General features: G+C 71.4%; 48 protein-coding genes, 1 pseudogene and 1 riboswitch (1 of these 50 running past the window's edge). Of the genes and pseudogenes, 17 read left to right on the top strand and 32 right to left on the bottom strand.

Translation table 11 applies throughout. The features are described 5' to 3' along the window. Positions 1–108: 108 nt before the first annotated feature. A complete protein-coding gene (locus ACFWTE_RS08470) occupies positions 109–1,311 on the top strand; it encodes a JmjC domain-containing protein (RefSeq protein ID WP_378778666.1) in 1,203 nt (400 codons plus the stop codon). Positions 1,312–1,374: 63 nt separating this feature from the next. Here the strand turns inward: ACFWTE_RS08470 and ACFWTE_RS08475 are convergent, their stop codons facing one another. Beyond that, positions 1,375–2,199 carry a TetR/AcrR family transcriptional regulator gene (locus tag ACFWTE_RS08475; RefSeq protein WP_378778667.1) on the bottom strand — a complete coding sequence of 275 codons (825 nt, stop codon included), beginning with the start codon at positions 2,197–2,199 and terminating at the stop codon, positions 1,375–1,377. Positions 2,200–2,318: 119 nt separating this feature from the next. On the opposite strand from ACFWTE_RS08475, the gene ACFWTE_RS08480 reads away from it, so the two are divergent. From ACFWTE_RS08480 to ACFWTE_RS08490, 3 genes are all read left to right on the top strand, one after another. Continuing rightward, positions 2,319–3,320: an ATP-binding cassette domain-containing protein gene (locus tag ACFWTE_RS08480; protein ID WP_378778668.1), complete on the top strand. Its 1,002-nt coding sequence runs from the start codon at positions 2,319–2,321 to the stop codon at positions 3,318–3,320. After that, positions 3,317–4,168, top strand: a complete 852-nt coding sequence (locus ACFWTE_RS08485; RefSeq protein WP_378778669.1) for an ABC transporter permease — start codon at positions 3,317–3,319, stop codon at positions 4,166–4,168. Before ACFWTE_RS08480 ends, ACFWTE_RS08485 begins: the two co-directional genes overlap by 4 nt. A gap of 368 nt (positions 4,169–4,536) precedes the next feature. Continuing rightward, entirely contained in the window at positions 4,537–5,397 is an 861-nt protein-coding gene (locus ACFWTE_RS08490; protein ID WP_378778670.1) for a (2Fe-2S)-binding protein, read from the top strand. Positions 5,398–5,443: 46 nt separating this feature from the next. Here the strand turns inward: ACFWTE_RS08490 and ACFWTE_RS08495 are convergent, their stop codons facing one another. The 11 genes from ACFWTE_RS08495 to ACFWTE_RS08545 form a co-directional block, all read right to left on the bottom strand. Continuing rightward, positions 5,444–6,604 carry a DUF4352 domain-containing protein gene (locus ACFWTE_RS08495; protein WP_378778671.1) on the bottom strand — a complete coding sequence of 387 codons (1,161 nt, stop codon included), beginning with the start codon at positions 6,602–6,604 and terminating at the stop codon, positions 5,444–5,446. Between the two features lie 204 nt (positions 6,605–6,808). Next, complete coding sequence (locus tag ACFWTE_RS08500) at positions 6,809–8,098, bottom strand: MFS transporter (RefSeq protein ID WP_378778672.1); 1,290 nt, start codon at positions 8,096–8,098, stop codon at positions 6,809–6,811. Positions 8,099–8,464: 366 nt separating this feature from the next. After that, positions 8,465–8,722 (bottom strand): hypothetical protein, encoded by a 258-nt coding sequence (locus ACFWTE_RS08505; protein WP_378778673.1) that lies wholly within the window; start codon positions 8,720–8,722, stop codon positions 8,465–8,467. A gap of 148 nt (positions 8,723–8,870) precedes the next feature. Beyond that, the gene (gene panD, locus ACFWTE_RS08510; protein ID WP_378778674.1) at positions 8,871–9,278 is read right to left on the bottom strand and encodes an aspartate 1-decarboxylase; all 408 of its coding nucleotides are present in this window, start codon (positions 9,276–9,278) and stop codon (positions 8,871–8,873) included. A gap of 177 nt (positions 9,279–9,455) precedes the next feature. Further along, complete coding sequence (locus tag ACFWTE_RS08515; RefSeq protein WP_378778675.1) at positions 9,456–12,296, bottom strand: DEAD/DEAH box helicase; 2,841 nt, start codon at positions 12,294–12,296, stop codon at positions 9,456–9,458. A gap of 12 nt (positions 12,297–12,308) precedes the next feature. Beyond that, on the bottom strand, positions 12,309–13,205 hold the full coding sequence (locus ACFWTE_RS08520) for a diacylglycerol/lipid kinase family protein (protein ID WP_378778676.1): 897 nt from the start codon (positions 13,203–13,205) through the stop codon (positions 12,309–12,311). A 91-nt stretch (positions 13,206–13,296) separates the two neighbouring features. Beyond that, a complete protein-coding gene (locus ACFWTE_RS08525) occupies positions 13,297–13,734 on the bottom strand; it encodes a DUF397 domain-containing protein (RefSeq protein WP_378778677.1) in 438 nt (145 codons plus the stop codon). A 101-nt stretch (positions 13,735–13,835) separates the two neighbouring features. Next, positions 13,836–14,666, bottom strand: a complete 831-nt coding sequence (gene tatC / locus ACFWTE_RS08530; RefSeq protein ID WP_378778729.1) for a twin-arginine translocase subunit TatC — start codon at positions 14,664–14,666, stop codon at positions 13,836–13,838. Positions 14,667–14,962: 296 nt separating this feature from the next. After that, positions 14,963–15,304: a Sec-independent protein translocase subunit TatA gene (gene tatA / locus ACFWTE_RS08535; RefSeq protein ID WP_378778678.1), complete on the bottom strand. Its 342-nt coding sequence runs from the start codon at positions 15,302–15,304 to the stop codon at positions 14,963–14,965. A 66-nt stretch (positions 15,305–15,370) separates the two neighbouring features. Beyond that, a complete protein-coding gene (locus ACFWTE_RS08540) occupies positions 15,371–15,556 on the bottom strand; it encodes a hypothetical protein (protein ID WP_378778679.1) in 186 nt (61 codons plus the stop codon). A gap of 60 nt (positions 15,557–15,616) precedes the next feature. Beyond that, positions 15,617–17,671 carry a helix-turn-helix transcriptional regulator gene (locus ACFWTE_RS08545; protein ID WP_378778680.1) on the bottom strand — a complete coding sequence of 685 codons (2,055 nt, stop codon included), beginning with the start codon at positions 17,669–17,671 and terminating at the stop codon, positions 15,617–15,619. 101 nt (positions 17,672–17,772) lie between these two features. Between ACFWTE_RS08545 and ACFWTE_RS08550 the strand changes: the two genes are divergently transcribed. Next, positions 17,773–18,921, top strand: a complete 1,149-nt coding sequence (locus ACFWTE_RS08550; RefSeq protein WP_378778681.1) for a DUF3866 family protein — start codon at positions 17,773–17,775, stop codon at positions 18,919–18,921. Between the two features lie 173 nt (positions 18,922–19,094). Here the strand turns inward: ACFWTE_RS08550 and ACFWTE_RS08555 are convergent, their stop codons facing one another. From ACFWTE_RS08555 to ACFWTE_RS08580, 6 genes are all read right to left on the bottom strand, one after another. Further along, positions 19,095–20,108: a methionyl-tRNA formyltransferase gene (locus ACFWTE_RS08555; RefSeq protein ID WP_378778682.1), complete on the bottom strand. Its 1,014-nt coding sequence runs from the start codon at positions 20,106–20,108 to the stop codon at positions 19,095–19,097. Positions 20,109–20,382: 274 nt separating this feature from the next. Further along, positions 20,383–21,474: an FKBP-type peptidyl-prolyl cis-trans isomerase gene (locus tag ACFWTE_RS08560; RefSeq protein ID WP_378778683.1), complete on the bottom strand. Its 1,092-nt coding sequence runs from the start codon at positions 21,472–21,474 to the stop codon at positions 20,383–20,385. A 150-nt stretch (positions 21,475–21,624) separates the two neighbouring features. Continuing rightward, complete coding sequence (pafA, locus tag ACFWTE_RS08565; protein WP_378778684.1) at positions 21,625–22,983, bottom strand: Pup--protein ligase; 1,359 nt, start codon at positions 22,981–22,983, stop codon at positions 21,625–21,627. A gap of 111 nt (positions 22,984–23,094) precedes the next feature. Further along, on the bottom strand, positions 23,095–23,847 hold the full coding sequence (gene prcA / locus ACFWTE_RS08570) for a proteasome subunit alpha (RefSeq protein ID WP_378778685.1): 753 nt from the start codon (positions 23,845–23,847) through the stop codon (positions 23,095–23,097). 56 nt (positions 23,848–23,903) lie between these two features. Then, positions 23,904–24,746 (bottom strand): proteasome subunit beta, encoded by an 843-nt coding sequence (prcB, locus tag ACFWTE_RS08575; RefSeq protein ID WP_378778686.1) that lies wholly within the window; start codon positions 24,744–24,746, stop codon positions 23,904–23,906. Between the two features lie 168 nt (positions 24,747–24,914). Then, the gene (locus ACFWTE_RS08580; RefSeq protein WP_159942453.1) at positions 24,915–25,118 is read right to left on the bottom strand and encodes a ubiquitin-like protein Pup; all 204 of its coding nucleotides are present in this window, start codon (positions 25,116–25,118) and stop codon (positions 24,915–24,917) included. Positions 25,119–25,833: 715 nt separating this feature from the next. On the opposite strand from ACFWTE_RS08580, the gene ACFWTE_RS08585 reads away from it, so the two are divergent. The 3 genes and pseudogenes from ACFWTE_RS08585 to ACFWTE_RS08595 all read left to right on the top strand — a co-directional run bounded on the left by ACFWTE_RS08585 (position 25,834) and on the right by ACFWTE_RS08595 (position 29,112). Continuing rightward, positions 25,834–26,973: a S1 family peptidase gene (locus ACFWTE_RS08585; protein ID WP_378778687.1), complete on the top strand. Its 1,140-nt coding sequence runs from the start codon at positions 25,834–25,836 to the stop codon at positions 26,971–26,973. Between the two features lie 255 nt (positions 26,974–27,228). Continuing rightward, positions 27,229–27,426 (top strand): annotated as a pseudogene (locus ACFWTE_RS08590) (trypsin-like serine protease); the annotation flags it as partial. 531 nt (positions 27,427–27,957) lie between these two features. Further along, positions 27,958–29,112 (top strand): S1 family peptidase, encoded by a 1,155-nt coding sequence (locus ACFWTE_RS08595; protein ID WP_378778688.1) that lies wholly within the window; start codon positions 27,958–27,960, stop codon positions 29,110–29,112. Positions 29,113–29,254: 142 nt separating this feature from the next. Here ACFWTE_RS08595 and ACFWTE_RS08600 read toward each other — a convergent pair whose 3' ends face one another. Both ACFWTE_RS08600 and ACFWTE_RS08605 read right to left on the bottom strand, forming a co-directional pair. Further along, the gene (locus ACFWTE_RS08600) at positions 29,255–30,868 is read right to left on the bottom strand and encodes an amidohydrolase (RefSeq protein ID WP_378778689.1); all 1,614 of its coding nucleotides are present in this window, start codon (positions 30,866–30,868) and stop codon (positions 29,255–29,257) included. Positions 30,869–30,986: 118 nt separating this feature from the next. Beyond that, the gene (locus tag ACFWTE_RS08605) at positions 30,987–32,285 is read right to left on the bottom strand and encodes an MFS transporter (RefSeq protein WP_378778690.1); all 1,299 of its coding nucleotides are present in this window, start codon (positions 32,283–32,285) and stop codon (positions 30,987–30,989) included. A gap of 189 nt (positions 32,286–32,474) precedes the next feature. Between ACFWTE_RS08605 and ACFWTE_RS08610 the strand changes: the two genes are divergently transcribed. Then, positions 32,475–33,986 carry a PucR family transcriptional regulator gene (locus tag ACFWTE_RS08610; protein WP_378778691.1) on the top strand — a complete coding sequence of 504 codons (1,512 nt, stop codon included), beginning with the start codon at positions 32,475–32,477 and terminating at the stop codon, positions 33,984–33,986. A 61-nt stretch (positions 33,987–34,047) separates the two neighbouring features. On the opposite strand, the gene dop is transcribed toward ACFWTE_RS08610, so the two are convergent. From dop to ACFWTE_RS08630, 4 genes are all read right to left on the bottom strand, one after another. Beyond that, the gene (gene dop, locus ACFWTE_RS08615; RefSeq protein ID WP_378778692.1) at positions 34,048–35,565 is read right to left on the bottom strand and encodes a depupylase/deamidase Dop; all 1,518 of its coding nucleotides are present in this window, start codon (positions 35,563–35,565) and stop codon (positions 34,048–34,050) included. A gap of 261 nt (positions 35,566–35,826) precedes the next feature. Next, a complete protein-coding gene (locus tag ACFWTE_RS08620; RefSeq protein WP_378778693.1) occupies positions 35,827–36,987 on the bottom strand; it encodes an FAD-dependent oxidoreductase in 1,161 nt (386 codons plus the stop codon). 210 nt (positions 36,988–37,197) lie between these two features. Next, positions 37,198–38,967, bottom strand: coding sequence for a proteasome ATPase (arc, locus tag ACFWTE_RS08625; RefSeq protein WP_378778694.1), 1,770 nt, complete (start codon positions 38,965–38,967; stop codon positions 37,198–37,200). Between the two features lie 281 nt (positions 38,968–39,248). Then, complete coding sequence (locus ACFWTE_RS08630) at positions 39,249–40,235, bottom strand: tRNA (adenine-N1)-methyltransferase (RefSeq protein ID WP_378778695.1); 987 nt, start codon at positions 40,233–40,235, stop codon at positions 39,249–39,251. A gap of 259 nt (positions 40,236–40,494) precedes the next feature. On the opposite strand from ACFWTE_RS08630, the gene ppgK reads away from it, so the two are divergent. Then, positions 40,495–41,259: a polyphosphate--glucose phosphotransferase gene (gene ppgK, locus ACFWTE_RS08635; RefSeq protein ID WP_378778696.1), complete on the top strand. Its 765-nt coding sequence runs from the start codon at positions 40,495–40,497 to the stop codon at positions 41,257–41,259. 127 nt (positions 41,260–41,386) lie between these two features. Further along, on the top strand, positions 41,387–41,551 hold the full coding sequence (locus ACFWTE_RS08640) for a hypothetical protein (protein ID WP_378778697.1): 165 nt from the start codon (positions 41,387–41,389) through the stop codon (positions 41,549–41,551). Between the two features lie 209 nt (positions 41,552–41,760). Here the strand turns inward: ACFWTE_RS08640 and ACFWTE_RS08645 are convergent, their stop codons facing one another. Further along, positions 41,761–42,126: a hypothetical protein gene (locus ACFWTE_RS08645; RefSeq protein ID WP_378778698.1), complete on the bottom strand. Its 366-nt coding sequence runs from the start codon at positions 42,124–42,126 to the stop codon at positions 41,761–41,763. Positions 42,127–42,336: 210 nt separating this feature from the next. Between ACFWTE_RS08645 and ACFWTE_RS08650 the strand changes: the two genes are divergently transcribed. Both ACFWTE_RS08650 and ACFWTE_RS08655 read left to right on the top strand, forming a co-directional pair. Beyond that, the gene (locus ACFWTE_RS08650) at positions 42,337–43,617 is read left to right on the top strand and encodes a multiprotein-bridging factor 1 family protein (RefSeq protein ID WP_378778730.1); all 1,281 of its coding nucleotides are present in this window, start codon (positions 42,337–42,339) and stop codon (positions 43,615–43,617) included. 32 nt (positions 43,618–43,649) lie between these two features. Further along, on the top strand, positions 43,650–44,123 hold the full coding sequence (locus ACFWTE_RS08655) for a hypothetical protein (RefSeq protein WP_378778699.1): 474 nt from the start codon (positions 43,650–43,652) through the stop codon (positions 44,121–44,123). Between the two features lie 53 nt (positions 44,124–44,176). Here the strand turns inward: ACFWTE_RS08655 and ACFWTE_RS08660 are convergent, their stop codons facing one another. Continuing rightward, positions 44,177–45,325 (bottom strand): site-2 protease family protein, encoded by a 1,149-nt coding sequence (locus tag ACFWTE_RS08660; RefSeq protein WP_378778700.1) that lies wholly within the window; start codon positions 45,323–45,325, stop codon positions 44,177–44,179. Between the two features lie 60 nt (positions 45,326–45,385). Between ACFWTE_RS08660 and ACFWTE_RS08665 the strand changes: the two genes are divergently transcribed. From ACFWTE_RS08665 to ACFWTE_RS08680, 4 genes are all read left to right on the top strand, one after another. After that, positions 45,386–46,189: a RecB family exonuclease gene (locus tag ACFWTE_RS08665; protein WP_378778701.1), complete on the top strand. Its 804-nt coding sequence runs from the start codon at positions 45,386–45,388 to the stop codon at positions 46,187–46,189. A gap of 102 nt (positions 46,190–46,291) precedes the next feature. Next, positions 46,292–46,978 (top strand): response regulator, encoded by a 687-nt coding sequence (locus tag ACFWTE_RS08670; RefSeq protein ID WP_378778702.1) that lies wholly within the window; start codon positions 46,292–46,294, stop codon positions 46,976–46,978. Positions 46,979–47,207: 229 nt separating this feature from the next. Further along, entirely contained in the window at positions 47,208–48,638 is a 1,431-nt protein-coding gene (locus ACFWTE_RS08675) for a threonine/serine exporter ThrE family protein (RefSeq protein WP_378778703.1), read from the top strand. A gap of 185 nt (positions 48,639–48,823) precedes the next feature. Then, positions 48,824–49,012 (top strand): DUF5999 family protein, encoded by a 189-nt coding sequence (locus tag ACFWTE_RS08680; RefSeq protein WP_378778704.1) that lies wholly within the window; start codon positions 48,824–48,826, stop codon positions 49,010–49,012. Positions 49,013–49,179: 167 nt separating this feature from the next. Here the strand turns inward: ACFWTE_RS08680 and ACFWTE_RS08685 are convergent, their stop codons facing one another. The 6 genes from ACFWTE_RS08685 to ACFWTE_RS08710 all read right to left on the bottom strand — a co-directional run. Then, the gene (locus ACFWTE_RS08685) at positions 49,180–50,427 is read right to left on the bottom strand and encodes a tetratricopeptide repeat protein (RefSeq protein WP_378778705.1); all 1,248 of its coding nucleotides are present in this window, start codon (positions 50,425–50,427) and stop codon (positions 49,180–49,182) included. A 301-nt stretch (positions 50,428–50,728) separates the two neighbouring features. Next, a complete protein-coding gene (gcvP, locus tag ACFWTE_RS08690) occupies positions 50,729–53,623 on the bottom strand; it encodes an aminomethyl-transferring glycine dehydrogenase (protein WP_378778706.1) in 2,895 nt (964 codons plus the stop codon). Positions 53,624–53,720: 97 nt separating this feature from the next. Beyond that, positions 53,721–53,809, bottom strand: a riboswitch (glycine riboswitch). Between the two features lie 474 nt (positions 53,810–54,283). After that, complete coding sequence (locus ACFWTE_RS08695) at positions 54,284–54,769, bottom strand: MerR family transcriptional regulator (RefSeq protein WP_378778707.1); 486 nt, start codon at positions 54,767–54,769, stop codon at positions 54,284–54,286. 455 nt (positions 54,770–55,224) lie between these two features. Next, positions 55,225–55,698: a bifunctional nuclease family protein gene (locus tag ACFWTE_RS08700; RefSeq protein WP_378778708.1), complete on the bottom strand. Its 474-nt coding sequence runs from the start codon at positions 55,696–55,698 to the stop codon at positions 55,225–55,227. 168 nt (positions 55,699–55,866) lie between these two features. Then, positions 55,867–56,409 (bottom strand): FHA domain-containing protein, encoded by a 543-nt coding sequence (locus ACFWTE_RS08705; protein ID WP_378778709.1) that lies wholly within the window; start codon positions 56,407–56,409, stop codon positions 55,867–55,869. A 626-nt stretch (positions 56,410–57,035) separates the two neighbouring features. Then, positions 57,036–57,671, bottom strand: partial view of a sugar phosphate nucleotidyltransferase gene (locus ACFWTE_RS08710; protein WP_378778731.1) — the 3' portion only. It continues 1,869 nt past the right edge of the window; the window shows 636 of its 2,505 coding nt (coding positions 1,870–2,505); its start codon lies beyond the right edge, outside the window; it ends in the stop codon at positions 57,036–57,038.

Consider the following 57,671-nt stretch of genomic DNA (forward strand, 5'->3'; position numbering starts at 1 on the left):
CCGACACCTGTCCCCATTTCATTGGTTCCGGGTCCGGGGGGGCGCCCCGCCCGGGGTCCCGGGCCGGGGCGGCGCCCTCATTCCCCCCTTGCACGGAAAGGACGCCCCGTGACCGACCCCGGCCACCTGTTCACCCGGACGCTGTGCGACATCGTGGGTCGGGAGGCCCTCACGACACGCCTGTCGGAGGAGTTCGTCTTCGCCGACCTGGGGGCGGACGCGGTGCGCACGCTGCTGACCTTCGACGACCTCAACGGGGTGTTGGCCGCGTGTTCGCCGGAGCCGCCGAGGCTGCGGCTGCACCGGGACGGCTCACCCGTGCCGGTCGACCGCTACACCGAGACGGCGACCGCGTCGCGGACCGAACGCCGGGTCGTGCGGCCCGAGGCGCTCTACCGGGAACTGCGCGCGGGGGCGAGCCTGGTCCTGGACGGGATCGACAGGATGCACCCGCCGGTGGGTGCGGCGGCCGACGACCTGATGCGCCTGGTGCGCGAGCGCGCGCAGGCCAACCTGTACCTGATCTGGGGCGAGTCGCGCGGTTTCGACACCCACTGGGACGACCACGACACCGTGATCGTGCAGGTGGAGGGCACCAAGCACTGGCAGGTGCACGGGCCGGGGTCGCGCTCCTTCCCGATGAAGAACGACCTGGACCACGACCACACACCGCCCCGTGACGCCGACGGCGAACTGCACCTCGTGTGGGAGGGGGTACTGCGTCCGGGCCAGGTGATCCACGTGCCGCGCGGCTGGTGGCACACCGTGACCGGGACGGGGCAGGTGAGCATGCACCTGACCTTCGGATTCACCCGGGCGACGGGGGTGGACTGGGCGGACGCCCTGGTGCGGCGGCTGTTCGCGGAGGAGGAGTTCCGGCGGGACCTGCCCCGCTTCTCCGACCCGGATGTGCGGCGCAAGCACCAGAACGAGCTGGCGGCGCGGCTGGTGGAGCTGGCCGAGGAGTGGGACGTGGACGACTTCCTGGAGGAGCGGGACGCCCGGTTCCCGCGCAGGACGTCGTTCTCGCTGCCGTGGCCCGCCCAGGAGGGGGCCCCGTCCACCGAGGCGCGGGTGGAGTTCGTTCCGATCCTGCCTCCGCCGGTCGTCCGCGAGGGCGAGCGGGTGGCGGTGTCGGTGGGCGGTCGACGGTACCGGTTCCCCGCGGAGGCCGAACCGGTCCTGGCGGTGCTCGCGCGGCACCGGTCGCTGACGGTGGGTGCGCTGGCCCGACGGGCGGACGTGGACGCGGAGCGGACGGCGGAGATCGTGGCGGCGCTGGCCAGGCACCACCTGGTGCTGGTGCGCTGACCGTCCGCGGGGGCGGGAGCGGGCGGTCCGCCTCCTGCCCGCCGCGGGCCGCCCCCGCGGCGCCTACCCGGCGGGGGTGTTCCCGGCGCCGGTCGGACCTCCGGCGCGCACGCGCTCGACGTAGACCTCGATGCCGTCCAGGACGCGGTGGATGGAGAAGTCCAGTTCGTCGGCGGGGCCGCCGAGCCGGTCGGGTTCGCCGGAGGGCGGCCGCTGGTCCAGCACAGCGCTCTCCAGCATCAGCGCGATCGTGGGGAACTCCTCCGCCGTGACGACCCTGCGCAGTCCGCTGCTGTAGTCGCGCTCGGCCTCGGCCATCGTGCTCCCGGCCTCGCGGGCGACCCGCGCCATGTCCCCCTCGATGCGGAGCGTGTCGCGCACGAGGGAGGAGAGCATCGCGAGCATCTGGAGCGCGTTGCCGACATCGAGCCCGGAGCGGACGATCTCGCGCAGGCCCGCCTCCATCCAGCGCAGGCCGTTGGGCCCGGCGGGCGGCCCGCTGAGCGTGAGCCGGATCGCCCAGGGATGGCGTCGGTACACCTCCATCACCCGGTGGATCCACTCCTCGACCCCGGCCCGCCACCCCCGGTCGGCGCGCGGTTCGGGCGGGGTCCCCTCCAACGCCCGGTCGCTCATGAGGACGAGCATGTCCTCCTTGCTGTCCACGTGCCGGTACAGGGACATCGTGGTGTAGCCGAGCTCCCGGGCCACCCGCTGCATGGAGACGGCCTCCAGGCCCTCCAGGTCCGCGACGGCGACGGCGGCGTCCACGACGGCCTCCCGGCTGAGCTTGGGTCTGGGCCCGCGTCTGGGCGCCGGCCGGTCGAACCCCCACAGGAGGTCCACCTCCCGCGCCGTCCGGTTCGTCGGCTGTTGCTCGGTCGTCATACCCCACCAGTCGTCGCCCGCGTCTCGTCGTCTGCCATGCCACGTTGACATCCATCCTAAAACTGTGTATCTCTTACACAATAACGTGTACGACATACACAATTAAAGGAGCACGCGTCATGCCCCACTCCTCCCCGGCCATCCACGCCGAGGGACTGCGCAAGCGCTACGGCACCACCTCGGCCCTGGACGGCGTCGACCTGACGGTCCCCCAGGGAACAGTCCTCGGGCTGCTCGGCCCCAACGGCGCGGGCAAGACCACCGTCGTGCGCACGCTGGCAACGCTGCTGCGGCCCGACTCCGGTCACGCCCTCGTCGCCGGGTACGACGTGGTCGCCCAGGCCGACCTGGTCCGCGCGGAGATCGGACTGACCGGCCAGTACGCCTCGGTGGACGAGCTCCTCACCGGCCGCGAGAACCTGGTCATGTTCAGCCGCCTGTACGGCTTCGCGCCCCGCGCCGCCGCGGAGCGCGCCGCGGTTCTGCTGGAGCGCTTCGACCTGGTCGAGGCCGCCGACCGCCGCGCCGCGGGCTACTCCGGCGGCATGCGCCGCCGCCTCGACCTCGCCGCGAGCCTGGTCCAGGAACCCAGCGTGCTGTTCCTGGACGAGCCCACCACCGGCTTGGACCCGCGCAGCCGCATCCAGGTCTGGGAGTCGGTGCGGGCCCTGGTCGCCTCCGGCACGACCGTGCTCCTCACCACCCAGTACATGGAGGAGGCAGACCAGCTCGCCGACGCCGTCGCCGTCATCGACCACGGCCGCGTCATCGCCGAGGGCACGCCCGACGCCCTCAAGTCCCAGGTGGGCGGCGACCGGCTCGACGTGCTCGTCCGCGACCCCGCCGACCTGGAGGCCGCCGCCGAGGTCCTGCGCTCCGCCGTGGCCGCGCCGGTCGGCGTCCACCGCGAGGAGCAGCGCGTCAGCGTTCCCGCCGAGGACCGCATGGCCGTGCTCACCCGGGCCGTACGCGCCCTCGACGCCTCCGGCCTGCGCGTGGAGGACGTCAGCGTGCGCCGCCCCACCCTCGACGAGGTCTTCCTCGGACTCACCGGCGTGTCCTCGGCCGACCGCTCCGGGAACCCGCGCACCGACGACACCACACCGCAGGAGTACCGATGACCGCCCCCGCCCCCGTCACCACGAGCACCCGTCCGCCGTACCGTCCCGGCCTCGCCGGAGGAGTGCGCAAGGCCTGGTCGGACATCCTGGTCCTGGCCCGCCGCAACGCCCTGCACATGGCCCGCGACCCCTTCGAGCCGGTCATCGCGATCACCATGCCCGTCATGATGGTCCTGCTCTTCGGCTACGTGTTCGGGAACGTGATGGCCCCGCCGGGTGCCGAGGACTACCGCGCGTTCCTGGTCCCGGCGATGGTCGCGATGGTCATGGTCTACGGCGTCGGCGGCACCGCCTCCGGCATCGCCCGGGACACCGACCGCGACGTGATGAGCCGGTTCCGCTCCATGCCCATGTCCCCCGTGGCCGTCCTGAGCTCCCGTGTCCTGTCCGACATGGCCCGTGCGTGCGTCGAGGTGGCCCTGCTGCTCGTCGTGGGGTTCGCGATGGGCTGGCGCGCCGAGAACGGGCCAGGCGGCGCCGCCGCCGCGATCGGGGTGCTCCTGCTCTTCCGACTGGCACTGGTGTGGCTGGGCGTGCTGATGGGCCTGGTGCTGCCGACGCCCGACTCCGTGAGCATGGTCGTCTACCCGCTGGTCTTCCCGCTCACCGTCCTGTCGACGAGCTTCGTCCCGTCCTCGGCGATGCCGTCCTTGCTGGCCCCGGTGGCCGAGTGGAACCCGCTGTCGGCGGTGGTCACCTCGACCCGGGACCTGTTCGGGAACCCGTCGCTGCCCTCTGACGCCTGGCCCGCCGAGAACGCGCTGCTGCTGGCCGTGGCCGTCCCGCTCGCCGTCATCGTCGTGGCCGCACCACTGGCCGTACGCCGCTTCCGGCGGCTCAGCCGCTGACCCGACACACCACTTCGCGCCGGCCCTGTCCCTCCCCCTCGCCGGGGTGAGCGTTCCCCCGCTGTTCGCGGAGCGGTGGCTCAAGTACCGCCGCCCCTGCGGACCGAGAACCGCGTGACCGGCCGCGGAGCCGCTGAAGTACCGGCGCTCCGCGGCCCTGCGGGGCAAACGAATCCGGACCAGGGTTTGCGCGCACAGGGGCCTGCGGCCCGCTGTGCCGGGAAGGATTCGGGACACCCCTGCGTTCTTTGCGACACAGCCGGTCGTTAGGGTAGCCTCACTTAAGAGGTGCGAACGGCCTCGCTCCCCTGGGAGCTGAGTTGCGACACCGCACACGGCAGCACCAGCGATGAAGGGCAGGTTCTCCGGTGACTCCAGACCCGCTCGACGCGCTCCGCGACGCCTGCGCCGGGCTCAGGTTCGCGCCTCTGCCCGAGCTCGTCGCCTTCGACGACCTCTACCGTGACGGGACTCACGGCGTGCAGTGGTACCGGTCCGACGTTCTGGAGTCGGAGGGCTGGCTGCCGATCCTGTTCGACAAGCTGCGGACCGAGCACGGTCCCGGGCACCAGCTGCCGGCCGCCACCAACTTCCTGCGGGTCACCCTCCGCGAACCGATCTTCCTGGTCTCCGCGTCCCTGTACCTGACCGGGAGGGCCCCCCTCCTGACACCGGACACCCTCTACCTGCCCTGGGACACCGCCCAGGCGCGGTTCCGCACCCCCGCCTCGGTCGACACACGGCTGGCCGTACTGCCGGACGACCCGGCGGCGAACCACCCCGGTACGGTGGTCGCCCGCGACGAGGACGAGCTGCTGCGGCTGGCCGCCGAGAGCCTGTTCGCCACCTTCTCGCCCCTCATCGGGGCCCTGCACGCGCACTCGCGCGCAGGTAGGCGCACCCTGTGGGGCTGGGTGCTCGACACCCTGCACTTCTACATGCTCAATCCGGCCCGCTACCTGGGACGGGACGCGGAGGAGGCCTGGGGCCTGGCCACCCAGCTGGCGGACGCGGTGGTCGAGGCCGGTGCCGTGACGCGCAAGCGGCCCCGGCTGTTCCCCTTCGCCCCCGACAACCCGCGTGGCACCTGGGCGGTACGGGGCACCTGCTGCTTCGACTACAAGGGCGACCCCGAGCACGGCTACTGCACCACCTGCCCCCTCAAGTGCGACGGAGAGCGCCAGGAGGTCCTGGCCGAGTGGCTGCGCGACCCCGCGCTGGCCCCCTGACGGGCATGCCCCCACCGCCGGGCCGGTGCCGGCCCCGCTGTCGGGCTCAGGTGACCGGCGCTTCGACAGGCCCGCTGTAGAAGGGCTCGAAGACGACGCGGTCCGCGTCGACGTTCCCCTCCACCGTGACCGCGCCCGACGTGGTCTGCCCCGGGGCGAGGGTCTGGGCACCGAGTTCGTTGGCGTCCATGCCGATGGCCTCGCTGGTGCTGTGGACGGAGCCCTCCGCGTCCACGATGCTGAAGTAGAGCGGGTTGACGTCCAGCTGCTCCTCACCGGCGTTGGTGACCGACACGGCGACACTCGTGAAGACGCCCTCGTCGTAGAGCGGGCTCGGTTCGAAGTCGGCGCCGCTGGCGGTGAGCTCCGCACCCAGGGTCTCGGTCAGCCCGCCGTCCCCCGGCGCCTGGGGTCCGGTCCCCTCCACCTCCTGGTCTCCGACGCCCGCCGAGATCAGGGCGATCGCCGTGCACCCGCCGCCGAGGAGCAGCAGGAGCAGCAGGACGCCGCAGCCGATCCCGATGATCTTGCCCCAGGGGGTGGGCCTGGTCTCCGGGGGTCCGTAACCGCCCTGGGGCGGGTAGGTGTGGCCGCCCTGCGGCTGCCAGTCCTGACCGTAGGCCGGGCCTTGGCCGTAACCGGGCCCCTGGCCGTAGCCCGGCGCCTGGGCCTGCCCGTAACCGGGCCCCTGGCCGTAGCCCTGTCCCTGGTCGTGTGCACCGGGAGGGAGGTACCCGGGCTCCGGGGCGAAGCCGGGGCCCTGCCCGGTCGGGTAGCCGCCCGCCTCGGCGTAGCCGGGTCCCTGGCCCGAGCTCCAGTCCCCCGGCAGGGGGCCGTCGGCCGGGTAGCCGCCCGCACCCGTGTCGGAGGCGTCCGCCTCGCCGTGGCCGGGCGCGTATCCGGCGTGCTCGTAGCCCGCCTGCGCGAGCCCGTTGGGACCCTCGGAGAGTTCGCCGGGCTCCGCCTGGTACGGATGCGCACCGGCGAACCGCTCCTGTGGGGGGTGCCCGTCCGTCGCCCGGTCCCGGGCGTGGCGGCCTCCCTGCCCCTGTTCTCCCGGGGTCACCGTTCCGCGCGGAGGAGGCTGCCGCATGTGCGGGTCGTGGTGGGGGAACTCGTGCGGCGGTTCACCAGGGGGCTGCTGACCGCCCTCGATCGGGTCGCCCGGGTCCCCGGGCCGCCACTCCTCCGGCGGGTGGTGGTTCACCGGGTCCGGTCGTGGTTCCGACTGTTCCCCTGGCCCGTCCTCGGGCTCCCGACCGGTCACTGAGAACACCCCCCTGTCAGCGGAATGCGCCCACCGAGGCCGGTAGGCGCCCCAAAACTGCACGGTAACCGCGGGTCACCAGCCCGCAGGACAGCTTCGGGGGCGTTTCCGGTAAAGGTCCGGATGTGTTTTACGCAGACCTGGTCACGGGGCGGCAGAGACGCTCCGGGACCGGGCCGACAGAGCGCGCACCGCGAGCACGAACACCGGGACGGTGAACAGCGCCGCGAACAGGTTCAGTCCCCCGAACCCCGCCTGCGACAGCACGACACCGGACAGCGCACCCGCCGCGGCACCACCCAGGTTCATGGTCAGGTCGCTGACCCCCTGCACCCGCGGGCGCACGTCGGCCGACAGTGACTCGGCCAGCAGCGCGGTCCCGGCCACCAGTCCGAACGACCAGCCCAGACCCAGCAGGACCAGCCCCGTCGTCACGAGCACCTCGTCGTGTCCGGCCGTTCCGGACACGGCCGTGGCGACCAGCAGGATCACCTGGCCTGTGAGGAGTACCGGGATCCTCCCGAACCGGTCGGTGAGCCAGCCCACCACCGGGGACAGGCCGTACATGCCCGCGATGTGCAGGGAGATGGTCAGTCCGATGACGGTCAGTGCGGCGCCGTGGTGGGACATGTGCACCGGCGTCATCGTCATGACCGCGACCATCACCGTGTGGCTGGCGACGATACCGACGATCGCGAGGAGGGCGCCGGGGCTGCGCCCGACCACGCGCAGGGCTCCGGTCACGGACAGCCGCACTCCGGCGGGGGCTCCGCTGCGGGCCAGCTCCGCCGTGGCGGTGCGCAGGGGGTCGGGGCGCAGCAGGGCGAAGATCAGGGTCGCGCCGATCACGAACCCGGCCGTGGTGAACACCACCGGGCCGAGCAGCTCGGGCAGACCGAGGCGGGCGGCGACCCGCCCGCTGGGGCCGATGAGGTTGGGGCCCGCCACCGAGCCCACGGTGGTCGCCCACACCACAACGGACAGGTCGCGGCCCCGCGTGCCCTCCGACGCGAGGTCCGCGGCCGCGTGCCTGGACTGGAGGTTGGTCGCGGTCCCGGCTCCGACCAGCACCATCCCGGCCAGGAACAGGGCGAACGTCTCCAGGACGGTGGCGGCGATGACGGTGGTGCCGCCGACCGCCCCGAGCACCCAGCCCAGGGTGAGGCCGGGCCGGCGTCCGTGGCGGGCGGCCAAAGACGCGAGCGGCAGGGCGAACACGGCGGCGCCCAGGGTGATCATGGTGGTGGCCATCCCGGACCAGGTGTCCGAACCGGTCAGGTCGAGCACGATGAGCGCACCGACGGCGAGCATGGCGCCCATGCCGATGCCGCCGACGACCTGGGCGAGCATGAGGACGAGGACGGTACGGCGCTGGATGCGGGCGCGTGTCTCCTCGGAGAGCACCTCTCCGACATGGGGTGTTTCTGTCGACACGAGGCCTGCTCTCCGATTCGTCCTATGGATAGAGGAATCGTAACCGCCCGTCCGCGGAGGAGGACGAATCGGGTGGCACGCCGTTCGACGGCGTGCCGGGCTCGGTGGTCGTCCGGGCTGGCCCCGGGGGCGGCCGCGTCCGCCCGGGTCTACCGGGCGGTGGCGGTCCTCGCCCCTACCCCGGCGCGCCGCCACAGCCGGGGCAGCGCGCACACCGGACTTCGGCACAGGCCACGGGCACCTGGTGCCCAGGCGTGACCGATGAGCGTCAGAGTGGGTTCAGGCGGGCCTTGAGCAGGCAGAACTCATGACCTTTGGGGCCGCCTCTGGCCGTGTACCAGAGGGCTGACCGGCTTCGGTGCACGACTACCCGCGACCGTAGCGCCAGCGCAGGAAGTCGTGCTCGCGTTCGACGTAGCGCATCTCCGCGTAGAGGGTGTGCGGGTCGTGCGCACTGATGACGACGCCGCTCTCGGGGACCACCGGCCAGCACGCGAACGCCCAGAAGCAGCGGGTGTAGCCACCCCAGACGACGACCCACGCCCCCTGCTTCTGCCATTCGATGTGTTCGGCTATCCGGCGCTGTTCCTCGTCTTCTGTGTCGTCCATGCCGACTGTGGCCATACCCGGCGCCGGGAGAAGCCGATCAGGCCGGAATCGGCCAGTTTGCATGGGTTGTCAGTGCGCACCGTAGGACCGCGGACACACGAGGCGCCCGTGCAGGCGCCGTGGGCGCGGGCACGGGCCTCCACCCCGTACGGACCGGGGCCGGTCAGCGCCCCGCGACCAGCCCCGTGTCACCGGGAACCGGCTCCGCCGCATCGTTGCCCAGAGCAACGATCCTGTTGTCGCGGTCCACGTGCACGATGTGCTGCACGTGCCCGGCCCGCTCCACCTCGTCGACCTGGGCATACCCGATGATGATGACCAGGTCGCCCGGGCTCACCAGGCGCGCGGCGGCGCCGTTGATACCGATGACACCGCTACCGCGCTCACCCACCAGGGCGTAGGTCACCAGCCGGGCACCGTTGTCGATGTCGACGATGTGGACCTGTTCCCCCTCGACGATGTCGGCGGCCTCCATCAGATCGGCGTCGATCGTGACGGATCCCACATAGTGCAGGTCGGCCTGGGTGACCGTGGCGCGGTGGATCTTGCCGTTGATCAGGGTGCGCAGCACTGCTCGATCCTCGTTTCAGCCGTCGTGCGAACTACAGGCCCCTCGGGGTCCCGTGCGTCTTCCATGATGACCCCGCCCGGTCACCACTGCGACCACCGGGGCCCCACAACGCCGCGAACACCCCCGACCCGCCGGGTGTTCCCCACCGCACCCGACGGGTCTACGCGGGGAACACCCCTAGTTGAACGAGGAGTAGGCGACCACACCGCGGCGCACGAGGTCGGCGGCCTTGCGCGCGGTGGAGCGCACCTCCGCGTCCCCTGTGGCCCCGGCGATCTGGCTGAGCATGTCCACCAGCATCTTGGCGGTGCGTACGAAGTCGCCCGCGGGCATGTCCGCCTGGCGCAGGATGTCGTCCAGCCGGTCACCGCGCGCCCACCGGTGGGCCGTCCACACGAACCCCAGGTCCGGCTGGCGCAGGAACGTCACCCGGTGCCGGGACTCGACCTCGTTGAGCTCACCCCACAGCCGCAGCATCTCGGCGAGGGTCTCCTCGATCGTCCCGGCCGGGATGCGCGGGTAGGCGTCGTCGTTGCGGCGCGCCTCGTAGACCAGGGAGGCCACGATCGCGGCCAGCTCCACCGGGTTGAGGCTCTTCCACACCCCCCGGCGCAGGCACTCGGCGACCAGCAGGTCCAGCTCCGAGTAGATCTTGGCCAGACGACCCCCGTCGTCGGACACGTTGTCCCCGGACAGGTACTCCAGGTCCTCCAGGACACCGCACACCCGGTCGAAGGTGCGGGAGATGACGTGTGAGCGGCCCTCGACCCGGCGGCGCAGCGACTCGGTCTCACGGCTCAGCCGGAAGTACCGCTCCGCCCAGCGGGCGTGGTCCTCCCGGTCCGCGCACCCGTGGCAGGGGTGCTCGCGCAGTTCCGTGCGCAGCCGCAGCACCTCGGCGTCCTCGCCCGCGTCGCGTCCGCCCCGCTCGTAGACCGGGTCGGTGCCGCGCTCCTTGAGCTTGTTGCGCAGTGTGGAGGCCAGGTCCTGGCGGGACCTGGGCGACTTGGCGGAGAACGACTTGGGGATGCGCATCCGCCCGGACGGGTGGACCGGGACGGTGAAGTCGGTGGCGTTGATCCGCTTGACCTGCTTGTCCGCGGTGAGCACCAGTGGCGCGGGAAGGTCGTGGCGCAGCCCGGGGTCGAGCACGACCGCGTGCCCGGAGAAGCGGCCCGACGGGATGCGGATGATGTCGCCCGGCCGCAGTTTCTCCAGGCTCTCCAGGGCGTCGTCCCGGCGCTGCGTGGAACGGTTCCTGGCGAGCATGGACTCCCGGTCGCTCAGCGCGCGGCGCAGCGAGGCGTACTCCATGAAGTCGCCCAGGTGGCACTCCGCGGCCCTGGCATAGCCGTCGAGCGCCTCCTCGTGCTTGCGCAGCTGCTTGACCAGGCCGACCACGGCGCGGTCGGCCTGGAACTGGGCGAAGGACTCCTCCAACATGGTGCGGCTGCGCCGACGGCCGACCTGGCCGACCAGGTTGACCGCCATGTTGTAGGACGGCTGGAAGCTGGAGTTGAGCGGGTAGGTGCGGGTGCCCGCGAGGCTGGCGACGGCCTCGGGGTCGGTCCCGGCCTGCCACACCACGACGGCGTGGCCCTCCACGTCGATGCCGCGGCGTCCGGCGCGACCGGTGAGCTGCGTGTACTCGCCCGGAGTGAGCTGGACGTGCGCTTCGCCGTTCCACTTGTCGAGCTTCTCGATGACCACGGTCCGCGCGGGCATGTTGATGCCCAGGGCGAGGGTCTCGGTGGCGAACACGGCACGGATGAGCCCTCTGGAGAACAGGTGCTCGACGATCTCCTTGAACGTCGGGAGCATCCCCGCGTGGTGGGAGGAGATGCCCGCTTCCAGGGCGCGCAACCACTGGTCGAAGCCGAGCACCGTCAGGTCGGCCGGGGGGATGTCGGCGCACCGGGTCTCCGCGTACTCGCGGATCTCGGCTGCCTCCTCCGGGCTGGTGAGCACCAGGCCCGACGCCACGCACTGGCGGACGGCGTCGTCGCAGCCGGCCCGGCTGAAGATGAAGGTGATGGCGGGCAGCAGGCCGTCGTCGTCGAGTTCCTCGATGATGGCGGGCCTGGAAGGGGGCGTGAACCGCGACCTCGGGCGGATGTTGCCGCGGGCCCTCGACTGCGGGTGGCGCCGCCGGTTCGCCAGCTGCGTGACCCGGGAGTCCTCCTCCGCGAACCGGACCAGGGTCGGGTTGATCCGCAGTTTCTGGCCGCCGACCTCGATCTCCCGGTGCGGTTGGGGGCGGCGGCGCTCGCGTTTGCGCTTGCCCTTGTTCCGGCCCTCACCGGAACCGGGCCCCTCCTCCTGACCGGTGTCCTCCTCCATGTCCACGAACAGGTCGTGGACGCGGTTGCCGACCATGACGTGCTGCCACAGCGGCACCGGCCGCTTCTCGTCGACGATGACGGTCGTGTCGCCGCGCACCTGCTGCAGCCACTCGCCGAACTCCTCGGCGTTGCTGACGGTGGCGGAGAGGGCGACCATACGCACCGACTCGGGCAGGTGGATGATCACCTCCTCCCACACCGCGCCGCGGAAGCGGTCGGCGAGGTAGTGGACCTCGTCCATGACCACGTAGGCCAGCCCTGCGAGGGTGGAGGAACCCTCGTAGAGCATGTTGCGCAGCACCTCGGTGGTCATGACGACCACGGGTGCCTCACCGTTGACGCTGTTGTCACCGGTCAGCAACCCGACCTGGTCGGCACCGTAGCGTTTGACCAGGTCGTTGTACTTCTGGTTGGACAGCGCCTTGATGGGCGTGGTGTAGAAGCACTTGGTGCCCTCGCTGAGGGCCAGGTGCACGGCGAACTCGCCGACCACGGTCTTGCCGGACCCGGTCGGCGCGGCCACCAACACCCCGTGACCGTTCTCCAGGACCCGACAGGCCCTGACCTGGAACGGGTCGAACTCGAACCCGTAGAGGCCCTGAAAGGCCTCGATGGCGGAGCTGGAGGCGGCCTGACGCCGCCGGAAGGCGGCGTACCGCTCGGAGTGACTACTCATATGGCCTCCAGCCTATGAGGTCAGCTCCAACATCTCGACCGATTTCGGTACGACCTCGCAGACCAGTGGCGGCTCTCCGACCCGCTCGCCGTCGGCGTAGGCCGCGCCGGACTCGGCGCGGATGGTGACGGAGCGGCCGCGTTCGACCACCACCTCGTCGAGCCCGATGTGGCTGCCGTTGAAGACGCGGGGGAACACGCGGAGGAAGCGGCCGAGCGGCCCCTCCCGGACGAAGACCACGTCGAGGAGGCCGTCGTCGGGTTCGGCGTCGGGGCACACGTGCATGCCGCCGCCGTAGGTGCTGGTGTTGCCGACCGCGACGAGCATGCCGGGTTCGGCGATGATCCGCCCGTCCACCTCGATCTCGAAGTCGACGGGTGCGAAGGAGCGCAGCTCGGCCAGGAGGCCGACGACGTATCCGGTGCGGCCGATGCTGAACCGGAAGTTGTTGACCCGTTCGTTGACCCGGGCGTCGAAGCCGCAGGCCAGGACACTGAGGTAGTAGCGCTGGGTGCCGTCGGCCAGGGTCAGGCGCACGGCGTCGACGGGGCGGGTGCGCCCGCGCAGGATCGCGGCGGCGATGTCGCGGGCCGATCCGCGCGGCCGGCCCAAGGCGCGGGCGATGTCGTTGCCGGTCCCGGTCGGGACCACGGCCAGGGGAACACCGGTCCCCACGACCCCTTGGAGGGCCTGGTGGACCAATCCGTCACCGCCGACGGCAACGAGGGCGTCGGGGCGGTCGGAGGCGGCCAGCCGGGCCATCCTGCGGCTGTCGGAGGCCGAGCTGCCGGTGTAGACGTGCACCCGCGCTCCGGCGTCGCGGAGCGCCTGCTTGAGCCTCACTCCGGTGACGGCGGCGCGGCGCCTGCCGGAGTTGGGATTGACGAGAAGAGCGATGTGAGGGGGCATACCAGTCCTTGCTACCCCAGAAGGGACAGGGAGGGGGTTCGGAGCTGTGGAGCTCGCCCGCGCACCCTCGCGCCCGGGTGCGCGCGGGGGTTCAGGAGGTTTCGGAGGCCTCGGTCCGCTTTTCCCGCTGTTCGGCTTGCTCACGCTGGCGGCGATGGTATTCCTCCATCGCCTTCGGGGTGTTCAGGGGGGAGGGCACCCACGCGACCTCGACGTCGACCTCGCCGTTCTGGATACGGCGCTCCTCCTCGGTGAGGTACTCCTCGGGGATGTCGAACTCGCCGTCACGCGCGCCCAGGACGAAGGCGTCCCACTCGGCGGGTGTGAAGTACAGCGTGCCCTTCTCGGGGGACTTGCCGTCGCGTACGGCGCGGAAGCCGTCGTCGAAGGTCGCGACCTCCACGACCGCCTCGGACTCCTCCTTGGACAGGGAGGAGCGCATCCACACCGCGTCGGTGGTGTCGTGCCACTTCTCGTTGCCCATGGCCTCGGGAGGGAGCTCCCGTCGGGCCTCGGTCCGCTCACTCATCGAAATTCCCTTCTCCACGGCCTGGGTCGGCCCGTGGTGCGCCGGGCCGACGAGGGGGCGATCCCGCCCCACCGCCCGACCCTAACGCGTGACGGGGCCGCTCATGAGCGTTTTCCGGATTCTTCCCCGACATCGGGCCCGTCCAGGGGGGCCGGGGTCTCGTCGAGTTCGGAGACCTCGTCGTCGTCCAGGTCGGCGTAGGGGTCGTTGCGCTTCTTGCGACGGTCGTTGAGGAAGGCGAACAGTTCGGCGATCTCGAACAGGACGACGAGCGGCACGGCCAGCGCGAGCATGGAGATCGGCTCTGCCGGGGTGATGACCGCCGCGACCAGGAACGAACTGAAGATGATGACGCGGCGCCACTTGGCGATGGCGGCGTGCGGGAGTACCCCGGAGATGTTGAGCAGGACCACCAGCAGGGGCAGCACGAAGCCGACACCGAACATGCCCATCATGATGAGCATGTAGTCCAGGTACTCGCCGATGGTCAGGAAGGGGTCCGCGTCCTCGGGGAGGAACCCGAAGAGCATGGTCAGCGCCATGGAGGTGACGGCGTAGGCCAGGGCGGCGCCCCCTGCGAAGAGGAGGGCGGCCAGCGGCGCGAAGATGTAGGCGTACTTCTTCTCGCGCCCGTGCAGGGCGGGGGCGACGAACGCCCACAGCTGGTACAGCCAGAACGGTGCGGAGACGAGCGCCCCGACGAACAGCCAGACCTTGAAGGCCACGAAGAACGCGTCGAAGGGGCCGGTGACGATGAGGGAGCAGTCGTCGGGTCCGTTGACCTGGGACACGGGGAGGGAGCAGTAGGGCTCCACCAGGAACGCCCACACGTAGTCGTAGACGAGGTAGCCCACGACCGCGCCCAGGGTCAGCGCGATGCCCGCCTTGGTCAGCCGGCTGCGCAGCTCGCGTAGGTGCTCCATGAGCGGCATCCGGGCCTCCGGATTGGTCGCCCGGCCTCGTGCGCTCATCGTGTGGTCACTCTCTTCTCCTCCGGGTCCGCGCCGTCGGCGCGGATTCCCCTGACAACCGTGCGGCGCGGCACCCCTGGTGTGCGCCGCGCCCGTGTCGCGCCCGCCTCCGGGCCTGTGGGGAGCCTGGTCACGGGTGCGGTCAGCCTCTCGGCGCGGGACGTCCCGCGGCCGCGTCGTGGGACGCGCCGCTGACGCGGAGCCGCGGCGTCACGCGGTGCCGGGGCACCGCGGAGCCGGCCGCTCCGGTGTCCGAATCAGTTGCCGTACGTGCGGTGGGTGGTCTCACCGGACTCGTCGACGATGCGCTGGCCGGGGGGCAGCTGCGGGTAGTTCTGCTGCTGGGGCTGCTGGGGCTGCTGCGGCGGCTGGTGCTGCTGCTGCCCGGCAGGGGGGTTCTGCTGCTCGGAGGCCTGTTGGGTCTGGGCCCCGTTGGCCTCGGCGTTGTCGTCGTCGTCGACCAGGCCCTTGCCCTCGGCCTTGAGGATGCGGGCACTGCGTCCCAGGGATCTGGCCAGATCCGGAAGCTTCTTCGCTCCGAACAGCAGCAAGGCCAGAATCGCCAGAATGGCGATGGTAGGTCCGTTGAACGGTCCCATGGTTCTACCTCTCTGTGGGGCGCGAACAAGCGCCTTCGATGGTACGCGTATCCGAATGCGGGTCCATCATTCCCCCGCACGGCTTCGACCGACGCGCTCACGCAGGTCATCACTGCTCGCCCGGTACTCGCCCGACACCCGTGTCACCCGCTCGGACAGCACACCCGCGGCGCGGCACACCCGCAGCGCGAGGGCCGCGACGAGGGCCGTTCCGACTGCGAACACACCGAACAGGACGGCGAGGACGATCACCCGTTCACCTTATCCCTTGCCAAGTGACAGCCACCCCTGACCCCGGTGAACAGCTGGGCCTCACTCGGGCGACGAAGTGGTCTCGACCAATTTCCCACAGGTTTGTTCCGTGCGGTAGTGCTCCAGCGCCCGCAGTGCCTCGGCGCGTGCCTCCTCGGCGAGCGCTTCGGGCGCCACCACGCGCCCCTGCGGCCCCAGCATCAGCGCGAGGCGCACCACCCAGGCGGGCGCCGGGGTGCGCAACGTGGCGCGAACCCCTCCCCCGGGGAGTTCGGTCACCGACTCGCACACGTAGTCCTCGGTCACCCAGCCGGCCGTGGGCTCCAGGTCGAGTGTGACCTGGGCGTCGCGGTCCGAGCGCTGGAGCACCCCTGCGGACAGGTCGCGGCGGCCCACCCCCTCGGGCACCTGGGCGGCGTAGGGCAGGACGGTCAGCTCCAGGACCCTGTCCAGGCGGAACAGGCGCACGTCCTCGCGCAGGTGGCAGTACCCCTCCAGGAAGTGGTAGCCGTCCTGCACGACCAGGCCCATGGGATCCACGTCGCGTTCGGTGACCTGGTCCAGGTATCCCGACAGGTAGCGCAGGTGCAGGCGCTGCCCGGCCTCCAGCGCGTCGGCGCAGCGGCGCTGGGTCCGGGCGACCTGCTCGTCCCCTTCCACCCGTACCTGGACCGAGTCGGCCAGGGATCCCAGGGCCGCCCCGGCCGCGGTGCGCAGCTTCTCCCCGACCCGCTTGAGCGCGCCGACCTCCAGCCCCTCGGTCTCGGGGAGCGTCTCCAGCAGGGACAGGCCCACGACCAGGCTGGCGGCCTCGTCGGCGGTGAGCCGGAGCGGCTGGGCGAGCGTGTCGGCGTTGGCGATGATGATCTCGCCGGTCTCCTTCGCCGCGTCGAGGTCGACGTCGATGAGGTCGCCGGGGGTGTAGCCGGGCAGACCGCACATCCACAGCAGGCTGAGGTCGGCCACGACCTGCTTCTCGCTGAGCCCGAAGTGCCCGGCGACCTCGGGCACGCGCACGTCGCGGCCCAGGGCGTAGGGCACCAGCATGAGCAGTCGGCGTAGCTGGTCGGCGGAGCGGGGCCCGCGCGCGGGGGCGTCGGCCTCCCCGGTGCCGCTGCCCCCGACGGGCTCCGCCGTGGCGGACGCGACGGTGTCGACCGTGGCCGCCAGGTGGGCCGCCATCGCCTCGCGGGCCCCGGAGGGCTCGACGACCTCCGCACGCGATCCGAACGAGGCGACGTGCCTGACCAGCGCGGGGGTGTCGGAGTAGGGGTAGCTGAGGGTGTCCCAGCCGTTCCCCGAACCGTCCCGCTCACCGGGGACGACGCGCAGGGCGCGGCGGCGCAGGGCGTGCGCGGAGTCGGCGCGCACCCGCAGGATGGCGGTGCGCTCGGGCTCGGCCGTCTGACCGGCGACCACGGACCGCAGGTCGACGCCCTCGGGAATGACCACGTCGGGGCCTTCGCGCAAGACGGTCACCTCTCCGCGGACGCGGCCCAGGCGGAACACCCGTCGGGCGCCGCGCAACCGGTCGTGGCCGACCACGTACCAGTGGCCGCGCAGGTTGACGATGCCCCAGGGTTCGATCTCGCGGGTCTCGGTCTCGGCCTGCCCCGGCTTGCGGTAGTCGAAGGAGATGGGCCGCCGGTCCCGCACCGCCTGCCAGACGGGACCGAAGGAGGGTTCGTCGGTGCGCATCGCGGGGGTGAGCCCGGGTGCGGCCTCGCTGTCCACCGGCACTCCGGCGGAGCGGAGCTTGAACAGGGCGTTGGCCGCCGCCTCGCCCAGGGAGGCGTGCCTCCAGGCGCGAGCGGCCAGACCCAGGACGAGGGCCTCGTCGGGGAGGAGCTCGATCTCCGGCAGCTCGTAGTCGGAGCGGGAGATGCGGTAGCCCTCCTCTCCGCTGATCGCGTCACCGGTGCCCACCTGGATGGGGATGCCGCTGTCGCGCAGCTCGCGCTTGTCGCGCTCGAACATGCGCTTGAACGCCGACTCGGTGTCGGCCTCGGCGTACCCGTGCACCGTCTGCCTGATCTCCTGGGCGGTCAGGTGGCGGCGCGTGGACAACAGACAGATGACGAGGTTCAGCTGTCGTTCCGTCTTCCTGCGAGACATCGTCCGCACCCTTCTCGCCCGCACATGGTGGATTGACCGGCCGGGGCGCGCGTTGGCGCGTCGTCCCTCGCCGGTTCAGCAACGACGGTACCGTGCCTGGCATGATCCGGTGGCGCCGTGGTGAAGTCCGTCAGCTCCTCCCCTCCTGGCCGGGAGTCGCCCTGTCCCTGGTGGCGGTGGACACCGCCCCCGGAAGGAGCACCGACACGACCGGTGGCGCCGGACCGGCCCGGCGCCCCGCTCCCGGGCCCGGCGGGGAGGGCACCGCGACGACGTGCCGCGCGCTCGCCTACACCGACCTGGTCGGAACCCCGCGGGTCGGGGACACCGTCCTGCTCAACACCGGCGCCCTGGACCTGGGGCTGGGGACGGGCGGGTACGCGCTGGTCGTGGCGGTCCCGGACCGGCTGCCCGTCGACCAGGAGAGGCCCGGGCACCTGGTGAAGGCCCGCTACACACCGCTCCAGGCCACCGTTCTGGGCGCCGACGAGCAGGGCTCGCCCCACCACGACGTGCTGCGTTCGGCCGACGGCGTGGACGGCATGCCCGTGGTGGTGGCCGACCTGCACTCGGCCCTGCCCGCAGTGGTGGCGGGGGTGCGCGCGGAGCGGCCGGACGCGCGGATCGTCAACGTGATGCTGGACGGCGGGGCCCTGCCCGCAGCGTTCTCACAACTGGTGGGCATCCTGCGCGAGGAGGGCCTGATCGCGGGGTGCGTGACCACCGGGCAGACCTTCGGAGGCGACCTGGAGGCGGTCACCCCGCACTCGGGGCTGTTGGCCGCCCGGCACGTGATGGGCGCGGACGTGGCGGTGGTGTGCCAGGGGCCGGGCAACCTGGGCACCGGTACCCCCTGGGGTTTCTCGGGGGTCTGCGGCGGCGAGGCGGTGAACGCGGCGGCCGTACTGGGCGGCCGTCCGGTGGCCTCGCTGCGGGTGAGCGAGGCCGACGAGCGCGAGCGCCACCGGGGGGTGTCGCACCACAGCCTGACCGCGTACGGGCGGGTGGCGCTGGCCCGCGCCGACGTGGTGGTGCCGGTGCTGCCGGGGGCCTTCGGTGAGCGCGTGCGCTCCCAGGCGCAGGCGCTGGGTTCACGGCACCGCCTGGTCGAGGTCGGTGTCGGCGGCCTGGAGGAGGCACTGCTGGCGCTGCCGGTGAAGGTCTCGACGATGGGCCGCGGACTGGACGAGGACCGCGCAGCGTTCCTGAGCGCCGCGGCTGCGGGCCGCCACGCGGCCGCTCTGCTCTAGGCACGCCCCACGCCGCCGTACGGGGCCGGGTGCCACCGGACCCGACCCCGGGGACCCTCGGGCGGCGGGGGACGCCAGCGGTGTATCCGGGAGCCGCACAGGGGCCCGCGCCCGGCCGCGGCCCGTTCCGCCGCACCGGCCCCGGACCTGTGCCGGGTGCCGGGTGCCGGGCCTCAGGCGTTCTGGAGCGCGTCCGGACTCGGCGACTGACCGGGCACCGGCGCCCTCCGGGTGGAGGCGAGCATGTGCACGGAGGGCACGTCGAAGTAGGCCCCGGGTCGAAACATCGCCAGAGAGGTCGGCTCCGCCCGCACACCCTCGTCGACCCGCAGCGCGTCGGGCACGAACACCGTGCCGTCCCCGCAGGTGATCCCCCACCTGCGCCCCTCCCCTGCCGCGACGACCTGGCCGGGTCCCCCTCCCCGCGCCCGGCCCTCCAGCCCTCCCCCGCACAGGGTGATCCGGGCCCCGCCGAACATCGCGAACGCCCCCGGGTAGGGGTCGGCGAGCGCCCGCACCATCCGGTCCACGTCGCTTCCGGCGGCGGTGAGGTCGAGGTGGCCGTCACTCGGACGCCGGTGGGGCCACACCGATGCGTGGCCGGCCTGCGGGCGCCGCGGGGCGGTGCCCTCCAGCAGGTCGTCCAGGTGCTGCACCAGCAGCTCCGCCTGGATGTGGCCGACGCGTTCGTAGAGGCCGGTGGCGGTGACGTCGGCCGCGAGGTCGAACCAGTGCTGGTCGACGATGTCGCCGGTGACGGGCTCACGCTCCAGGTGGAAGAGGGTGACGGCGCTGGAACGCATGTTGCGAAGGATGGTCCACGGGATGGGTGCTCGGCCCCGCCCGACCGGGAGCGGCGACGGGTGCAGACCGACCGCGCCCAGCGGGAGTGAGGCCAGGACCTGCTCATGGATCAGCTGCGACCACCCCGCGACGACCATCAGCTCGACCTGGTGCGCGGCGAGTGCCTCCCGCACCTCGTCGGAGTTGACGTCGGCAGCCCGCACGTGCGGCAGGTCGTGGCGGCGGGTGACGGCCTCGTAGTCGAGGTAGCCGGAGCGGTGGGCCAGTTCGGCCGGGTAGGACACCACCAGGCTCGGCGGACGCCCTTGGGCGCAGAGTTTCTCCAGGGCCGGAACCCCGAGACGTAGTCCCGACACGTAGCAGTAGCGCCGCCTGTCCGACATGGCTCCCCCTTGCCCGTCCACGGTTGCTCCGACTCTACGCACCGGTCCCGGCCCGGGCCGGGACCGTGTTCCCCGGGCGTGTCCCCCGTGCCGTGCGCGCGCCCGGCAGCGCGCACCGCCGAGTGCCGCCCTCCCGGTCCGGCGCCTCGAAGGACCTCGCCTTCAACCCCTCAAAACCCACGATCCCCGCAACTCCCTGAAATCCAGGGTGTTGCGGGGATCGCCAGAACCCGTGAGGCCCACGGGGGCGTTGGTACGCGTACGCGCGGAGGGGCTACTCCCCGTCCTCCTCGGCGGGGTCGGCCTCCTCCTCGGCGCCCTCTCCGCCTTCCGCGCCCTCTTCGGCGGGAGGCGGGTTCTTGTAGGACCCGAGCACGTCGACGACGAAGACGAGGGGACCGGCGGGCGCACCCATGGTCTCCTCCTCGGTCTCCCCGTAGGCGAGGTCGGCGGGCACGGACAGCAGCAGTCGGCTGCCGACCGGCTGGCCGACGATGCCCTCGTCCCAGCCCTCGATGACGGATCCCGCCCCGATGGTGGTGTCGAAGGGGTCGCCGCCGCGGCTCCACGTGGAGTCGAAGGACGGGTGCTCGCCGTTCTCGTCGGCCTCCCAGCGCACGCCGGTGTACTGGACGATGACCTGCTCGCCCTCCTCCACCTCGGCACCGGTGCCCTCGATGAGCGGAACGATCTCCAGGTCCTCGGGTGCGTCGCCCTCCGGAACCTCGATGGTCGGCTCGCTGTGGCCGTCCTGTGTCACCACCGGCAGGCCGTCGCCGCCGTCGGTGGTCTGCTCCCCGGGCACGACCGAGCCCTTGTTGAAGCTGTTGACCAGGTCGATGACCAGGACGCTGGCACCGGCCGGGGCGGGCTGCCCCGAGGCTTCGGCCTGGGCCTGCTCGTCCTCGGTGAGCGGGGGCATGACGTAGACGGCCCGGCTGCCGACGGGCTGGTTGACCAGCACGTCGCTGATCTGCTCCGGCATCTGCTCCATGCGGATCAGGTCGGGGGCGCCGGTCTCGTAGCTGGACATGCCCTCGGCCAGCTCGCCTTCGCCCGGGCCGGTCCACTGGTACTGGACGACGTTGGCGACCACCAGGTCGTCCGCGCGCACCAACTCGTCCTCACCCGAGCCCTCGCTGACGATGCCCGAGATCTCCTCCTCCGGGGGGTCGGCGTCGGGGAAGGCGACCTCCGGTTCCTCACCGACCTCGCCGGTGACGGTGGGCAGACGCGGGTCGAGCTGGTCCCCATCCATGCGCAGGAAGGCTGGAGTTCGCCATTCCTCTGGGATGCTTCCGCAGCTTGAGACCGCCAGGGTGATGGCGGCCAGCGGCACCGCGAGGGCGGCGGCACGTCGGTGCATGAGTCACAACCTCTGATTTCCGGCTTAGGACAGGGTCACACTACCGAAAAGAAGGGCCGTAACCACCCCCGGGAACGCCTCGAACACCAGAACCCCGCCGCAGCGGGCTTACGTCCGCCGGGCAGGGCCCTGATTCGTGGTCTCCGGGGGTCACATACCGGCGATCAGCTTCTCCACGCGCTCGTCGACCGACTTGAAGGGGTCCTTGCAGAGCACCGTCCTCTGCGCCTGGTCGTTGAGCTTGAGGTGCACCCAGTCCACGGTGAAGTCGCGGCGCTGCTCCTGGGCGCGGCGGATGAACTCGCCGCGCAGCCGTGCCCGCGTGGTCTGCGGAGGCACCGACTTGGCCTCGAAGATCTTCAGGTCGCCGACCACGCGCTCCATCTGGCCGCGCTTCTGCATCAGGTAGAACAGCCCGCGGTCGCGATGGATGTCGTGGTAGGTCAGGTCCAGCTGGGCCACACGGGGCGAGGACAGGGACAGGTCGTGCTTGTCCCGGTAGCGCTCAAGGAGCTGGTACTTGGCGACCCAGTCGATCTCCCGGGCGACGGTGTCCAGGTTCTGGGTCTCGACCGCCTCCAGGGTGCGCTGCCACAGGTCGAGGATGCGCTTGCCGGTGGCGTCGGTACCGTGCCGGTCGACGTAGCTCTGCACCTTCTCCAGGTACTCGCGCTGGATCTCCAGGGCGCTGGCCTCGCGGCCGTTGGCCAGGCGCACCTTGCGCCGACCGGTCATGTCGTGGCTGACCTCACGGATCGCCCGGATGGGGTTCTCCAGCGTGTAGTCGCGCATGACGACGCCGGCCTCGATCATCCGCAGGACCAGGTCGGTGGAGCCCAGCTTGAGGAGGGTGGTGGTCTCGCTCATGTTCGAGTCGCCGACGATGACGTGCAGGCGCCGGAAACGCTCGGCGTCGGCGTGCGGCTCGTCCCGGGTGTTGATGATGGGGCGGGAGCGCGTGGTGGCGGAGGAGACGCCCTCCCAGATGTGCTCGGCGCGCTGGCTGACGCAGAACAGGGCGCCACGGGGGGTCTGGAGCACCTTTCCGGCTCCGCAGATGATCTGGCGGGTGACCAGGAAGGGGATGAGCACGTCGGCCAGGCGGCCGAACTCGCCGTGCCTGCCGACGAGGTAGTTCTCGTGGCAGCCGTAGGAGTTGCCGGCCGAGTCGGTGTTGTTCTTGAACAGGTAGATGTCCCCGGCGATGCCCTCCTCGTGCAGGCGCTGCTCGGCGTCGACCTGCAGCCCCTCCAGGATGCGTTCGCCCGCCTTGTCGTGGGCCACCAGGTCCACGAGGCTGTCACATTCGGGGGTGGCGTACTCGGGGTGGCTGCCGACGTCCAGGTACAGACGGGCACCGTTGCGCAGGAACACGTTGCTGCTGCGCCCCCAGGAGACCACCCTGCGGAAGAGGTACCGGGCGACCTCGTCGGGTGACAGCCTGCGCTGCCCCCGGAAGGTGCACGTGACCCCGTACTCGTTCTCCAGCCCGAAGATCCGTCGTTCCACGCGGCCTCACCAACTTCCCGTCACCGAGGTGTGGACGACGGGCCCTCGTCGTCCGCACCAGCCCGGCCGGTGCGGCGCCTCGGGCGCGCCGCACCGTCGTCATCCTTCAGGTCACTCGTCGTCCTCGTCCTCGGTGGTGTCGCCGCCTCCGGAGGCGGCGGTGCCCCCGGACTTGCCCTCCTCGATGAGGGCGGTCAGGTGGCGTCCGTGGATGCGGCGGAACTTGCGGTGCTGCCTGGAGCGCTCCAGGATGGCGACCTCCAGGTTGGAGGCCTCCAGTTCGCGCTCCTCGCCGTTCTCGCGGGCGAGGGCGCGGGTGGCCGCGTTGAGGGCGGCGCTGAGCGGGGCGTCGGCGGCGAAGCGGTCCTTGAGCTGGGTGGAGACGTACTCCGAGGAGCCGCCCACGGCCACGAACCCCTGTTCGTCCACGATCGAGCCGTCGAAGGTGATCCGGTAGATCTCGTCGTCGGCGGCGGTGTCCCCTACCTCGGCGACGACGATCTCCACCTCCCAGGGCTTGAGGCTCTCGCTGAAGACGGTGCCCAGGGTCTGGGCGTAGATGTTGGCGAGTTGGCGTCCGTTGACGTCGCGGCGGTCGTACTGGTACCCGCGTACGTCAGCGAACCGCACACCCATGAGGCGCAGGTTCTCGAACTCGGGGTAGCGGCCGACGGCGGCGAAGCCGATGCGGTCGTAGAGTTCGCTGATCTTGTGCAGTGTGCGGGACATGTTGTCCGCCACCATGAGGATCCCGCCCTCGTACTGCAGGACGACGGCGCTGCGGCCGCGCGCGATGCCCTTGCGCGCGTAGTCCGCCTTGTCCTTCATCTGCTGTTCGGGGGCGACGTAGAACGGCATCGACACCGCGGATCGTTTCCTTACCTAGTCGGGAGATGTCTGGAGTGGGGACGGTGGTCGGCTCAGGCCAGATCGACCGTGGGGCCGTCGGGGCGCTCCGCGCGTCCCGCGACCACCTCCGTCGCCAGACGGGCGACGACCTCGGCGGGCAGGCGGCGGTGGCCGTCCTCGGTGATGACGTCGACGAGGGGGAAGATCTTGCGGTGCAGGTCGGGTCCGCCCGTGGCGGAGTCGTCGTCGGCGGCGTCGTAGAGGGACTGGAGGGCCACCTTGACGGCGGCGGTCTCGTCCAGGTCGTCGCGGTACAGCTTCTTGATGGAGCCCTTGGCGAAGACCGACCCGGAGCCGATGGAGTGGTAGCGGTGCTCCTCGTAGCGCCCGCCGACGGCGTCGTAGCTGAACACCCGTCCCACCTCGGTGTTCTCGTCGAACCCGACGAGGATCGGGACGACGACGAAGCCCTGCATGGCCATGCCGAGGTTACCGCGGACCATCTGGGCGAGCTTGTTCGCCTTGCCCTCGAGGGAGAGCGAGCGGCCCTCCATCTTCTCGTAGTGCTCCAGTTCGACCTGGTAGAGGCGGGCCAGTTCGATACCGATCCCGGCGGAGCCGGCGATGGCCACCGCGGAGTACTCGTCGGTCCGGAAGACCTTTTCCATGTCGCGGTTGGCGATGACGTTGCCCTGGGTGGCGCGGCGGTCACCCGCCAGGAGGACGCCCCCGGGGAAGGTCAGGGCGACGATGGTCGTCGCGTCGGGAGTGAGGTGTTCCGTGCCGCCTCCCGCCGGAAGCTTGTGCCCGGGCAGCATCTCGGGCCTGACCGAACCGAGGAACTCGGTGAAGGACGAGGTTCCCGCACTCATGAAAGCGGCCGGCAACCGTCCGCCCTCGAACCCTTCGAACACGCGACTCCCTCCACTCGCGCCCCACCCCGACGTGGGGGCGGGTGGGACGCCTGTTGTCCTTGTTTTCCGCGGCCGGGTGGTGTTCCGGCCGATGAGACTGACCCTAGTCGTGAGCGGCGCGGGGCCGAAGACACCGCAGTGCGCTGTCAGCGAACCGCCGCGGGACGGCTACTGGCCGCCCTTCTGCACGAACTGCCTGACGAAGTCCTCGGCGTTGCTCTCCAGCACGTCGTCGATCTCGTCGAGGATGTCGTCGACGTCCTCGTCGAGCTGCTCCTTGCGTTCCTGGACGTCCGCCGCCGCCTCGGTCTCCTCGACCTCCTCGTCGCGGCGAGAGGCGTGCTTCTGACCACCCGTGTCCTTCGTCGCCATGGCGTCTTCCCTCCCGTTCGGGCTCCCGTTCGGGGCTCTCGCCCTTATCTTGGCCCAACACCGCGCGACTCAACCCCCTTCCCGTGGCCCGATACCCGCTAGTTACCTCGGATCGTCCGATGTGCGCGCGGGGCGGCTCGCGCGGGCGCCGGTTTCGCTCCGGGCGTGTCTTCGGAACGGGCTCCGGGGAGTCCGGTCGCGCCCCCTCGCGTCGGCGCGGACCCTGACACACCACACGCATATTCACAAGAGGCACAGGCGTCCACATTCCGAACAAAGTTACCCGTGAGTCACCGCCCTGACCTCCGGAGTTGCCCATGCGTGCCCGTCCCGTCACAGATGGCACCCGGTTCCAGCGTCCGCATCCGGCCACACCTCTCCCCTTGCGCCGTGCGCGCATCCATGATCCAGAAACGATCACCGCAGGAAAATGCAAGGTCAGACACGTCGTCACAATCCGTCATGCACCTCCATTCATAGGATGACCATATGGCCCAATCATCACTTGAGTGAATTATCAGGTTCCTGGTCTTTCGCTGACCAAGATGCGCACTTAACGTTGACGAACGTTTACCGAGTGTCTTGATCACAGGCCACTCGGCGAACAGGTCGGAGTTCTCGCCTCATCACGGACTCCGGCCACGGGGTCCGACGTCCTCGCCGGCGGGCGTCGGGCCCCGAACCCCCGTCAATTCCCCAAGGAGAGTAGGGATCTATGCGACCCTCCCCCGTGATCTCCGCGATCGGCACCGGCGTACTCGCGTTCGGCCTGGCGTTCTCCGTGGCGCCGGGCGCGAGCGCCGCGGCCGCCCCGGCCGAGCCCACGCCCGACGGCGAGGCCGCGACGATGCTGGAAGCGCTCGAGAGGGACCTCGGCCTCACCCCGCTCGGGGCCGAAGAGCTTCTCGACGCCCAGGAGACCGCCTTCGAGGTCGAATCCGAGGCCGTCCAGGCCGCGGGAGACGCCTACGGCGGCTCACTGTTCGACCCCGAGTCCCAGAAGCTCACCGTCCTGGTGACCGACACCGGGGCCGTCGACGCGGTCGAGGCCACCGGAGCCGAGACCACCCTGGTCTCGTACGGCGCCGAGGGCCTGGCCGAGGTCGTGGACGACCTCAACGCGGCCGGTGCGCCCGAGGGCGTGCTCGGCTGGTACCCGGACGTGGGGGGCGACACCGTCGTCATCCAGGTCGCCGAGGGTGCCAGCGCCGACGGGCTCATCGAGTCCGCCGGTGTGGAGGCCTCCGCCGTCGAGGTGGAGGAGACCGACCAGACGCCCCGGCTGTTCGCCGACATCGTCGGCGGCGAGGCGTACTACATGGGCGGCGGCCGCTGCTCGGTCGGGTTCGCCGTCACCGACGCCTCCGGCGCCGACGGATTCGTGACGGCGGGCCACTGCGGCACCGTCGGCACCTCCGCCGAGAGCTCGGACGGCAGCGGCTCCGGCGTGTTCGAGGAGTCCGTCTTCCCCGGCAACGACGGCGCCTTCGTCGCCGCCACGTCCAACTGGAACGCGACGAACCGGGTCGAGGGCAGCTCCTCGACCGTCTCCGGCTCCACCCAGGCGCCGATCGGTTCGGCCATCTGCCGTTCCGGGTCGACCACCGGCTGGCACTGCGGCACCATCGAGGCCCGCGGCCAGACGGTCAGCTACCCGCAGGGCACGGTCCAGGACCTGACCCGGACCGACGTGTGCGCCGAGCCCGGCGACTCCGGCGGCTCGTTCATCTCCGGCTCGCAGGCCCAGGGAGTCACCTCCGGTGGCTCCGGCAACTGCTCCTCCGGCGGTACGACGTACTACCAGGAGGTCGGGCCGCTGCTGAGCTCGTGGGGCCTCAGCCTGGTGACCGGCTGACCGCCGATCACCCGCTGAGCCGTCCGGCTCACCACACCGCGTCCCCGTCCGCGTCCGCGGGCGGGGACGCCTGCCGTCCCTGGCGTCCACAGGCGGCGAAGACGTCTGGCGCCGACCGGGGTTCTGGGTTTTCCTGGAAGTCCCCTCCAGGAGAACGGACGACCATGCTCCCCTTTACCCGCACGCGTGCCACGGACCGCCGCCTCCCTCATCGAGGACGCCGGCGTGGATCCCGCCGCCGTGCGTGTGCGGGAGCAGGGCACCGTCCACGGCCTGACCCGGACCAGCGTGTGCTCGGGTCCTGGGGACTCCGGTGCCCCCTTCCTCTCCGGTTCGCAGGCCCAGGGCGTCACCTCCGGGGGCTCCGGCAACTGCTCCTTCGGCGGCACCACCTACTTCCAGGGCGTCAACCGGCTCCTCAGCATGTGGGGGCTGGCACTGGTGACCTCCTGAGGGGCGGCCCGCTCGCCACCATCCGTGTGGGCGGTCGGCACCCCTGAGAGGTGCGGCCGCCCACGCGTCCGCATCCGGCCAGACGCCCGGAGCCCGGGCGGTGCCGCCCATCGACGGCATGGCCCACCTGGCGCCTCTGTGACCTCTGGAGTTACATCCATGTAGCCGGGCGATCACGAACGGCACCGGGTACCAGTGTCCGCATCCGGCCACACGCCACCTCTTGCGCACGGGCCGCCGCTTCGATCCGTGAGCGTTCGACTGCGGAAACCACAAGGTCGCGAACTCCACGGCTACGCGTAGCCATCACAGAACGGAGGGTCATCGGACCATCCTTCGTGCGTCTGAATAGATCAACACAGAGCGGGTCTTTCCCTCACCAAAGTGTCCATTTATGTTGGGGATCGTTTACCGGATGTCTCGGTGAATTCCGGAAGTCGGAACAACTCCGAACTCCGGAAATGGAGCGTCCGTTCCTACCGGTACGAACACTCCGAGTCCCCCTCAATCCCCCTTGGAGAGTAGACACCCATGCGACCCTCCCCCGTCATCTCCGCCATCGGCACGGGAGCCCTGGCCTTCGGCCTGGCCCTGTCCATGGCACCGGGAGCCCTCGCGGCGACCGCCCCCCTGCCCCAGGCTCCCGTCGCGGACGACGACGCCGCCAGCATGTTCGAGGCCCTCGGACGCGACCTCGACCTCACCCCCTCCGAGGCCGAGACCCTCCTGGAAGCCCAGGAGGCCGCCCTGGAGATCGACGCCGAGGCCACCGAGGCCGCCGGTGCCGCCTACGGCGGCTCCACCTTCGACACCGACACCCTCACCCTCACCATCCTGGTGACCGACTCCGCGGCGGTCGACGCCGTCGAGGCCGCCGGCGCCGAGGCGAGCGTGGTCTCCTACGGCACCGAGGGCCTGGCCGAGGTCGTGGACGACCTCAACGCGGCCGACGCCCAGGAGGGCATCGTCAGCTGGTACCCGGACGTCGAGAGCGACACCGTCGTGGTCGAGGTCCTGAAGGGCTCCGACGCCGATGTCGACGCCCTGCTCGCCGACGCCGGGGTGGACGCCTCCGCCGTCCAGATCGAGGAGACCACTGAGACTCCCCAGACCTACGCCAACATCATCGGCGGCCTCGCCTACACCATGGGCGGACGCTGCTCGGTCGGCTTCGCCGCGACCAACAGCGCCGGCCAGCCCGGTTTCGTCACCGCCGGCCACTGCGGCCGCGTGGGCACCGCGGTGACCATCGGCAACGGCCGCGGCACCTTCCAGAACTCGGTCTTCCCGGGCAACGACGCCGCGTTCGTGCGGGGCACCTCCAACTTCACCCTGACCAACCTGGTCTCCCGCTACAACAGCGGCGGCAACCAGTCCGTCACCGGCACCAGCCAGGCCGCCGTCGGCTCGGCCATCTGCCGCTCCGGTTCCACCACCGGCTGGCACTGCGGCACCATCCAGGCCCGCAACCAGACCGTGAACTACCCGCAGGGCACCGTCTACTCGCTCACCCGCACCAACGTGTGCGCCGAGCCCGGCGACTCCGGCGGCTCGTTCATCTCCGGCTCGCAGGCCCAGGGCGTCACCTCCGGTGGCTCCGGCAACTGCTCCTTCGGCGGCACCACCTACTACCAGGAGGTCATGCCGATGGTGAACTCCTGGGGCGTGAACATCCGCACCAGCTGACCCCTCTGACCGCTCCTGACCGTCCCCGTCCGCGTCAGCGGGCGGGGACGCCCACGCGTGCGGGCCCCGTGGCGGTGACGACGCCCGCCACCGCCACAGGGTCCGCCTCGGCCGCACCGCGACGACCGGCCGGAGCGGGGCCTCAGACGGCGCGGTGGGCGATACGGCCCTCCAGCACCGTCATCCAGGCGTTCACCTCGCGCAGGCGCTGCTCCGGCACAGACTCGACGTCCCGGTCCAGAACCACCAGGTCGGCCAGGTAGCCGGGGCACAGCGCCCCCAGACGGTCCTCCACTCCGACGGCGTGCGCGGCGTCCAGGGTGTGGGCACGCAGCGCCTCGTGCAGGGTGACGGCCTGCTCGACACCGATCGGATCCCCCTCCCGTGTCGTACGGCACACCGCGTTGGCCACGGTGTCCATCGGACGCAGGCTGGAGACGAACGAGTCACTGGACAGGACCGGGCGCAGCCCGAGGTCGATCTCCTCGCGCATCGGCTGGAGCCGGTGCGCCCGCTCCCCCAGACGGCGGACGAAGTCGCCACCGCTGTCGTGCAGGAAGTTGGGCTGGTTGACGGGGATGACCCCGTACTCGGTGAAACGCCTGGCCTGCTCCTGGGTCGGGTAACCGCAGTGCTCCACCCGCGGGCGCGGGTCGGGCCCGGACACGCGCGCGGCCGAGGCGATGGCGGCCAGCGTGTTCTCCATCGCCGCGTCGCCCTGGGTGTGGATGGCCACCTGCCAGCCCTCCCGCGCCGCCCGCGTGACCAGGTCGACCAACTGGTCGGGGTGGTGGTAGAGGCTGCCCGGGAACTCGCCGTGCTCGCCGTAGGGGACGCTGAACTTGGCGGTGCCGCCCAGCAGGGTCCCGTCGGAGTAGAACTTCATACCGGTCAGGCGCAGCCAGTCGTCACCGAAGGGGCTGGCCAGACCCGCGTGGGTGAGCGAGTCCAACTGGTGGGAGAGCGGCATGCCGAACGTGCGCAGCGGCAGGGTCCCGGCGGCGCGCGCGGCGCGGTACACACGCAGTTCTCGCGCCGACACCTGCGGGTCGCACACGGTGGTGACCCCCGCCGACAGGTAGGGGCCGGCGGCGGCGGAGAGCCAGCCCAGCAACTGCTCGGCCGGGAGGTCGGTGTGGAAGTTCGGGCCGTGGCAACCGATGTCGACGGCCAGTGGCAGCAGCAGCTCCATGGCCGAGTCCAGGACCATCCCGGTCAGGCGCCCGCCCTCGTCGCGCACGAAGGAGCCGCCCGACGGGTCGGGGACGTCCTCGCCGATACCGCTCCAGGCCAGCGCGGCGGAGTTCACCACCGCCTGGTGACCCGACACGTGGTAGACGATGACCGGGTGCTCACCGGTGGCGTCGTCCAGGTCGCGGCGGGTGGGACGGCCCCCGGGGAACTTGGCGTCGTCCATGTGGAAGGCACGGATCCACTGCCCGGCCGGGGTCCGCTCGGCCTCGGCCCCGATGACCGCGACCAGGTCGGCCGCGCTGCCCACCCGCGGGTACCCGGCGTCGACGGCGGCCAGGGACTCGGCGGTGGACAGCAGGTGGTTGTGCGGGTCGATGAACCCGGGCAGGACGGTCCTACCGCCCGCGTCCACCTCGGTCGCCCCCGGCCCCGCGGCGGCACGGGCGGCCTCGATGCTCCCCGCGAGGCGGACCCGTCCCTCGCGCACGGCCACGGCGCTGGCACGCGGGTTGGTGTCGTCCATGGTCAGGACGTTGGCGTTGTGGATGAGCAGACCGGACACGGGTGGGGTTCCTCCCTGGTGGGGCGCCGCCGGGCGGGAGGGCCCGGCAGCGGTGGGCGTGCGTGGATGCCGCCGCGCCCCGGTTGGCGACGCGGCGGCGGTTCGGTGGTCGAGCCGGTCAGGCGGCCGGGACGAGGTCGTTGTCCTGGTGGCGGGGCGCCTTGAGCAGGCAGAGGATGCTCACCACGGCCATGGCCACGAGCAGTCCGGCGACGGGCACGATGCTGCCGGTCACGGCGAACAGGGCCGTGCACACGATCGGCGAGAGTCCGCCGAAGACGGCGCCCGCGACCTGGTAGGCGATGGAGATGCTGGTGTAGCGGGCGCGGGGCGGGAACATCTGCGCGAGGACACGGGCGATGGGGCCGTAGACGGCGGCCATGGCCAGGCGCATGACGCACAGCATCACGAAGATCAGCAGGGTGCTGCCGGTCTCCATGACCAGGAACTGCGGCAGGGCCAGGACGATGACCCCCACCAGGCCGATGGTGACGACCCTGACGGTGCCGAAGCGGTCACCCAGCCAGGACACCCCGAGGGTGGCGACGAGCTCCACGAACGCGGCCAGGCTCAGGCCGTTGAGGATGACCTGTTCACTCACACCGACCTCCACGCCGTAGGCCTGGAGGAAGGTGGTGACGACGTAGTAGCCGCCGACGGCCACGGGCAGGATGCCGATGCCCAGCAGCAGGGTCCGCCACGAGGTACGCACGGCCTCGCGCAGCGGCAGCTCCGCGGGACGGCCGTCGTTGTCCTGGACGGCCTCGAAGACCGGGGACTCCTCGACCTTCAGCCGGATGAACAGGCCCACCAGCACCAGCAGGATCGAGGCGAGGAAGGGCAGACGCCAGCCCCAGGTGTACAGCAGGTCGGCGTCCCAGGCGGCGATGAGCCCGAACGAACCGGTGGCGAGCAGTGCGCCGGCGGGGTTGCCGAGCTGGGCGAAGGAGCCGTAGAACGTCTTGCGGTTCTCCGGAGCGTGCTCGACCGCCATCAGGACGGCGCCGCCCCACTCCCCGCCCACCGCGATGCCCTGCACGAAGCGCAGCAGCACCAGGAGCAGCGGAGCGATGAACCCGGCCTGTTCGAAGGTGGGCAGCAGGCCCACGCAGAACGTGGCCACACCCATCATCAGCAGGGTGATGACCAGGGCGGACCTGCGGCCGAGCCGGTCACCGAAGTGGCCGAAGACGATCCCGCCGAGCGGGCGTGCGAAGAAGCCGACCGAGAAGGTGGCGAAGGACGCCATCAGCCCGATCATGGGGTCGGTGCCGGGCGGGAAGAACAGGGTGCCGAACACCAGGCTCGCGGCCGTGGCGTAGACGTAGAAGTCGAACCACTCGATGGTGGTGCCCACGAAGGCCGCTAGCGCCGCACGCGCCGGGTGCGAGGACGTGGGGGCGGTCCGGTCTGACATGTGTACTCCGTTGCGCGTTCGGTGCGTCCCGGCCGCACCCCTGGGAGGGGCGTCGCCACCGGCCACAGCCGGTTCGGATGATGTTGTGACCGTAGACACCCGGCGGCCGTGCGGGTCGGGACGGTTCGCACTCCACTCGCTGTTACAAATGTGCGAGGTGCACACGACCCCTTCCGGAGGTGGCAACCCGTGACGATCACGGTCGGCGACATCACCGCGGACCCGCGCCTGGAGGTGCGGGCCGCGGCCGGGCACGCGGGCCTGGGCCGATCCATCCGGTGGGCACACGTGACCGAGCTGCACGACCCCGTGCGATGGCTCCGCGGCGGCGAACTGGTGCTGACGGTCGGGCTGGGGCTGGGCTCCGACGCGCGGTCGCGCCGGGCCTACGTCCGCCGGCTCCACGGAGCCGGCTGCGTGGGGCTGGCGTTCGCGATCGACGTCTGGCTGCGCGAGATCCCGCCCGAGGTGCTGGAGGAGGGTGACTCCCTCGGGCTCCCCGTCCTGCGGGTCGAAGGGAAGACCCCGTTCATCGCGGTCGTGGAGGCCGTCGCCGACCACTACGCCGCCGAGCGCACGCGCGAACAGCACCGGTTGCTGACCGCACAGGACGCGATGGCGCGGGCCTCCCTGCGATCGGGGCCCGCCGGGGTGATGGGCGAGCTGTCCACGGCGACCGCGGGGGCGTCCCTGCTGCTGGACCGGAACGGGATGACCAGCGTCGCGGTGCCGGACGCGGAACCGCCCTGGCACGCGGCGGTGCGCTCCGCGCTGGTGGGACGGCCGCGCGGGATGACGGTACTGGCCGACGGGCACGCGACGGTCCTGCTCCAGACCCTGGGCCCGGCCGGACGGACGCTGGGCTGGTTGGCGCTGCACTGCCCGTCCCCGGTGACACCCCACGTGCGGATGCTCGCCAACCACGCGGCGTCACTGCTGGCGGTGGAACTCCTGCACTCGCGCGACGCCCGGAGGGCGCTCTACCGCGAACGCGCGCCACTGCTCCGCGCCGCCATGACGCGGCACTCCCGGATACCGCTCACCCTTCCGGTGCCGCCGTGGGAGGTGCTGTGCCTGCGGTCCCCCGACCCGGACGCGCTCCTGGACCATGCGGCGGACGCGCTGGTCGACGTGCTGGGCGACACCGAGGTGGCCCGACGTGTGGGGCTGGCCGCACTGGACGACGTGTTGTTGGCGGTGCTGCCCGCGAGCAGCCGACCGCACACCGGCGAGCGGCTGTTCGCGGTCCTGGCAGCGGGGGCGGGCGGCCCTTCCGCCGCGGGTGCCTGCGGGGCCCGGGGCCCGGACGACCTCCCCTCGGCCGTGGATCGGGCTCAGAACGCCGCCGTCGAGGGGTACCGGCACGTGGACGAGACCGACGCGTGGGCGCTGTTGAGGTCCTCGGTCCCGACGGAGGGGGCACGGGCCTTCGACCAGGCGGTCCTGGGGCCGCTGCGCGACCACGACGAGCGCAACGCGACGGAGCTGGCGCACACGCTGCGCCACTACCTGGACAACAGCGCCCAGGTGGAGGCGACCGCCCGGGACCTGGGCGTGCACCGCAACACCATGCGTTCCCGGCTGCGCATCGCCGAGCGGGTCATGGGCCGTTCCCTGGACGATCCCCGCACCCGGTTGGAGCTGTGGACCGCACTGAGCCTGGAGCCCATGCCCTGCCACGACGGCACCTGGCACACCTGACCGGGGGCGGTCGGGGTGCCCGTGTGGGGGACAACCTCACGGCCGCGCCCCCGTCGGCGCCTCATTTCCTGCGGGTGAGCACCGCCACCAGGTCCGCTGCGGTGTCCGACGCGTCCAGGAGGGCTCCCACGTGTTCCTTGGTGCCCCGACGCGGCTCCAGGGTGGGAACCCGCTGGAGCGAGTCGTAGCCGGGCAGGTCGAAGATCACCGAGTCCCACGAGGCCGCGGCGACCTCGTCCGCGTACTTGGCCAGGCAGCGGCCCCGGAAATACGCCCGCGTGTCCTCCGGGGGCTCGGTGACCGCGCGGGTCACCGCGGTCTCCTCCACCAGGCGCCGCATGCGCCCCCTGGCCACCAGCCGGTTGTAGATGCCCTTGTCCGCGCGCACGTCCGAGTACTGGAGGTCCACCAGTTGGAGGCGCGGGTGCCCCCACTCAAGGCCGTCCCGTGACCGGTACCCCTCCAACACCTTCAGCTTGGCGACCCAGTCCAGCTCCGCCGCAAGGCTCATCGGGTCCGAGCCGAGCCTGTTCAGCACCGACTCCCACCGGTCCAGGATGTCGGCGGTGTCCGGGTCGACGTCGGTACCGAAGCGGTCCTCCACGTACTTGCGCGCCTGGTCCAGGTACTCCGTCTGCAACTCCAGAGCGGTCAGCCTGCGGCCGCCGCGCAGCTTCACCCTGTGGGTGAGGCCCGGATCGTGCGAGACCGCGCGCAGGTCCGCCACCGGGGTCTCCAAAGACAGGTCCACGCTCAGGAACCCGTCCTCGATCATCGACAGCACCAGCGCGGTCGTCCCCAACTTGAGGTAGGTGGAGATCTCGCTCATGTTGGCGTCGCCGATGATGACGTGCAGCCGCCGGTACCGGTCGGGGTCGGCGTGCGGCTCGTCCCTGGTGTTGATGATGGGGCGCTTCAGGGTGGTCTCCAGGCCGACCTCGACCTCGAAGAAGTCGGCACGCTGGGAGATCTGGAACCCGCTGCCCTGACCGTCGGAGCCGATGCCGACCTTGCCCGAGCCGCACACCACCTGACGGGAGACGAAGAAGGGGATGAGGTGCCGGACGATGTCGCCGAACGGCGTCGACCGGTTCATCAGGTAGTTCTCGTGGCACCCGTAGGAGGCGCCCTTGTTGTCGGTGTTGTTCTTGTACAGCTGGATGGGCTCGATCCCCGGGGTGGTCCCGGCCCTGGCGGCCGCGTCCGCCATCACGCGCTCCCCCGCCTTGTCCCACAGCACGGCGTCGAGCGGGTTGGTGACCTCCGGCGCGGAGTACTCGGGGTGGGCGTGGTCCACGTACAGGCGGGCGCCGTTGGTGAGGATGACGTTGGCCAGCCCCAGGTCCTCGTCGGTGAGCTGCGTGGGGTCGGCGACCTCACGTGCGAGGTCGAAGCCGCGCGCGTCGCGCAGGGGGTTCTCCTCCTCGAAGTCCCAGCGGGCGCGCCGCGCCCGAGCCGCCGAGGCCGCCAGATAGGCGTTGACCACCTGGGTGGAGGTGACCATCGCGTTGGCCCCGGGGTTGCCTGGCACGGAGATTCCGTACTCGGTCTCGATACCCATAATCCGCCGCACACTCATGGTGAGAGGTTATCCACCGAGGCCCACTCTTGAACGCTTCCGCGCCAATCGTGGCCCAAGCGCCGTCTTCCCGGGCGTTTTGCCACGGGCGGAGGTGCCGTTGTCATCGCAGGTCGCAACGGTCTGACATGCCGCCGCGAGCGGAAAATCGGCGGCGTTTCCCCGTCCGTTCTTTTTTCTCCGACGGGCAAGTACGCGGCGGAACCGTCCGCCGCCCCCGCCGGCCCCTCCTCCGCTTTCGTCCGCCGACCCTACCGGGGATCAGACCCCGGCCACCGGCCCCCTCGGAGCATGCCGCAGGGCGTTGCTGACCGACTTCAGATAGGCCTTCAGGAGACCTCGGAGAGCGGCCTCGGGCAGGGGTATCGGCCTGGTCGACCCCTTGAGGACCTGAGTCGGTTGCCGACCCGACACCCACGAGGCCCGCGCGGCCCGCGGACGTCGCACCCGCTCGTACCGGCGCAGCGCCGAGGCCGCGTCGCCTCCTCGCACCGCGTCCAGTGCCGCGCACAGCACCAGGGCGTCCTCCAACGCCTGGTTCGCCCCCTGGGCGGTGGAGGGAGGGAAGGAGTGCACGGCGTCCCCCATCAGGGTGACGCGACCCGCACCCCAGATCCTGGGCACCCGCGTCTGCATGTGGGGGAAGAGGCTCACGTCGGCGTCGCGCACCTGGGAGAGCACGGCGCGCACGTCGGGGTCGGTCCAGGAGGCGAAGCGCTCCCTGAGCACCTGCGCGGGATGCGACGGCTCCGGATCGTCCGGGGTCCAGGGGAGGTCGAACCACCACTGCACCTGCCCTCCGCCCGCCGGGATGATGCCGCAGGTCCCTTCCGCTCCGCTCAGCCAGCGCGACGTCCCGCTCCCCGCCAGCTCGATCGGGAGCGGCGCCAGCCCCTGCCAGCTCGCGTAACCGCGCGATCGGGGAACGTCTCCGGGCCACAGCTGGGCTCGGACCGCCGAGCGCAGGCCGTCGGCGCCGACCACCACGTCCGCGCTCGCTGTGGAACCGTCATCGAACAGGGCCGTCGCGCGTCCCGGCTCCTGCCGCGTCCCGGTGCACGCCGGGCCGAAGGAGACAGCGCCCTCGGGCAGCTCCGACGCCAGGCGCTCCAGCAGCTCCCTGCGGGGCAGGCACAAGTTCGGCCAACCGAGGTCCTCGGAGACGGCCCGCAGGTCCATCCGGTAGAGCTCCGCGCCGGTGGGCGTGGAACCGACGACGCTGTCGGTGGGACGCCCCAGGCCGACCGGGTCGATCCCCAGACCGCCCAGGGCCGCGGTTCCGTTCGACCACAGCGACAGGGCGGCACCGCCGGTGCGCAGCCGCTCGCCGCGCTCGAACACCCGCACGTCGTGGCCGCGTCGGACCAGCCCGACGGCCGCCGCGAGTCCCCCGACACCTGCACCGATGATGACAACGTCCATGGCTCTCTCCCCTGGTGGTGGCCGGCCGTGTCTCTCACGTTAGGGGCGGTCCCGGGCAGTCCCTCAGAGGGCCAGCCTCAGGAAGATCCGCACGCCCCGAAGGCCCAGGCGCGCGACCACACCCCCCTCACCTGCGAGAACGGGAACCGCACGGAAGGGGGCCGACCGGTGGTCCGGTCGGCCCCCTCCGAGCGCGTGGCAGGCGCGTTTCTACAGGTACTGGCCCGTGTTGGCCACGGTGTCGATGCTGCGCCCGGCGTCGGCGCCCTTCTTGCCGGTCACCAGGGTCCGGATGTAGACGATGCGCTCGCCCTTCTTACCGGAGATCCGCGCCCAGTCGTCGGGGTTGGTGGTGTTGGGCAGGTCCTCGTTCTCGCTGAACTCGTCGACGCAGGCCTGCATCAGGTGCGCCACCCGGATGCCCCTGGACTGCTGGTCGATGAAGTCCTTGATGGCCATCTTCTTGGCCCTGGAGACGATGTTCTCGATCATCGCCCCGGAGTTGAAGTCCTTGAAGTACAGGACCTCCTTGTCACCGTTGGCGTAGGTGACCTCCAGGAAGCGGTTCTCCTCACCCTCGGTGTACATCCGCTCCACGACCCGCTGGATCATGGCGTCCACCGTGGCCTTGGTCGATCCGCCGTGCTCGACGAGGTCCTCGTCGTGCAGCGGCAGGTCCTCGGTGATGTACTTGCCGAAGATGTCCCGGGCCGCCTCGGCGTCGGGCCGCTCGATCTTGATCTTGACGTCCAGGCGGCCGGGCCGCAGGATCGCCGGGTCGATCATGTCCTCGCGGTTGGAGGCGCCGATGACGATGACGTTCTCCAGGCCCTCCACACCGTCGATCTCGCTGAGGAGCTGCGGGACGATCGTGTTCTCCACGTCGGAGGACACACCCGAGCCGCGGGTCCGGAAGATCGAGTCCATCTCGTCGAAGAACACGATGACGGGGGTGCCCTCGGAGGCCTTCTCCCTGGCCCGTTGGAAGACCAGGCGGATGTGCCGCTCGGTCTCGCCCACGTACTTGTTCAGCAGCTCCGGGCCCTTGATGTTGAGGAAGAAGCTCTTGCCGACGTCGCGGCCGGTGCGCTCGGCGACCTGCTTGGCCAACGAGTTGGCGACCGCCTTGGCGATGAGTGTCTTTCCGCAGCCGGGAGGGCCGTAGAGCAGCACGCCCTTGGGCGGGCGCAGCTTGTGCTCGTAGAACAGTTCCTTGTAGAGGTAGGGCAGTTCGACCGCGTCGCGGATCATCTCGATCTGCCCGGTCAGGCCGCCGATGTCGGTGTAGGCGATGTCGGGGACCTCTTCGAGGATGAGCTCCTCGACCTCCGACTTGGGGATCCGCTCGTACACGTACCCCGAACGCGGCTCCAGCAGCAGGGAGTCGCCGGGGCGGATCGGCCCGTCGCGCAGCGGTTCGGCCAGCCGGACGATCCGCTCCTCGTCGTGGTGGGAGATCACCAGGGCGCGCTCGCCGTCCTCAAGGATCTCCTTGAGCATGACGACCTCGCCGACGGTCTCGAAGGACTCCACCTCGACGACGTTGAAGGCCTCGTTGAGCATGACCTCCTGGCCCGGACGCAAACTGTCCAGATCCACGGAGGGACTGACGTTGACGCGCATCTTGCGGCCGTTGGTGAAGATCTCGACGGTCTCGTCCTCGCGTGAACCGAGATAGACACCGAAACCGGACGGCGGCTGGGCCAGCCGGTCGACCTCCTCCTTCAGCGCCACGATCTGCTCGCGCGCCTCCTTCAGCGTGGAGACGATCCGTTCGTTCTGGCCGTTGGCAGCGGCGAGGTTGGCCTGGGCCTCCCGCAACCGCTCCTCCAGCAGGCGTACATGTCGGGGCGAGTCGGCGAGCTTACGCCGAACCACGCTGAGTTCCTTTTCCATGTAGGAGACCTGAGCCGTGAGTTCAGCGACTTCACGGTCCCGGTCGCTCTGACGCTCGTCGTCGCGCTCGGCCACGTCCGCCACCTCCCTAGGAGAAGTATGACTACTCGGAGCCTACCTACCCCTGCCCATTTCCTAACCTGTCTGCCCCGGGGAGTGTCGTAGGACTCATTTCCAACTCTTGCATTATCCGAGGTCACAGTGATACCGGATAACCCGGCGTAATGAGAAAGTAACCTCCGTGCCGGGGCCGGGGCAAGGAAGACCTCCTCCGAAACGGCCGGTCGGACACGCACGAGGCCCGCCCGGAGGGGTTCCGGACGGGCCTGTGCGCGACGCCGCGGGCGCCGGGGGGCGAAGCGGCGCTACTCCTCGGAGGAGGAAGGGTCGGCCTGCGCCGTCCCGGCGCTGCCGGTGGCATCGTCGCCGACCGCGGGGGCCGCCTCCGGGGCGGCCTGCGCCGTACCGCGCCCGTCCTGTTCCCTGGCGGCGGTGAAGTCCTTGCCGTAGGCGCCCTTGGCCGGCCGGCGGCGGCGCTCGGGAGCCTCCGCCCCGTCGGCCAGGCGGCGGGCCACCACCAGGAACCCGGTGTGCCCGATCATGCGGTGGTCCGGGCGCACGGCCAGCCCCTCCACGTGCCAGGTGCGGAGCATGGTCTCCCACGAGCGCGGCTCGTAGAAGCGGTCGTCCTCGCGCAGCCCCTCGACCACGCGCGACAGCTGCGTCGTGGTGGCGACATAGCAGCACAGCAGTCCGCCGGGGATCAGCGCGCGGGCGACCGCGTCCAGGCACTCCCAGGGGGCGAGCATGTCGAGGAAGACGCGGTCCACGTCGGTCTCGTCGAGTTCCTCCACCAGGTCGCCGACGGTGAGCTTCCACGCCGGGTGCGGTCCGCCGTAGAACTTCTCCACGTTCTTGCGGGCGATCTCGGCGAAGTCGGCGCGGCGCTCGTAGGAGTGCACCATGCCGTTCTCACCGACGGCGCGCAGAAGCCAGTTGGACATGGCGCCGGATCCGGCGCCCGCCTCCACCACCCGGGCGCCGGGGAAGATGTCCGCCTCCACCAGGACCTGGGCGGCGTCCTTGGGGTAGACGATGGTCGCTCCGCGCTTCATCGACAGCGTGTAGTCGATCAGCAGCGGGCGCAGCGCCACGTAGGCCGTTCCGGTGTTGGAGCGGACCACGCTGCCCTCGGGCTGTCCGATGAGGTCGTCGTGTTCGACCTTGCCCTTGTGGGAGTGGAAGGCGCTGCCTTCGCGCAGGGTGGTCGTGTGCATGCGACCCTTGGGGTCGGTCAACTGCACGGTGTCGCCGTCGGTGAAGGGGCCGCGGCGGCCATGGATACCGGTCAACGTCGCTCTCGTCTTCCCACGTCGCAATTGGTTGAGTCAGGGCAGTCGCCCAGGGTATCGGCCCCCCGATACCGCGGCGAACCGCCGGAGGCGGCCGGGACGGCCCCGGACAGCCGGAAGCGGTCCGGGTACAAGGCCGGAAACGGGCGGCCCCAGTCACGGGCGAACGTGCGAACGCACGGCCCCCGGGGCAGTATCGACACCGCGGGGCCGTGACAACGCCCCTCCACCACACGAGGAACACTGGAGGCGACGACCCATGTCACAGCTGAGTACGGGGCTGGGGATCGACATCGGAGGCAGCGGCATCAAGGGGGCCCCGGTCGACCTCACCACCGGAGAGTTCCTCCGCGAGCGCCTGAAGGTCCTCACCCCCCGCCACGCCGACCCGGCGGCGGTGGCGGAGATCGTGGGCGAGATCGCCTCGCACTTCCCCGAGGCGGCCAAGGCGCCGCTGGGCATCACCTTCCCCGGGGTCGTCCAGGCGGGGGTGGTGCGCACCGCCGCCAACCTGCACAAGAGCTGGGTGGGGACCGACGCACGGACCCTGTTCACCGAGGCGACCGGCCGACCGGTGCGCGTCCTCAACGACGCCGACGCGGCCGCGGTCGCCGAGAGCCGATACGGCGCCGCCAAGGGGGTGCCGGGCGTGGTGCTGATGACCACCCTGGGCACGGGGATCGGCTCCGCCCTGGTGGTGAACGGAAGGCTCGTGCCCAACACCGAGTTCGGGCACCTGGAGATCGACGGCCACGACGCCGAGTCACGGGCCTCCTCCGGCGCCAAGGAGCGCGAGGAGCTGTCGTACCAAGAGTGGGCGACCGACCGCCTGCACCGCTACTACCGGGTGGTCGAGGACCTGCTCTGGCCCGACCTGATCGTGGTCGGCGGCGGGGTGAGCCGCAAGGCGCACAAGTTCCTCCCCCACCTGGACATCCGCACCCCCATCGTGCCCGCGACCCTGCAGAACACCGCCGGAATCGTCGGCGCCGCCCTGGCCGCGGCCGAGGCCGGGACGGTCTGACCCCGGCCGCGGCCCCTCCCCTGCCGGGGAGGCCGGCCGCCGCCCGGAGGAAGGCGGCCCGCTCCCCACACGCCTCAGAGGTGCGGGGCAGCCGCTTGACCACCTTGTCGACGTCGCCCCTGGGTCCGTGGACCGCCGCCCCCGCGAGGACGAGGCCGCCGCGGGCGCGGGGTTCGCCGACCAGAGCCACCCCACCCGGTGGTTCTTCCGCTGTTACGGGACCGCTCCGGGGGAGTTCCGTGCGGCGGACGGCCGCGCCGTCCTCCTGGGCGGGGCCGCGTACCGGTGGTAACACGCGGACCGCCCGCCGGGCACCGGGGAGAGGGGGCACCGGGCAGCGGACGGCCCGCGCGAGGGGGGCTGTGCGGGAGGGCGGGCGGGGCAGGGCAGGGCCCCGCACAGAGGGAGACTGGGTTTCGGGGAAGCCCAGGCCCCGCCCGCCCTCCCGGGCGTGGGCATCGCTCACGCCCGTTCGAGCGCAGTGGGGGGAGCCGCGCGTGTTCAGGCGTCGCCGACGGGCATGGACAGGGCGCCCACGATCCGTCTGGCGGCGTCAGAGGTGCGTGTGGCGGGGGAGAGGGGAACCCCGGACAGGGCCGGGTGGACACCGTCCTGGGGCGGCCAGCGCATCCACCACCAGAGGTCGCCGCGGTGCGGTCTGAGCAGAGCACGCTGCGGCCGGGTTCTGGGACCGGCGTCGACCGTTCCGGACATCCCGTCCTCGCGGACCTCGACTCCGTGCGAACGCAGTTCCGCGGCCAGGCCCCGTAGAGCGAGACCGGCCAGGTCCACACGGCTCACGGCTTCGGCTGCCCGGGGTTCCCATCGCAGACTCGGGCTTCCCGCCGGCGGGGTCTCCACGGTCACAGGGTGCCTCCCTTCCCTCCCAGACGCCTTACAGGGACCAACGACTCTTGTACTCTGCCGGATCAGGGCCGGGAACGGGCGACGGTATGCGGATCCCGCATCGCACCTTCTTTTTCACACATAGCCACCAAGGCCGTCCGGAATCCCTAATCTGAACCCATGCCCCAACCGGACGGTGTTCTGCCACCGGACCTGTGGTCGCGGCCCCGTATGGCGAACGCGCTCGCGACCTGCGACATGGCCACGGTCCTCGAAGGCGTGCGCACGGCGCGCGGATGGTCCCAGGGCGAGCTCGCCCGGGCGGTCGACTACTCCCAGAGCTGGGTCTCCCGGGTGGTCAACGGACAACAGGCCCTGACCGTCAGCCAGGTCCAGGACCTCGCCCAACGCCTGGGCGTCCCCCTGCACCTGCTCCGCTTCGGAGGCACCCCCTCGCCCGAGGACCCCGCCCGGAAGAAGGAGGTGGACACGACAAGACGCCGCGAGTTCGGGAGAGTGGTCGCCGCCGGGGCCCTGCTCACCGCCTCCCCTCCCCCCTCCTGCTCCCCTGCCTCCTTCCCGCCGGGGGCCCACCACACCGTCAACGAGACCACCGCGTCGGCGCTGCGCTCCATCACCGGCGGCCAGCGCCGCATGGACGCGACCTCTCCCGCACGCCACCTGCTGCCCAGCGCTGTGGCGCACGTGCATCTGGCCGAGCAGATGCTCACGAACTCGCGCGGGACACCCTTCCACCCCGAGCTCAGCGCGGCGGTCAGCGAGGCCTCCGGCTTCGCGGCCTGGCTCCACGCCGACCAGGGCGACATGGGATCGGCGCGGATGCACTACCGCTCGGCGGTCGTCCGGGCCCGCCAGGCGGGGATGCGCCTGCTCGACGTGTACATGCTGGGGTCCCTCGCCGCCTTCGAGACCGACACGGCGGAGGACCCCGAACTCGGCCTGGGGCTGGTGCGGGAGGCCGAGCACGTCCTCGGCTCCTCCGCGCACCCCACGGCCCACGCCTGGCTCGCCTGTGTGGGGGCGCTCGCGCACGCGGGCCTCGGCGACCGCTCCGCCGCCGCCCGCGCCATCGGCAGGGCCGAGAAGCAGGTCACGCGCACGGCCAACACCGACCCGCCCTGGCCGTGGGTGTTCGCCTTCGACCAGGCCAAGGTCGCCGGGTACCGCGCCCTGGTCGGAGTCCGCCTGCGGAGCCCGCACGACGCCTGCCGGGCCTTCGCGGAGTCGTTCGCACCGAAGAGCGCCCACGCCAAACAGTCGGCGGTCCTCCAGGTGGAACTGGCATCGGCCCACGCGGAGGCGGGCGACGTCGACGAGGCGTTCCGCCTGGCGCGGGAGGCGCTCGCCACGGGGAGGCGGTTCGACTCCGAGCGGGTCATCGGCCGCGTGCGGATGTTCAGGCGGCGCTACAGGGGGCCGGGGGCCGACTGCGTCCAGGACCTGGACCGTGAGCTCGCGCCACTCATGACCAGCTTGTCCACCTTCGGATAGAAGAGCAGCACAGAGATCAGCAGGGAGTCCTCGTGATCCGCATCGCAGTCACCGGCCACCGCGACCTGCCCCCCGAGGCGCACAGCACAGTCACCGAACTGATCCGCTCCCACCTCGCACCGTACGGCTGCGAGATGGTCGGCCTGTCCTGTCTCGCCGACGGCGCCGACACGATCTTCGCCGAGGCCGTCCTGGCCTCGGGGGCTCCCCTGGAGGCCGTCGTCCCCGCCACCGGGTACCGGGACGCCCTCCCCGAAGAGCACCACCCCGTCTACGACCGGCTCCTGGGACAGGCCGTGCTCGTCCACCGGCTGCCCCACACCGCGTCCACCCCACGCTCACACCTGGCGGCCGGACGCCTGCTCGTGGAGCGCTGCGACCGCCTGCTGGCCGTCTGGGACGGCCGCCCCGCGCGGGGCCCCGGCGGCACCGCCGACGTGGTGTCCCACGCCCGCTCGCTCCGCCACCCCGTGGTCGTACTGTGGCCCGAGGGCACCCGGCGCTGAACCACTACGGAGAGCGCACCGCACCGACCTCCCCGGCCGGGCACCGCACGGGATCAGACCCGGCCCGACATCACCGCGTTGACGTCGGCCGCGCGCAGCACCCCGTACGCCCCGCCGCCCACCACCAGGTACTCCGGCAGCGAATGGTCCGTCAGCACGTCGAGCAGCTCCTCGCCCCGCAGGTCCACCGACACCGGAGAGCCAGCCGTCACCGCCCGCGCGACGCTCGACACCGGTACCCGTTCCCGCCGCCCGTCGGCGATCGCCGCGGCCGACGCCGGATGCACGATCGACGTCACCGTCCCATCGGAGTCGGTCACGACGATCTCCTCCACCCCCGCCTCCCGCGCCCGCCGCTCGGCCTCGGCGAGCGGGGTCTCGGACAGAACCGCCACCGCCGGCCGGGCCAGCTCGCGCGCGCTCAGCCCGGGCACGCGTTCACGCACCCTGGCGGCCCGCAGTGCCTCGGTGGCCCCCATCCACATGAACCCGCCCAGGACCAGGCCCCACACGACCGCCCAGGGGCTCAGCCCGCCCCCGGACGACCAGGCCAGCAGGAACGGCAACGCCACCACGACCAGCGCCAGCACCCGGCCGCCCCACGCAGCCGCCACACTCCCCGCGGTCTGCCTCCCGGTCGCCTTCCACACCCCGGCGCGCAGCAACCGCCCGCCGTCCAGGGGCAGACCCGGCAGCAGGTTGAACACGCCCACCAGCAAGTTGGCGATCCACAGCTGGAACAGCAGCTCCCCGACCACACTGAACGGGTCGGCGAGCTGGTACAGGCCGAACGCCCCCGCTGCCAGGATCAAGGAGAACAGGGGCCCCGAGAACGCGATCCAGAACTCACGGCCCGGGGTGGGGGCCTCACGCTCGATCTCGGAGACACCGCCCAGCACGTACAGCACGATGCGTCGCACCGGCAGCCCGTACATCCTGGCCACCACCGAGTGGGCGAGCTCGTGCACGAGGACGGACGCGTACAACAGGACCGCGAAGACGAACGCCAGAAGGTAGGAGGAGGGCCCCAGCGCCAGACGCCCCTCGACGATCCCCCCGTAGACGAGGGTGATCAGCACAGCCACGATCAACCATGAGGACGTCACGTACACGGGAATACCGAAAGGGCGGCCCAGGAGCAGACCCTTCGTCCTGGCACGGTCGCGGGTTGTGGGCGCGGAGGGATCACTACCGGTGGTCACGTACCAAGGGTACGGGCCGACCGCGCCGAGCCTGTCGTGACCTTCTCGTAGGCTCGTTCCATGACCACCGCGCCGCTTCCGACCGCCCTCTCGCCCTCACGGGCCTCCGACTTCCTCCAGTGCCCCCTGCTGTTCCGGTTCCGCACCATCGACCGGCTCCCCGAGGCACCCAGCGCGGCGGCGCTGCGCGGCACCCTGGTCCACGCCTGCCTCGAACGCCTCTACGAACTCCCCGCCGAATCGCGCACCCCGCGCAACGCCGTCGCCCTCGTGGACCCGCAGTGGACGAAGATGCGCGACAGGAAACCCGAGGTCGAGGAGCTCTTCGCCGACGAGGACGAACGCGACACCTGGCTGGAGTCCGCCCGCGACCTGGTGCGCCGCTACTTCGAACTGGAGAACCCCACCACCCTCGAACCCCGCGACCGCGAGATCCGCCTGGACGTGTCCCTGCCCACCGGGCTCGCGCTGCGCGGCTACGTCGACCGCATCGACGTCACCCCGACCGGCCAGATCCGGATCGTGGACTACAAGACCGGCAAGTCCCCTCACCCCCGGTACGAGGACAAGGCCCGCTTCCAGATCTTCTTCTACGCCGTGATGATCTGGCGCGACCTCGGCGTCGTCCCCACCCGCCTCCAACTCGTCTACCTCGGCGGCGACGGCGCCGTGCGCTGGTACGACCCGACCGAGGACGAACTCCGGTCCGCCGAGGCCGAGATCGACGGCATCTGGGCACAGATCGAGGAGGCCGGGCGCGCCGGGGTGTGGAAGCCGCGCAAGAGCAAACTGTGCGGTTGGTGCGAGCACCAGGCGCTGTGCCCGGAGTTCGGCGGCACCCCGCCGCCCCTGCCCACCGCCTGAACGGCCACGTCGGCCCCGTCCGCCCCTTCGGCCCCGGCACACCGGACCTCCTCCCCCGCGGCCCGGACAGGCCCTCTCCCCCGATGAGGCACAATCGGCCCTGTGCCCGTCTCAGTACTGCTGGTCGACGACCAGCCCCTCGTCCGTGCCGGATTCCGCCTGATCCTGGAGTCCGCCCCGCACCTGTCAGTCGTCGGGGAGGCCTCCGACGGCCGCGAGGCGGTGCGGGCCGCCCGAACCCTGGTGCCCGACGTCGTCCTCATGGACATCCGCATGGCCGGCATGGACGGCGTCGAGGCCACCCGGCTGATCACCTCCTGGGCCCGACCCCTGGGACACAACGTGCGGATCCTGGCCCTGACCACCTTCGACCTGGACGAATACGTGGTGGAGGTCCTGCGCGCGGGCGCGACCGGGTTCCTCCTCAAGGACTCCCCGCCCGCCGAACTCGTAACCGCCGTCGACGTGGTCGCGAGCGGCGCCGCGGTCGTCGCGCCCCCGGTGCTCCGCCGCCTCCTGGACCGCTTCGCGCCGCTGTTCCCACCCGCAGCCGACGACGAGGCGACCGCCCCCCGCCTGACCGCCCGCGAACACGAGGTCCTGCGGCTGGTGGCGCGCGGCTGGTCCAACGCCGAGATCGCCGCCCACCTCGTCCTGGGCGAGACGACCGTCAAGTCGCACGTGGGGAGCATCCTCACCAAACTGGAGCTGCGTGACCGCGTCCAGGCGGTGGTGTACGCCTACGAACACGGGCTCGTCAGACCCGGACGGCCCGACACCGACCGCTGAGGGGTACCGCGCCCCGGGCGCGCCGGAGACCGGGCCACCGGCCCCGCGGCCCCCGGCGCGTCGCTGTCGGACGCCTCCACGCCTTGACAGGATGTTCCGGTGATCGAACTCACCGGTGTCCGCACCTGATCCAGGCGAACCCGACACGTCCGGGCTGCGTCCCCTCTGGGGTTGTCATCAACGCGCCGACCACCACGGGGTCCAGGCGGGGAGGGAACGGAGAACAGGGATGCCAAGCAAGCGGGAGCGGCCCGTTCCGCCGAGTGAGGATCGCCTGCTCAGCAGGATGCGGGACTGGCGGGCGGAACACGAGCGGGAGCTGACCCCGGACGGCCTGGACGAGAACGAGGCCATCAACCTCCCCGACGCGAGGGCCATCGACCTGGTCCTGCGCGTCGGCGAGCTCATGCTCGCCAGCGGCGAGGGCACGGAGGCCGTGAGCGAGTCGATGCTCAGCCTCTCGGTGGCCTTCGAACTGCCCCGGTCGGAAGTGTCGGTCACCTTCACCACGATCACACTGTCCACCCACCCGGGCGGCGACCAGCCGCCCGTCACCGGCGAACGGGTCGTGCGCCGACGCTCCCTGGACTACTTCCGCGTCAACGAGCTGCACACCCTGGTGCAGCAGGCGGCGCTGGGGCTGCTGGAGCTGGAGGACGCCACCGCGCGCCTGTCCCAGATCCGGCGGGCCCGGATGCCGTACCCGAACTGGGTGATCGTGCTCGGGTTCGGGCTGATCGCCTCCAGCGCCAGTGTGATGATGGGCGGCGGCCTGGTCGTGGCCACGGCGGCGTTCCTCGCCACCGTGCTGGGCGATCGGACCGCCGTGTTCCTGGCACGGCGCGGCGTCGCCGAGTTCTACCAGATGGCCGCCGCTGCGGTGGTGGCGGCGACCATCGGTGTGGCCCTGCTCTGGGTGAGCACCACGCTGGACCTGGGACTGCAGGCCGCGGCCATCATCACCGGCAACATCATGGCCCTGCTCCCCGGGCGACCCCTGGTGTCCAGCCTCCAGGACGGCATCAGCGGCAGTTACGTGTCGGCCGCGGCCCGCCTCCTGGAGACCTTCTTCATCCTGGGCGCGATCGTGTCGGGGGTGGGCGCCGTGGCCTACACGGCGATCCGCCTGGGCGTGCCCATCGACCTCGACAGCCTGCCCTCGGCGGGCACCTCCCTGGACGTACCCGTCCTGATCGGTGCGGCGGGAATCGCCATGGCGTTCGCGATCTCCCTGGCGGTGCCACCCCGCATGCTCCCGACGATCGGGGCCCTGGGCGTCCTGATCTGGGCGATCTACGCGGGGCTGCGCTCCCTCCTGGAAGTGCCGCCGGTCGTGGGCACGGTCGCGGGCGCGGTCGCGGTGGGCGTGGTGGGCCACTGGCTGGCACGGCGCGCCAGACGTCCGGTCCTGCCGTACCTGGTCCCGTCGATCGCGCCGCTGCTCCCCGGCAGCATCCTGTACCGGGGGCTGATCGAGATCACCCAGGGCACGGCGGTATCCGGTCTGCTCAGCGTGGTGGAGGCGGTCATGGTGGGCTTGGCGCTGGGTGCCGGGGTCAACCTCGGCGGAGAGCTGGTGCGGGCCTTCCAGCGCGGTGGACTGGCGGGGGCCGGGATGCGCAGTCGCCCGGCGGCACGCCGAACGCGTGGCGGGTACTGAGTTCCTTATGGCCGCAGCCGGACACGCGAGAACCATTGTCGGCCTGCGGGTATCTCACCGTGTGAGAGCGGGCGACGACACCAGGGCCACCCCATTCGGCCTAAACCAGAGCAAGCATGTGATGTGAGCCACTAAGGTTGGCGTCAGCTCGACGACGAGCTCTTCTGGAACGAAAGGCCTGTCCCATGTGCAGCCACGAACCCGCCTGCCCGTCCTTCGAGGACACCGACCGCGAAGCCGCACGAGTCGTCTCCAGCCACCCCGAACAAGGGTGGAGCCTGCTCTGCAACGGAGTCGTCCTCTTCGAGGACACCGGCGAGCTGCTGCCCGACGGAGCGGTTGTCGCCCCGCACAGGCCCCGCGTGGCCGCCTGACACAGCCCGCCGACCACCACGGCCAGGGGCCCGCCCCACGAACGCACCGGCACCAGGCGACGCAGCAGTCCCCGAGGGACCGCACCGCCCGCACCGCAGCCGTCGGACACGACGGTCCCCGACACGCACACCCGCCCGGAAGGCACCAGGCCCCGGGCGGTTTCGTGTCACCGGTCGGGCCAGCCCTCGGGCAGCACGTCCTCTCCCCCCATCGCCTCCCGCAGCCGACTCCGGAAGTCCGCGTGCACATCGGCGCCCCACACCAGGCCGCTCGGGGTGCGCAGTGCCTGCTCCATGACGGCGCGCAGCGCGTCGGCGCGCGCCTCGCCCTCCACCACCGGAACCGCCAGCAGGGCGTGCATCTGGGTGATGACGGCGAACAGCTCCCCCGCCAGCGCCGGAGCGGTGGCCGTCGCCGCCGCCTCCTCCAGGTACGGGGTCCACCACGGCCCAGCCCCCTCCTGTTCGTCCTCCTCCGGTGGGACGGCGAAACCCCGGCGCAGCCGCCTGCGCACCTCGTCCGCGGTCCCCGGGTCCCGGTCCCCCAGCCCCAGCCGCCAGACCCGCTCGGCCGCGTCCGGCTCCCCCCGCAGGGAGAGCAGCCCGGCGAGGAGTTCCACGGCCGAGGCCGAGGTCCCCGCATCCGGCCCGGGAACCTCCTCCACGCCCTCTCCCGGATCGACGATCGCGCCGACGTCGGCGATGGCGTGTTCGAGGTGGGACGCCGCGCGCAACAGGCGCAGGCCGGGGTCGTCCGCGACCGCCAGGCCGCGCTCGACGGCCGCCGCGGCGGCACCCGGCAGCCCCCGGCCGAGCAGCCGCCCGGCAAGGTCGCGGGCGGCGTCGACCACCGTGGTGGCGTGCAGGCGGCTGATCGGCGCGGGGCCGGGCGGGAGCGCGAGCGCCGCCTCCCAGTGCTCCTCCGCCCCGGCCGTGTCCCCGCGGTCCTCCGCGGCCCGTGCCAGCCCGTAGCGGGCGACGGCGGCGAAGTCGGGGGCGCCCAGGTCGAGGAGCCGGCGCCACACACTCTCGGCCTCGGAGTGCTCCCCGTCCTGTTCGAGGGAGAGCCCGAGGTGGTAGGCGGCCCGCGGGGCGTACCGGGCGTCTCCGGTGGCCACAGCCCGGCGCGCCGCCTCACGGGAGGCGGGGAGGTCGCCCCGCTGGTCCTCGACGACGGCGAGGCCGAGCAGTGCGCGGGCGAGCAGCGGCGGGCGCGGGCCCGCGGCGACGGCCCGCCGGTAGAGCTTGGCGGCGCGTTTGAGATGGCCGTTCTCGGCGAGGTCCCGAGCCTGGTCGCACAGGTCGGCAGCGTCCTGGGCGAAGGTCGCGTCGGGCTCCCCGGTGTCCGCTGGGTCGGTCGCCGGGGGCGGGTCGGCGGGGCCAGAGCGTGCGGGATGTCCGGACGTCGTGGTCATTGCTTCCGCTTTCCATGGGGGCGGCGGGTCCCGCGGTGGGACGCGGGTCCGTGTCGCCGCAACTCTAACGCGGCTCCCGCCGGGAGGCGGCGCCCCCGGCCGTCGGGCACGGGGATGCCCGTCCCCTGCGGGGCGTCGGACCAGGATCCACCAGCCCTCGACCAGAGAAGTCGGAGGTGTTCGGCGAGCCGCCGATGCGCGACCTTTACGTCGTAGATTCAGATGGGGGGTGCAGGCCACCACCCCACGCGCGAAGGGGTGCCGGTCCGCGGACCGGCACCCCTTCGACCGCACGGGCCGCCTACATCGCGAAGGCCTCCGGCGGCGGGCAGGAGCAGACCAGGTTGCGGTCACCGTAGGCCTGGTCGATCCGACCGACCGGCGGCCAGTACTTGTCCGTGCGCAGCGACGGAAGCGGGTACACCGCCTCGGCACGCGTGTAGCCGTGCTTCCACTCGTCGGCGGTCACCGCCTCGGCCGTGTGCGGGGCGTTGCGCAGGGGGTTGTCCTCGGCGTCCCACTCCCCCGCGGCCACCAGGTCGATCTCGGCGCGGATCGCGATCATCGCCTCCACGAACCGCTCCAGCTCGGCGAGGTTCTCGCTCTCGGTCGGCTCCACCATCAGGGTGCCGTTGACCGGGAAGGACATCGTGGGGGCGTGGAACCCGTAGTCCATCAGCCGCTTGGCCACGTCCTCGTTGCTGATCCCGCTCGCCTTCTGGAGCGGGCGGATGTCGATGACGCACTCGTGCGCCACCAGGCCCCCCTCGCCCGTGTAGAGGACCGGGAAGTACGGCTCCAGCCGCTTGGCCAGGTAGTTCGCGGACAGGACCGCGACCTCGGTGGCGGAGCGCAGACCCTCCTCGCCCATCATCCGGACGTACGCCCAGGAGATCGGCAGGATGCCCGCCGACCCGAACGGAGCGGCCGACACCGGCCCCACGCCCGTGTGCGGACCCGCCTCGGACTGGGACGGGTGGTTGGGCAGGAAGCCGGCCAGGTGCGAGCGGACCGCGACCGGGCCCACGCCGGGCCCGCCTCCGCCGTGCGGGATGCAGAACGTCTTGTGCAGGTTCAGGTGGCTGACGTCGGCGCCGAACTCGCCCGGCTTGGCCCAGCCCAGGAGCGCGTTCAGGTTGGCGCCGTCGACGTACACCTGGCCGCCGGCCTCGTGGACCAGGCGGCACACCTCGGTGATCGTGTCCTCGTACACGCCGTGCGTGGACGGGTAGGTGACCATGATGGCGGCCAGGTCGTCCGCGTGCTGGACGGTCTTGGCGCGCAGGTCGTCCAGGTCGACGTTGCCGTTGTCGTCACAGGCCACGACGGCCACGCGCATGCCCGCCATCACGGCGCTGGCCGCGTTGGTGCCGTGCGCGGAACTGGGGATGAGGCAGACGTCGCGGTGGGCCTCACCCCGCGAGCGGTGGTAGCCCCGGATGGCGAGCAGTCCGGCGAACTCGCCCTGGGACCCGGCGTTGGGCTGGAGGGACACGGTGTCGTAGCCGGTGACCTCGGCCAGCCAGGACTCCAGGTCGCGGATCACGGTCATGCTCCCGACCGCCTGGTCGAGCGGCGCGAAGGGGTGCAGGCCCGCGAACTCCGGCCAGGTGACGGGCTCCATCTCCGTGGTCGCGTTGAGTTTCATGGTGCACGAGCCCAGCGGGATCATCGTGCGGTCCAGAGCCAGGTCCCGGTCGGACAGGCGGCGCATGTAGCGCAGCAGGGAGGTCTCGCTCCGGTGGGTGTTGAACACCGGGTGGGAGAGGTAGTCGGTCTCCCGGGACAGCCCGGCGGGCAGGCGCCCGGCGGCACGGTCCACTGCCAGGCGCGCCTTGGATGTGCCTCGCTCGGTCCCGCCGAAGGCCGCGAGCACCGCTTCGAGGTCCGCCTCCGAGGTGGTCTCGTCCACGCTCACACCGACCGTGTACTGGTCGACGGGCAGGAGGTTGTACCCGGCCTCCAGAGCGGTCTCCACGACGCCGGCAGCGCTGGGCACGCGCACGCGCAGGGTGTCGAAGTAGGCGGAGTGGACGATCTCGAACCCGCGCTCGCCGAGGGCGTCGGCCAGGGCCGCGGTGCGGGTGTGCACCTGGCGCGCGATCGCGCGCAGGCCGTCGGGGCCGTGGTAGACGGCGTACATACCGGCCATGACGGCGAGCAGCACCTGCGCGGTACAGATGTTGCTGGTGGCCTTCTCGCGTCGGATGTGCTGTTCGCGGGTCTGGAGGGCGAGCCGGTAGGCGGGCTTGCCCGCGTTGTCCACCGAGACGCCCACCAGGCGGCCGGGCAGCTGTCGGCGCAGTTTCTCCCCCACGGCCATGTAGCCGGCGTGCGGGCCGCCGAAGCCGAGCGGGACACCGAAGCGCTGGGTGGATCCGACCGCGATGTCGGCGCCGAGGTCGCCCGGGCTGCGCAGCAGGGTCAGGGCGAGGATGTCGGCGGCCACCACGGCGAGCGCCCCGCGCTCGTGGGCGGCGGAGATGACCGCTGCCGGGTCCCTCACCGCGCCGCTGGAGGCGGGGTACTGCACCAGGACACCGAAGGCCTCGCCCTCGGGCAGGCCCTGCGACAGGTCGGCGACGACGACCTCGATGCCGAGGGGTTCGGCCCGGGTGCGCAGGACCTGGAGGGTCTGCGGGAAGACGTCGGCGTCGACGACGAAGACGTCGGCCCTGCTCTTGGAGGCCCGGCGGGCGAGGGTCATGGCCTCGGCCGCGGCGGTGGACTCGTCCAGGAGGGACGCCCCGGAGACCGGCAGGCCGGTCAGGTCGCAGACCATGGTCTGGAAGTTGAGCAGGGCCTCCAGGCGGCCCTGGGAGATCTCGGGCTGGTAGGGCGTGTAGGCCGTGTACCAGGCCGGGTTCTCCATGATGTTGCGGAGGATCACCGGCGGGGTGAAGGTGTCGTAGTACCCCTGGCCGAGCAGGGAGGTGTGCACGTCGTTGCGCGCGGCGAGGTCGCGGAGCTCGGCCAGCGCCTCGGCCTCCCCGATCGCCTCGGGCAGGTCCAGCGGGGCGCTGCGGCCCGGCCCGGTGAGGATGGACTCCGGTACGGCCGCCGCCATGAGCTCGGCGGTGGAGCCGTAGCCGACCGCCTTGAGCATTTCCTGGGTCTCGGCCGGGGTGGGGCCGATGTGGCGGTCGGCGAACACCCTGGCGGGTTCGCCGGGGTTGTTCACGGGCTGGTCAGGCACGGAGACCTCCTGGTGACAGGGCCGATTCGGTTCGGCGGTGTTCCTCACGGTCTCCCCCTCTGTCACCGGGCACGGGCGTGCCAGGCTTCAGAGCGGCCTCCTCCGCGCGGTCCGTGGTGCCTGAGAGGTTACTGGGGAGTATTGCCCCGTCGGCGCCCCTGTCGGGGTCTCTCCCGCGCGGTATTGACAGCCTGTTGACGCTATGTACATGTGGGGACAGGGCGAATGTCGCTTTTCATCCCTGTTGTGAGTATGACCGTACTCGATGGCCGCTGTCGGAGCCGAGTCCGCCCGCGCGTTTCACCGAACCAGTGTGCGGCGCCACACGGGGCGCGGACGCGACCCGGTCGCCCCGTCCCGGCCGTGGGGACTCCACCGGCCCGCGCCGCTCGGGCAGGACCGGGCCCGCCGGTCGCTCCCGCACCCCCAGGATCTGCGTGGGGCGTCCGTCCCCGAGGGCGGCAGGGGCCGTTCCACGTGGGCAGGAGGAGATGCGGGACCCTGGTGTCGAGGAGCCCGGAAACCGCGGCCTCGCTCGCCCCGGCCCTCTCGACGGCCTCCGCGAGTCGACGTCCCCTCCCCGGGGTACGGCGGAAACCGCGAACAGCGCACGGGCCGTCACCCGTTCACACTTGCGGGGGTGAGGCGGACGATCCGGGGTCAGCCGGTCCGGCGCTCCCTGCGCCGCCTGGCGAGTTCGTCCACGGGCGGGGGCGCGGAGGGCAGCTCGGTCCGCTCCTCGTCGGAAACCACACCCAGCGCCTCTTCCAGCTCGCGCCACACGTTGGCCAGCGCCAGGCCGAACATACCCTGTCCTCGCTGCATGAGGTCCACGACCTCCTCGGGGGAGGTGCACTCGTAGACGCTGACGCCGTCGCTCATGAGGGTGATGCGGGCCAGGTCGGGGGTGGGACGCCCGCGCAGGTGGTCGACCGCGGTCCGGATCTGCTGCAACGAGATGCCCGTGTCCAGCAGCCGTTTGGCCACCTTCAGCAACAGGATGTCGGGAAGGCTGTACAGGGGGGCGTTCTGGGCTCCGGTACGCACGCTCGGTTCCACCAGGCCGGTTCTCGCCCAGTAGTCGAGCTGACGGTAGGTGATCCCTGCGGCGGTACACGCCGCGGGGCCCCGATACCCGACGTCCATAGGCCGCGCCACCACGTCCTCTTCGCACAGTAGGCCCTGCTGCCCCGCTAGCCGCAGCGCGGACCGCCTGTCATGGGGATTCCGCTTGCCGCTCGCTACCGCCACGCCGACCTCCGGCCTCTCGTCCCACGGCGGCCTCGACAGGGGATGTCCACTCAGGGAATGGGTGCGCCGTGGGTTCCACTGCACTGACGGTAGGACGACCGAACGGCAGCGTCAACGACAGCACCCGGCGCGTCGCCAAGTGCGCGCACCGTTGGGTTCCCGGAACCGCCCCGGTGGCGCACCCTGCGCCCGCACGGGTTTGGGCCCTGACAGCTTCGACCACTCCCTCAGCCCAATCTATCACCGGCGCGATGAACAAAGCCGCAGGTCGCAGCCATGTCACTTCTGGCTTCCACGCTGACGTCACGCTCGTGGGGCCCGTGGGGCGCACGGGCCCGAGGAGGTTGTGCCTACTCGGCCTTCCTGCCGAAGTCCTCGGGCGAGATGTTGTCCAGGAACTCCCGGAACGCCTCGACCTGATCCTCCTGCTCGTCCGGGATCGGCATGCCCGCCTCGGCGATCACGTCCTCGTGGGCGTAGATGGGCGCGCCCGTCCGTAACGCGAGGGCGATGGAGTCGGAGGGCCGGGCACTGACCTCCACACCGTTGCTGAAGACCAGCTCGGCGTAGAAGATGCCGTCGCTCAGGCCGGTGATGTTCACCGTGGTGAGGCCGGTGTCCAGGGCGTCCAGGACGTCCCGGAACAGATCATGGGTGAGCGGTCTCGCCGGAGCGACGCCCTGTTGCGCCAGCGCGATGGCGGTCGCCTCCACGCCGCCGATCCAGATCGGCAGGTAACGATCTCCCTCGGTCTCCTTGAGCAGGACTATCGGCTGGTTCGAGGGCATCTCAACCCGGACGCCGACGACCTCCATGTGCTTCACAGCGGCTCCGTCCCACGCGTCGTCACACCGGATGGGCGCTCGTCCCTGCCCGCCCGGGTTCGGGACCCCAAGGCGAAATCGGCACCCTTCGTTACAAAGCTGTCCGGCGGCGGGGGGCCGCAAACCTCATCGACCCACCCGCCGCCGTCACCCGTGGTCAGCGGCCCCTCAACGGCGCGGTTTGGTCAGCAGAACCATGCGGAACTTGCCGATCTGGATCTCGTCCCCGCCGCCGAGCTGGGCCTCGTCGACCGGTTCCCGGTTCACGTAGGTGCCGTTGAGGCTGCCCACGTCACGGACCCCGAACCCGTCGCCACGGCGGAAGAACTCCACGTGGCGCCGGGACACGGTGACGTCGTCAAGGAAGATGTCACTGTTGGGATGCCGTCCGGCGGTGGTCACATCGCTGTCCAACAGGAAACGGCTTCCCGCGTTGGGGCCACGCCTGACCACGAGCAGCGCCGTGCCCGGAGGCAGGGCGTCCGCGTTGGCCGGGTCGTCGCCGCTCAGCTCGTCGCCGGGCTCCTCCTCCTCCAGGGCCTGTATCCCGGAGATGGAGATGGTGGACGTGACGTCTCCGGCGGAGTCCCCACCCGAACCGGGTCGGGGTCCCTGCTGTTCGGCCCTGCGGACGGGGGTTCCGCAGTGGGAGCAGAAACGGGCATCATCCGCAACGGCGTGACCGCACTGCGTGCAGTAAACGCTCGACATAGGTCGGCTCGGCCTCCTACCGCACGGGGCGGTGCTTGATTCGGCTGATCGGTGACACGTTCCGGACACCGCGCGGACACCTGGTCCACACACCGTCCGGCACGTGGCGAGGCGGTCCACTGTCGCGGCAGCGGTGCGCCTCACACGGTCGGTCGCTAGGTCTCATCCCCCGTGTCGTACTCCTTGTCACCCCCGGTCAGGGTGTCCGCCGTTGCCGGGATACCCGGCCCGGTGGGCGACGCGGCGCTCCAGGGAACACTCGACTTTAAACCATATCCCTGTCCAGGCAGGGTTTCGCTCCTCCTCGGCCTGCCGTGGACGCCCCGACCGCGCACGCGGTGCGAAGAACTGCGGACCCGGTGCCTGGGGCGCCGTCTCCGCGTGTGACCGACCTCGGGACAGTGAAACACCTGTCCTGATGCTGATGCCTGTCCGGGGGGTTTGGTTCTCGCCGAACCCCCACTGATTCGCACCGACACCATTGGCCCGCTATGACCTGCTGATATGTCCAATTTATCCCTTAAACGCACTTTCGAGCGCGCCGGACGGAGCGGACCACTCCCTCCGGGCGAACACGCCGCGCGGGCGCGGACGACCTTCTCGTCCACACCCGCGCGGCGCAACGGTCAGCCCTCAGCCCTCTCGACCACGGCCGCCCACTCGTCCAGCAGGCGGTGCGCGGTGTCCGAGTCAGGACCTTCGGCCCAAAGATGGGTCACGGCCTCCGCCGTGTCCGGGAGGACCAGGGCCCAGCTTCCGTCGGACTCAAGGACCCTGACGCCGTCCGTGGTGTCCAGCTGGCGGTCTCCAGCCGCCTCCACGACGGACCGCATGACGCTCCCCTTGACCGCCCAGGGGGTGGGCACCGAACGGCGCAGGAGGTGCGCCTGGGGGATCACGCGGTCGATCTGGCTCAGCGACCGGCGGTCCCTGGCCACCAGGCCCAGCAGCCGCACGAAAGCGGCGATGCCGTCGCTGGTCGGGCTGAACTCCGGGACGACGAACCCGCCCCTGCCGTCACCGGCCAGGATGACGTCCTCGCCACGGCCCTGGACCGCCTTGGTGAGTTCGTCGGTGGCGGTCGCGGTCCAGTGGACCTTGACCCCGTGCGCGGCGGCCACCGTCTCCGCGACCCGGGTGGTGGTGACGGGGAGCGCCACCGTGCCGCCCCCGCGCTCGGCGCAGACCAGTTCCAGGACGACCAGCAGGGCGCGGTCGTTGTCGACCAGTTCCCCCCGGCCGTCCACGATGGCCAGCCGCTC

The sequence above is a fragment of the Nocardiopsis sp. NPDC058631 genome (assembly GCF_042716955.1).
Lineage (GTDB): Bacteria > Actinomycetota > Actinomycetes > Streptosporangiales > Streptosporangiaceae > Nocardiopsis.

What these genes read in the sequence shown, in the direction of transcription:
- tatC (WP_378778729.1), bottom strand. Translation starts at nt 14,666, where the DNA reads ATGCCGCTCATGGAGCACCTACGCGAGCTGCGCAGCCGGCTGACCAAG.
- dop (WP_378778692.1), bottom strand. Translation starts at nt 35,565, where the DNA reads ATGAGTGTGCGGCGGATTATGGGTATCGAGACCGAGTACGGAATCTCC.
- ACFWTE_RS08520 (WP_378778676.1), bottom strand. Translation starts at nt 13,205, where the DNA reads ATGCCCCCTCACATCGCTCTTCTCGTCAATCCCAACTCCGGCAGGCGC.
- tatA (WP_378778678.1), bottom strand. Translation starts at nt 15,304, where the DNA reads ATGGGACCGTTCAACGGACCTACCATCGCCATTCTGGCGATTCTGGCC.
- ACFWTE_RS08505 (WP_378778673.1), bottom strand. Translation starts at nt 8,722, where the DNA reads ATGGCCACAGTCGGCATGGACGACACAGAAGACGAGGAACAGCGCCGG.
- ACFWTE_RS08560 (WP_378778683.1), bottom strand. Translation starts at nt 21,474, where the DNA reads ATGCACCGACGTGCCGCCGCCCTCGCGGTGCCGCTGGCCGCCATCACC.
- ACFWTE_RS08580 (WP_159942453.1), bottom strand. Translation starts at nt 25,118, where the DNA reads ATGGCGACGAAGGACACGGGTGGTCAGAAGCACGCCTCTCGCCGCGAC.
- ACFWTE_RS08665 (WP_378778701.1), top strand. Translation starts at nt 45,386, where the DNA reads ATGACCACCGCGCCGCTTCCGACCGCCCTCTCGCCCTCACGGGCCTCC.
- ACFWTE_RS08555 (WP_378778682.1), bottom strand. Translation starts at nt 20,108, where the DNA reads ATGTCGGACAGGCGGCGCTACTGCTACGTGTCGGGACTACGTCTCGGG.
- ACFWTE_RS08705 (WP_378778709.1), bottom strand. Translation starts at nt 56,409, where the DNA reads ATGTCGAGCGTTTACTGCACGCAGTGCGGTCACGCCGTTGCGGATGAT.
- ACFWTE_RS08515 (WP_378778675.1), bottom strand. Translation starts at nt 12,296, where the DNA reads ATGAGTAGTCACTCCGAGCGGTACGCCGCCTTCCGGCGGCGTCAGGCC.
- ACFWTE_RS08550 (WP_378778681.1), top strand. Translation starts at nt 17,773, where the DNA reads ATGATCCGGTGGCGCCGTGGTGAAGTCCGTCAGCTCCTCCCCTCCTGG.
- ACFWTE_RS08685 (WP_378778705.1), bottom strand. Translation starts at nt 50,427, where the DNA reads ATGACCACGACGTCCGGACATCCCGCACGCTCTGGCCCCGCCGACCCG.
- ACFWTE_RS08585 (WP_378778687.1), top strand. Translation starts at nt 25,834, where the DNA reads ATGCGACCCTCCCCCGTGATCTCCGCGATCGGCACCGGCGTACTCGCG.
- ACFWTE_RS08605 (WP_378778690.1), bottom strand. Translation starts at nt 32,285, where the DNA reads ATGTCAGACCGGACCGCCCCCACGTCCTCGCACCCGGCGCGTGCGGCG.
- ACFWTE_RS08545 (WP_378778680.1), bottom strand. Translation starts at nt 17,671, where the DNA reads ATGTCTCGCAGGAAGACGGAACGACAGCTGAACCTCGTCATCTGTCTG.
- ACFWTE_RS08595 (WP_378778688.1), top strand. Translation starts at nt 27,958, where the DNA reads ATGCGACCCTCCCCCGTCATCTCCGCCATCGGCACGGGAGCCCTGGCC.
- ACFWTE_RS08620 (WP_378778693.1), bottom strand. Translation starts at nt 36,987, where the DNA reads ATGGACGTTGTCATCATCGGTGCAGGTGTCGGGGGACTCGCGGCGGCC.
- ACFWTE_RS08695 (WP_378778707.1), bottom strand. Translation starts at nt 54,769, where the DNA reads ATGGACGTCGGGTATCGGGGCCCCGCGGCGTGTACCGCCGCAGGGATC.
- ACFWTE_RS08650 (WP_378778730.1), top strand. Translation starts at nt 42,337, where the DNA reads ATGGCGAACGCGCTCGCGACCTGCGACATGGCCACGGTCCTCGAAGGC.
- ACFWTE_RS08675 (WP_378778703.1), top strand. Translation starts at nt 47,208, where the DNA reads ATGCCAAGCAAGCGGGAGCGGCCCGTTCCGCCGAGTGAGGATCGCCTG.
- ACFWTE_RS08485 (WP_378778669.1), top strand. Translation starts at nt 3,317, where the DNA reads ATGACCGCCCCCGCCCCCGTCACCACGAGCACCCGTCCGCCGTACCGT.
- ACFWTE_RS08525 (WP_378778677.1), bottom strand. Translation starts at nt 13,734, where the DNA reads ATGAGTGAGCGGACCGAGGCCCGACGGGAGCTCCCTCCCGAGGCCATG.
- ACFWTE_RS08475 (WP_378778667.1), bottom strand. Translation starts at nt 2,199, where the DNA reads ATGACGACCGAGCAACAGCCGACGAACCGGACGGCGCGGGAGGTGGAC.
- ACFWTE_RS08480 (WP_378778668.1), top strand. Translation starts at nt 2,319, where the DNA reads ATGCCCCACTCCTCCCCGGCCATCCACGCCGAGGGACTGCGCAAGCGC.
- ACFWTE_RS08680 (WP_378778704.1), top strand. Translation starts at nt 48,824, where the DNA reads ATGTGCAGCCACGAACCCGCCTGCCCGTCCTTCGAGGACACCGACCGC.
- ppgK (WP_378778696.1), top strand. Translation starts at nt 40,495, where the DNA reads ATGTCACAGCTGAGTACGGGGCTGGGGATCGACATCGGAGGCAGCGGC.